Origin of the sequence: Halomonas sp. DP3Y7-2 (assembly GCF_019800795.1) — a bacterium.
Classification (GTDB): domain Bacteria; phylum Pseudomonadota; class Gammaproteobacteria; order Pseudomonadales; family Halomonadaceae; genus Halomonas; species Halomonas litopenaei_A.
This window is the reverse complement of sequence record NZ_JAHVKJ010000008.1, coordinates 516,505-574,175: the sequence shown is the minus strand read 5'-3', so window position 1 is coordinate 574,175 and position 57,671 is coordinate 516,505. Positions and strand designations below refer to the sequence as shown.

Here is a 57,671-nt window from a genome sequence, read left to right as displayed (position 1 = left end):
CCCGTTCGTGGTGCGTGGAAGCCCGCTGGATATCACCCGCGCCCGGCAGGACCTTGGCTTCGAGCCCCGCTTCACCGACATCCGCGAAGGCCTCGAGGACTACCACCGATGGCTCAACAACGCGGGTTGAAACGCCGCTTGCGCTGCGCGGACTGACCCGCATTGTGAGCGCTTCATGACATCTGAACGTGACGAGGCCACCGCGTAGGTGGCCTCGTCTGTCACTGCCCTCGGCTGACGCGGGCGCTTATCCCCGCCGGAAGACCAGCGCCAGGTTGTTGGCCGGCAACGAATGAAGCCCCTCACGGCTCAGCCCTGCACTCGCGGCCAGCTCAGTCACCGCTTCAAGGTCGCGAATCCCCCACTCGGGATTGCGCCGCTTGAGGTCCTCATCGAAGGCGACGTTGCTCGGCGCCGTGTGCTCGCCATGAAGCCGATAAGGGCCATACAGCAACAGCACGCCACCCGTGGCCAGATGAAGAGCCGCCTTCTCCATCAGCGCAGCCGTCACCACCCACGGCGAAATATGGATCAGGTTGATCGCCACCATGGCGTCAAATCGCTGCTCTGGCCATTCACTCAAGACGTCACGGCGCTGCGCCGCCAGCAGGTTGTCACGACCATCGGTCAGCGATTCACGCCAGGCCTCGATGGACGCCAGCGCCGGCTCGGAAATATCGGTAGGCTGCCACACCCAGCCAGGCCGGCGCTGGGTCATGTACAGGGCATGCTCGCCAGTGCCGCTGGCCAGTTCAAGTACCCGCGCCTGTGGGCCAAGGTAGTCCTTGAGCACCTCGAAGATGGGTTCACGATTGCGCAGGGCAGCCGGGCTGGAGAGCCGAGCATCGGTCATGCAGAGATACCTCAGAGAAAATCGATGACAGGTACGCAGGATGTACGAAGGCCGGTGCCAACGAGGCCCTGCCTCGGTACACTAACGCCATGTACTCTTGTTCACCACCAAGGACGGCACATGGCGCGTAACCAGCCCCGCTACCTCGAGATTCAACAGCACATTCTCGCCAAGATCCAGCGGGGCGAATGGCCAACGGATCATCGCATCCCCGGCGAAGAGCAGCTGGCATTGGATTTCAATGTCAGCCGCATGACCGCCAACAAGGCCATTCGCGAGCTGGTCCAGCGCGGTTACCTGACGCGCCAGCCCGGTGCCGGCACCTTTGTTACCGAGCGCAAGGCCGAGTCCTCGCTGATGGAAGTCCACAACATTGCCGAGGAGGTTCAGGGGCGCGGCCATCGCTACCACGCTCGGGTAGAGGCGGCGGAGGCCATCGACGCCAGCGAAGATGTGGCGCTTCAGCTGGGCATGCGCCATGGCAGCAAGGTGTTTCATACTCGCATTGTCCACCATGAAAATGACGTGCCGATCCAGTTGGAGGAGCGCTTCGTCAATCCACGCCATGTCCCCGACTATCTGGCCACCGACTTTACTCGGCTGACGCCTCACCAGGTGCTGATACAGGCCTGGCCGATCACCGATATCGAGCACGTGGTAGAAGCGGTGTTGGCGACGCCCGATCAGGCGGCCGCCCTGTCCATTACCACCCAGGAGCCCTGCCTGCGCCTGCGCCGTCGCACCTGGTCCAATGAGCTGTTGATCAGCTACGCCGTGCTGATCCATCCAGGGGACCGCTACACGCTGCGCTCTGCCTGGAAGGACTAGCCACCACCTGAACCATTGGCGCTCATGCAAAATTCAATGCAGGCCTCAACCTGGCCCAGACGCTGCTGGCCAGCTCGTCGTCACGGGCGTGCGTGAACTCACCAGACAATACGTATCTTGTTCATACAGCCCCCGGCAGCGAAAACGCGACCGGGGGCTGTGCTTGGGCTCTTACCCAACTCAGCGTGTCAGCTGCCGCGATAGGTTGAGTAGGCGTACGGACTCAGCAGCAGCGGAATGTGGTAGTGCTGGTCGACATTATCGACCTCGAAAGGGACAGTTATTTCAGGGAAGAAGGTCGAGATGTCCTGCTCTTTGTACCAGTCACCGGTTTCAAAAACCGCCCGATACACACCCGGCTCAAACGTGTCGCCCTCGGGGAACAGCGCCGAAATACGTCCATCTTCGCTGGTCGTAGCAGTGGCGACGGTGACCCAGCCATTGTCCGTCTGCTGTTCCAGCTTGACCTCGACATTCGATGAGGGCGTGCCCGTCTGGGTATTGAGTACGTGAACGCTGATCGGGTTGCTGGCCGCCATCGCCAGCGTCGAGACACCGCTGACCAGCACGGCAGCACCTAAGGTTCTCAGAGTCTTCATGTCGTTCTCCTGTTATTGGTCCTGTGGCAGGGTCCGGTTGATTCCCTCGAGTGCACATCCCTCATCGGTCGCTGAGCCACCGGCGCCGGCCACACCGACAGCACCGATAACCTCACCGTTACTCCTGATAGGAACGCCACCGCCCAACAAGAGCAGGTCGCTGACGGTGGCCAAGTTTTGCGATTCGGGATGGTTGCGCGCAGACTCTGCAAGTTGACGAGTCGGCGTTTTCGTGGAAAGCGCCGTAAAGGCCTTGCGCTGGGCAGCCTGCGTATTGTGGGGACCGATATTGTCATCCCGCTGCAGCGCTACAAGATTGCCACCGCGATCCACTACGGCGACCACCGCCGTATGCTGATCGGCATGACAGGCGTCGAGGGTGGCCTCCACAACCTGATTGGCCAGCGCCAGAGAGACATCGGGATGCATGTCTATGTCGGTCGATTGCGCCAGCGCTGCACTTGTACACAGTGCACCCAGCAGCAACGACCATCGAGCCTTGTAAATCACGTCAATCGTCTCCTACAGCGTTGTCCTCGTTGGGGTGGCCAATATCGTCCACATGACCGGCCAATACCATTACTGCCGGATGACAGATTTGTAATGGTACCCAGCGGAAAAAACGCCGAAGATGAACCGCGATAAACACAGGGGATGACGGTGCGTATTCTGGTCGTAGAAGATGAAATCAAGACGGCAGACTATTTACACAAGGGCCTGAGCGAGTCCGGTTACCGCGTGGATGTCGCGCATGATGGGCTTGCAGGACAGCAGCGAATCCGCAGTGAACATTTCGATCTGATTATTCTCGACGTCATGCTACCGGGCATGAACGGATGGCAGCTGCTTCAGTTCATCCGCAGCCGCTGGCAGACACCGGTGCTTTTTCTCACGGCTCGTGACGCTGTGGAGTATCGCGTCAAGGGGCTTGAGCTTGGCGCTGATGACTATCTGGTAAAACCCTTTTCCTACGTAGAGCTTCTGGCCCGAGTTCGCACGTTGTTGCGGCGAGGCCCGCCCCGTGAGACACAGTTGTTCAGTGTGGGTGATCTGTCTCTGGATCTCGTTCAGCACCGTGCCATGCGCCAGGGTCAGTCGATTCATCTCACCCAAAAGGAATTCGCGCTGCTGCACCTGTTGATCAGTCATGAAAACGAGGTTCTTTCACGTACCTATATCGCGTCACAGGTGTGGAACATGAACTTCGAGAGCGACACGAATGTTGTCGATGTGGCCATTCGCCGCCTGCGCGCCAAGGTAGACGAGCCCTGGCCGCATCGCTTGATTCATACGGTGCGTGGCATAGGCTACGTGCTGGGTCTTGAACCATGAGCCGAATCACTGGCTCTTTGACGCTCCGGTTGGCGTCTTTATTTGCACTGGTCGTCGGATTGCTGCTCAGCGCTCTCGGCCTCTATCTCTATCACTCCCTGTCTAACGAGATTAGCTGGCGTGACGATCAGATGCTGCGAGGTCGCCTTGAGCGAATGCTCGTGCTACTGGACAACAGCGCCAGCATCGAGGCACTTCGTCAGCGCCCCAGGCTATATGCCAACATGCTGGATAATCGTGAAAGCGTGCTCTGGGTGCTGACGGATGACGGCCACCCTTTGATTGAAGTCAATCCGATGCATCAGGCGGTGCCTGAGCTGACAGGTCGTGATAAGGTGCAGCTACGCACCGTCGACAACGGTGTCCCGGCAAGACTTGCCTGGGTCGCAGCCCGCCTTGATGGCCGACAGGTCACGCTAATCGCCGGCAAACGTCTTGCCGAGCGTAACCGTATGCTGACGAGCTACCGTGGCAAGCTCTGGCTGTCACTGGCAGGAGGGTCTCTGGCGGCCTTCTTGCTTGGCTGGATCGTAACACGGCGCGGACTGGCCCCTGTCCGACGCTTGGCGGCACGCGCAGCCACCATCGATACCGAGCACCTCCATCATCGATTGCCCGTACACTCGGACGTCAGCGAGCTGCGTGACTTGAGTATGGCGCTGAACGGCATGTTGACGCGACTCGAGGCCGGTTTTCTGCAGCTTTCACGTTTCTCAGAGGATCTCGCCCATGAGATGCGAACTCCCCTGACCAATCTCATGGGGCAGACACAGCAGCGGCTACGTCATGACCGGACCGGCGAGGAATACAAAGAGATACTGATTTCCAATCTGGAGGAGTTTGAAAGGCTCGCCCGCATGATCGACAGCATGCTCTTGCTGGCCCGCAACGAGCAGCCTGGTGCAACCCTTGATCGACGGGCGGTCGAGCTTCACGACATGGTCGAACAGCTATGCGAGTACTTCGAAGGCATGGCCGAAGAACGCAGCATGACGTTGATCAATCGGGCCCAAGGTCGCCTCGCTGCCGATCCGGATCTGCTCCGGCGGGCGCTAGCCAACCTGATCGCCAATGCCCTGCGTTACGGCCAGGAGCACACCTCCATCATCATCGATCACCAGCAGAACGATGGCCTGCACCATATCAGTGTCTTCAACCAAGGAGCGCCGATTCCAGAGGTTCATCTGCCGCTGTTGTTCGAGCGCTTCTACCGTGTGGATGCGTCGCGCCATACCCCCGGCGACTCCGGCGGACTGGGACTGGCGATCGTCCGCTCCATCGCTCAGCTTCACGGCGGTCTGGCGATGGTCAGCAATGAACCAATGGGAGTGCGCTTCACGTTATGCCTCCCGCTATCGGCTCCCTCCTGAATAGAGCAGAGCAAGAAATTAGTGCAGGCGAGCAGGGAGCCGCGCATACCGATGCCCGCCTCTGCCCAGAAAAATAGAAATGTTCATGACAGATCATGTGCAACACGACTTTCTGAGACGCTGAATCGCGCTTGCCAGAGGAGCGTTGGCGGCCAGTGGCGAACGCTTTGGTTGTTGGCGCTTCGGTATGGCTACATCTGGCGAAAAAAAGCCGCTACAAGAATTCCCCCGGCAATCGCGATCAAGGGCTTCTTCACCGTCAGCATCATCACAGCGGTGGTCAGCAGTGCCAGCCGGGCACCATGGTCACCGGTGACCGCCAGCGGTGCGAGCAGTGCCACCAGCACTGAGCCAGACATGGCATGAATGAACCGTTCGATGCGATAGCCAATGGGTACAAAGGACATGATAAAGACGCCGCCCCATCGGGTCGCCAGCGTCACCACTGCCATGATCAGGATGATAACGAATGCGCTCAGGCTGCCTGTCTCAATGCTCATGGTCATGACGCTCCCCACCGAGGCCAGCCAGGCCGCCGGCAATAGCCCCTACGACGACATGGGTGTTTTCGGGCAGGTAGCGGTAAGCCAGTAGTGAAGCACATGCCGCCACCGTCCAGATCACCAGCATCCGCAGGTTCTTCTCACCGCTTACCACCATGGCGAGAAGAAAGCAGCCCATCACCATGTCCAGGCCCAGGCTCGCGGGGTCGCTTATCGCGTTGCCGAAGTACAGTCCTAGCCAGGTGCCGAGGACCCAGAAGCCCCACAGGGCGACGCCTCCACCCAACAGCAGTCCCAGCCCCGGTCGGCCCTGGCTGAATGCCTGCATGGCCATGGCCCAATTGGCGTCGGAGGCCACTAGCATCACGCCGTAACGCTTCGCTGGCTTGAGCGGCTGCAACCAAGGGTAAAGCGTCGCCCCCATCAGCAGGTGGCGGGCATTGATCGCGAATACGGTGAGAATCATCGTAAAGAGTGGCAGCTGCGCGCCCCACAGCTCCAAGGTCGCGAACTGCGCATAGCCGGCAAACACCAGGGCACTCATGGCGATGATGGAGGTGTCGTTCAATCCAGCCTGAGTCGCCGCGAGGCCAAAGGCAGCACCAAAGACGATGACAAATAGCGAAATGGGCAGCAGTTGCAAGAACCCTTGCCAGGCTAGCTCACCATCCAGACGATGCAGCGCCACCTCATGTGTCGTCATCTCGTTGACCATGCCGTGCTCCTCCTGTTGCGGGGCATGGCCGTCACTATGCTGCCGCCTATCTGTTGATGAAAGCGAATGATTTTGCTACTTAGTATTCGAATATCGAATACGAGTGGCAGCCTATGGCCTATCAGGATCTGCAGATTGACTGGCTCAAGTGCTTCGTCGCGGTGGTGGATGCCGGCTCGCTGTCTGCCGCCGCGCCGGCGGTGCATCGCTCCCAGTCGGCGGTCAGCATGCAGCTCAAGAAGCTGGAGGCGGCATTGGGCCATCGCCTGCTGGAACGGGGGCCACGGGCACAGCAACTGACTCCGGAAGGTCAGCGGCTACTGGGTTATGCTCGACGGATGCTCGATCTGCACACCGAGACCCAGGCAGCATTTCACGGCCGAGCACTCACCGGGCGTGTTCGCCTCGGCGTGCCGGATGACTATGCGGCTAAGTATCTGACTCCGGTGTTAAAACGCTTCGCACCGCAGCACGGCGCCGTCGAGATAGAGCTGAGCTGCGAGCAGTCGACCGCGTTGATTCCCCGGGTGGAACGCGGCGATCTGGATCTCGCGTTGGTCTCGCGGGACCAACCACGCCACGGCACCCTGCTGTTCCACGAGCCGATGGTATGGGTCGGCTCGCCTCAATTCCCCACCTGGCGGCGTGATCCTCTGCCCATCGCCGTCTACGAGAGCGAAAGCCTGGCCAAGCGCACCGCCATCAATGCTCTGGCCCAGCAGGGGCGTCGCTACAAAGTGGTCTACAACAGCTCAAGCCTGGCGGGCCAGATCGCCGCGGTGGAGAGCGGACTCGCCGTTGCCGTGCTGACCCAGTGCAGTGCCCCACCCCACCTGGAGATCCTTGGCGGCAAGCAGGGCCTGGGCCCGCTGGACCCTATGGAGGTAGCGGCCTATCGCAGCCCGGCCTCGCAGGGCGCCGAAGCCGTCGACAGCCTCTACCAGCTGATGGTCAGGACCCTGCGCAGCACGGTGATGTGAGCCGCCCACCATTTTGTCACCCCAAGGCCGGATGCATGGCATCCGGCCTTCGTCGTTTTTGAGCTACACCATGGATTGACGACTACTGAAGCAACATGCCCATGGGGATGGCCAGCACCAGCGTCAGAGCCACGCGAATGGCCCATACGACCACCAATTGCCACAGGGTGATGGGAATGCGCGTCGCCACCACGCAGGGAATCGACGCAGAGAAGAACAAAATGGACGAGATCGAGACCACGCCGGCGGCAAAGCGCGCGACGAAATCGATCCCGGCGTCGCCACCCAGCAGCAGCGCCGGCAGGAACATTTCAGCAAGTCCTGCAGCGCTGGCCTGGGCCAGTTCCTGGGCATGCTCGATGCCGAACAGTGCAACGATCGGATAGAACAACCAGCCCAGCCACTCGAAGACGGGGGTGTACTTGGCGACCAGCAGGCCAAGCAGTCCCACCGACATGATCGACGGCAGGATGCTGATCGCCATCACCAGCCCCTCTGCCAGGTTCTTGCGCACGCTGGCGCTCAGCCGCGGCGCCTGCTCAGCCACCTTGATCCCGGTGCGCCAGGCAAGGCCCAGGCGGTCGCCCTTCTGGGCCTCCGGTTCGCCGTCGGAGGCATGATTGTCCATGCGCGACAACGGCCAGAGCCTTGCGGTCACCGCCGATACGATGAAGGTGATGACCAGCGTCAGCCAGAAAAAGGCGTTCCACACCTCCATCAGTCCCAGGGTCTTGGCCACGATGATCATGAAGGGTGCCGATACCGTGGAAAAGCCGGTCGCAATGATCGCTGCCTCCCGGGCGGAATACTGCCCGCTGGCATAGGCACGACTGGTAATCAGCAGTCCAATGGAGTAGCTGCCGACAAAGGACGCCACCGCATCAATGGCGCTGCGTCCAGGCGTCCGCCACAGCGGTCGCATGACCGGCTGGACCAGGATGCCGATCAACTCCAGCAGGCCATAGCTGAGCAGCAGCGCCAGAAAGATTGCGCCGATGGGTACGATCAACCCGACCGGAATGACCAGCTTGTCATACAGGAACGGCAGCATGTCCGGCTGATGCAGCAATGCGGGGCCAGCGGAGGTCATGGTCAGCACCGCCGCCACGACGCCCAGGAGCTTGAGCACGGTGAACACGATATCGGTCGCGCTGCGCCGCCACTCTCCCTTGATCAACGGATAGGCGGCGCCAGCCACGATCAGCGCCAGCGCATAGTACCTCGCCCCATCACCGAGACCCGCGCGAGCCGCCGTCACCAGATGATCCAGCGGTATGGTTGAGCGCCCTGCCCAGGTCACCGGAATGAAGAAGATGAAGATGCCGATGGCACTGGGTACCAGCAGCTTGAACAGCAACAGCCCGGGCGATTGCCGGCTGGCTGAAGAGTGTGGAGTCGTCGCCATGGAGGAAGCCTCGCAGGAGTGTCGTCGACGTCGCGATGCGTCACGTAGTTTGTATATACAGCTATGACGCTATAGTGGCAAAACACCACCAGAGACCGCCTTTAGACTATAGTCCAATAAGATCCATAAGACGCCCATGATTCACGTCCTCTCCTAGCGTTCTTGCGCCGCTTCTGCCCTGCCGATAATTCGCCCCGCAGGGACCATTGTTTCGCTCTAGACCATGGTCTAAGCCAACCCATAAGTCGCACCCATCAGATCTTCCAGAGCCTGCCTTTCTCTTACGCTTTCCGTGACTTAGCGCTCTACTCCTAGCCAAAGGACAGGACCTGACAAGCGAACGCCTGGCTTGACGAAAGGCTCCGGACGGCTTATTTGTATATACATTACGACACGGGAGCTCTTCATGGCTACTACATCCCAACCCCAACACCCTTCACGCCTGTGGCGCGACCTAAGCCTGTTTGATGGCCTGACCACCCAGCCAGGACGCTACTGGGTCAAGGTCGAGGACGGACGCATCGCTGCCATGGGCGCCATGGATAGCCTGGATCAGGCACAACAGGCTGACTGCATCGACATGGGCAGTGGCGGTGTGATGACGCCAGGTCTGATCGACTGCCACACCCATCTGGTCTACGGCGGCCAGCGTAGCGACGAGTTCGAGCTGCGCCTTGAAGGCGCTTCCTATGAGGACATCTCGCGACGTGGCGGCGGTATCCTTGGCACCGTACAGGCCACCCGAGACGCCGATGAAGCGGCACTGTTCACGACAGCCGCAACGCGCCTTGGCGCCATGATCGACGACGGTGTCACCAGCGTGGAGATCAAGTCCGGCTACGGACTGTCGACCGACGACGAGCTGAAAATGCTGCGGGTCGCTCGCCGCCTTGGCCGCGAACTGCCGGTACGGGTGAGCACCACGCTGCTGGCGGCCCACGCCCTGCCGCCGGAATATCACGGCAATGCCGACGGCTACATCGACCTGGTATGCAACGAGATTCTGCCCGCGGCCCACGCCGAAGGCCTGGTCGATGCAGTGGATGTCTTCTGCGAGCGTATCGCCTTCTCGCGGGAGCAGTGTCTGCGCGTGTTCGAGGCGGCTCGGGCACTCGGCCTGCCGGTCAAGGCTCATGCGGAACAGCTATCGCTGTCGGGCGGCGCATCCCTGGTCGCCGAACACCACGGCCTGTCTGCCGACCACATTGAATACCTGGACGACGCCGGCATCGCCGCCATGGCCGAGGCCGGCACGGTGGGCGTCCTGCTGCCGGGGGCGTTCTACACGCTACGTGAAACCCAGCATCCGCCCATCGATGCCATGCGCCGCGCGGGCGTTGCCATGGCGGTGGCGTCGGATGCCAATCCTGGCACCTCCCCCATCATGCTGCCGACCTTGATGCTCAACATGGCCTGCACGTTACTGCGACTAACACCCCAGGAGGCCCTGGCCGGCATGACCGCCCACGCCGCCACGGCGATCGGCACGGCGGGTCTTGGGCGTATCACCGTGGGGGCCATCGCCGACCTGTGCGTGTGGGACGTACAACGACCCGCGGAACTGGCCTACGCCGTTCAGCCAGGAAGACTCAGGCATCGCGTGCTGGAAGGAGTGCTGACCCATGGATGAGCAAGCTGCCGTGATCAAGCCAGCCCATGCCACGCCGGACATGAGCCTGTGGCAAGGGCGTATCGACCCGGAGCCGAATAGCGAGCGCTGGCATCAGCGGATAACCGCCTATCACACGGATGCCGCTGCGGGCACCGTACTGACCGGCTTTGCCAGCGACGCCGGGGTGGCGCGCAACAAGGGCCGTATCGGCGCTGCAGCAGGCCCGACCGCCATCCGCCAGGCGCTGGGCCCCATGGCCTGGCACCATGACACCCCCGTCTACGATGCCGGCGACGTGGCCTGCCACGGCGACGGGTTGGAGCATGCCCAGCAGCGCATGGGAGAGCACCTGACCGAGCTGCTTGATCGAGGCCATCTGCCGGTCGTACTGGGCGGTGGTCATGAGGTGGCCTACGCCAGCTGGCGTGGGCTGTCGGATCATCTGGCACAGCAGCAGCGTCGGTCCTGCGTGGCGATCATCAATCTCGACGCCCACTTTGACCTGCGCGATCCCAGCGAGCTGACGTCCTCGGGCACCCCGTTCGCCCAGATCGCCGCCGATTGCGCCAGCCGTCGATGGCCATTTCGCTACGCCTGCCTTGGCGTCAGCCAGGCTGCCAACACCCGCGCCCTGTTCCATACGGCGTCTCGCCTGAAGACGCTGGTGGTGGAAGACCGCGAATTTCGCGATAGCCGCATTGCCTTCATCAAGCGCGATGTCCAGCGCCTGGTCGCCGACTGCGATCACGTCTACCTGAGCATCGACATGGATGTGTTCCCGGCCAGCGATGCTCCCGGGGTCAGTGCTCCCGCCTCACGCGGGGTCATCCTGACCCACCTGGAACCGATCCTCGAATTCCTGCGCCGTTCACGCAAGCTCCGCCTGATCGATATCGCGGAGGTCAACCCGGCGTATGACATTGACCAGCGCACCGCACGCCTTGCCGCACGACTGGTCCACCAGCTGACCCGGTCGGACCACTGACCGAGCCATCGTTTCCCCCTATCTGTCCACATTCAAGGTGACCCCATGAACCAGATCACACCCCCCAAGAACGATCGTCACGACCCAACCCGCAAGATCGCCGCGCCCACCGGCACCGAGCTGTCCTGCAAGAGCTGGCTGACCGAAGCGGCGCTGCGCATGCTGATGAACAACCTGCATCCGGACGTGGCAGAGCGTCCCGAAGACCTGGTGGTCTACGGTGGCATTGGTCGCGCGGCACGTACCTGGGAGTGCTTCGACAAGATCGTCGAGGTGCTCAAGCGCCTGGAGAACGACCAGACCCTGCTGATCCAGTCCGGCAAGCCGGTGGCGGTCATTCCGACCCACAAGGATGCCCCACGCGTCCTGATCGCCAACTCCAACCTGGTGCCGGCATGGGCCAACTGGGAGCACTTCAACGAGCTCGATAAGAAAGGCCTGATGATGTACGGCCAGATGACCGCGGGCTCGTGGATCTACATCGGCTCCCAGGGCATCGTCCAGGGCACCTACGAAACCTTCGTCGAGGCAGGCCGCCAGCACTATGACGGCAACCTCAAGGGCCGCTGGGTGCTGACCGCGGGCCTCGGTGGCATGGGCGGCGCTCAGCCGCTGGCCGCCACCCTGGCCGGCGCTTGCTCTTTGAACATCGAATGCCAGCAGTCCAGCCTGGACTTCCGCCTGCGCACCCGCTATCTGGACGAGCAGGCGAGCGACCTGGACGACGCCCTGGCACGCATCGCTCGCTACACCAGCGAGGGCAAGGCGGTTTCCATTGGCCTGTGTGCCAACGCTGCCGACGTGCTGCCGGAACTGGTCAAGCGTGGCGTCAAGCCGGACATGGTGACCGACCAGACCAGCGCCCATGACCCGCTGCATGGCTACCTGCCTGCTGGCTGGACCTGGGACGAATACGTCGCCCGCGGCAAGTCCGAGCCGGAAGTGGTCGTCAAGGCCGCCAAGGCGTCCATGGCGGTGCATGTTCGCGCCATGCTCGAGTTCCAGAAGATGGGCGTGCCGACCTTCGACTACGGCAACAACATTCGTCAGATGGCCCAGGAAGAAGGCGTCGACAACGCCTTCGACTTCCCCGGCTTCGTACCGGCCTATATTCGCCCGCTGTTCTGCCAGGGCATCGGTCCCTTCCGCTGGGCAGCCCTGTCCGGCGACCCGGAGGACATCTACAAGACCGACGCCAAGGTCAAGGAGCTGATCCCCGACGATGAGCACCTGCACAACTGGCTCGACATGGCCCGCGAGCGCATCAGCTTCCAGGGACTGCCCGCGCGTATCTGCTGGGTCGGCCTGAAGGACCGGGCTCGTCTTGGCCGCGCCTTCAACGAGATGGTCAAGAACGGCGAGCTCAAGGCCCCCGTCGTGATTGGTCGCGACCACCTGGATTCAGGATCCGTTGCCAGCCCCAACCGCGAAACCGAAGCGATGATGGACGGCAGCGACGCGGTATCCGACTGGCCGCTGCTGAACGCCCTGGCCAACACGGCCGGCGGCGCGACCTGGGTGTCACTGCACCACGGCGGCGGTGTCGGCATGGGCTTCTCGCAGCACGCGGGCGTGGTCATCGTTGCCGATGGCACCGATGACGCCGATGCTCGCCTGGCCCGCGTCCTGCGCAACGACCCGGCCAGCGGCGTCATGCGCCACGCTGACGCCGGTTACGAGTCCGCCAAGGAATGCGCCCGCGAAAACGGCCTCGACCTGCCGATGCTCAAGGACTGAGCACCTGCGGGCGGCACGTACGCCGTCCGCTAACCTGCAAAAGGCCGCCCGAGGGCGGCCTTTTGCGTTGCTGTGGGATAGTTGCTGTGGGATAGAGGCATGCAGCGGATGCCTTTAGCCGAAACGCCCAACATGCCGCCGCAGCGAGGACCCTCGATGCAACGACCATGAATGTCAGGCGCAGCACTGCTTGAACTTCCGCCCACTGCCACAGGGGCAGCTGTCATTGCGTCCCGGCTTGAGTCTGGTGACACTGGGCTCGCCATCCAGGTAGACCCAACGCTGCTGGTAACGAACGAAGCGTGAGCGCTCTTCCAGCACTCCCCAGCGCTGCCGTGCACGCGGTCCGTCTGCGAAGGTGGCACGAAAGTGCACCCAGCCCGCATCGCCCTCTTCACCGCTGTCCAGGACCTCAAGACGCTTCCAGCAGGTGTCTGAGGTGCCCATCTCCTGTGGGCAGCAGTCCGGGTGCCAGCTGTGGCGCAGATAGTCATCGAGCCCCAGCGAGAAGGCACTATAACGGGAGCGCATCAGCGCCTCGGGACTGGTCGCCGTGCCTCCCTGGTGCAGTGGCTGACAGCATCGGCGAGTGCCAGGCCGCTTCCGCAGGGACATGCAGAGGCATTCGATGTGGCCATGTCAGGCTCCTTGTAACGATGGATCTTGGTCCATGGGGCCATCCTTCAGGCAAACACAGACCAGCCGGTCGCCTTCGACAGGCCTTCCAGTGCGGCCGTGCCCTTGAGCGAATTGCCATAACGGTCGAGCCCGGGAGACCACACCGCAATGGACGCAACGTTCGGGACGACCGCCATGATGCCACCGCCGACGCCGCTCTTGCCCGGAAACCCGACGCGATAGGCGAAGTCGCCGGAGCCGTCGTAGTGACCACAGGTCATCATCAGCGCGTTGATGGCCCTGACCCGCTCGATACCAATCATCCGCTGACCTTCGAAGCCGCCGCACAGAAATCGGGTCGCCCGCGCCAGCTGGGCGGTGGACATCTCGATCGCACAGTGGTGGAAATAGGTGCCGAGCACCCGGTCACAGTCGTTGGTGAGGTTGCCGCAGGAGCGCAAAAAATAGGCCAGCGAGAAGTTGCGGTCCCCGGTGGCGTGTTCCGAGCGGGCCACCTGCTCATTGATATGGATGTCATCGTCGCCGGAGGCTTCGCGCAGAAAGCGCAGAATCTCTCCCAGGGTGTCTCGAGGCGCGTTGCGCCCGAGCACTGCGTCGGTGGTGACGATGGCACCGGCATTGATGAACGGGTTACGCGGGATGCCGTCTTCCATCTCCAGCTGGACGATGGAGTTGAAGGCACGCCCGGAGGGCTCCCGTCCGACCCGCTCCCACAGGCCTGCCCCCAGTCGCCCAAGCGCCAGGGCCAGGGTGAAGACCTTCGAGACGCTCTGGATCGAGAAGCCGGTGTGGGCATCACCTGCGTGATATTCACGCCCATCGCAGGTACAGATGCTGATGGCAAACTGCTGGGGGTCGATGCACGCCAGTTCAGGAATGTAGCTGGCGACGTTGCCCCACTGGTCACTGGCTCTAGCCTCGCGGTCGAGGGTCTCGACCAGTGATTGCAGTTGCTTGGGCGTCAGGGTGTTCCCCATGGGCATGACTCTTGGTGACTGGGCTTGTGGTGACTGGGCGTATGCTGACAGAGCTGGTGATCACATGGCGCTTGATCGCGAGACGTCGATACCGAGGCCACTTCTCGCCACGCCAGGCAGGACAGATTCGGCAAAGCCGGCGATGGTGGCGACAGGGCGCCCGACTGTCAACGCCTCAGCGCTCTCTCGCGACCGTGATCAAGGTCGTGCCGGGTGGCGATCTGGTGGCTACCGGGTGGATGACGGAGTGGCGCCCATGCGACCAGGCATGTACATTTCCTGTACACATACTATACAAAAAATCACTTGAATCCCATTATTGGCTGTCGCTGACAGCCTATACCCGGCCCATGGCCATCCACCAGCCCAGCCCCGGAGCCCTTCATCGTGACAAGGCCGGGACAGTATCACCAGGCGACAGTGGAACAGGTCGACAGTAAAAGAGAGATACCTCAACGCCGGGCGCGCACAAGACGCCAGCCACGCACGACGCCACCTACGCACGACGCCACCCACAGAGAGAGAGAGACGATCATGCCATTCTCCGAGGACCGCACCAGCGATCTCCCCGCGGACGCCACATCCGCCGTCCACTCGCTTCCCGACACCCTGACCCTGACAGGCCTGACGGCGCTGACGGACCGTTCCCCCACTATCGAGATCCACTCCATCGATATGGGCTTTTATCTGGTCAGGATTCACCTCGACGATCAGATGGCGCTGCTGGTCGATGACGCGGGTGACCCTTGGCGTTTTACCGGCACCGCGTGGATCAGTCGCACTCTCGCTCCACTGGGGTTCACCCACGCCACCCTGACCTGGGCAGAGGTCACCGACGAAATGGTCGGTCAGACGACGTCCCCGGCGCCCTTGGCGGAGGTCATCGCCCACGGTACGCGGATTGCCCTGAGCACTCACCATTGACAGCTCCTGCGGCCATCGGGCCCTCTAGCCCTGCCCACCGACGTCAGCCGCCAGGTGGTGCCGTCACGTCTTGCCCAGGCGTGCCTTGGTCAGCGAGGTCGCCTGAGCCGTCAGCGGATCCTCAGGCCAGGGGTGCTTGGCATATCGACCGCGGTTCTCCTTGCGCACCTCGGGATAGACATTGCGCCAGAAGCTCGCGAGATCCATGGTCGTGGCGAGGGGGCGACGGGCCGGGGACAGCAGCTCGACACGCACCGGCACCCGTCCTTCGGCGATTCGTGGCGTCTGTTGCCAGCCGAACAGCGCCTGGAGTTTTGCGGCGAGCACCGGCACCACACGATACGCCTCGCCAGGCCCATCATCTGGCAGTTGCGCAAGGTGTTGAGAAGACGGTTGAGACGGGTTCGCCTCAGCGGCTTGCCCTACCCATCCCTCGCATTCGTAGCGCAGGGAAGCGCTGTCGCCACTGGGCAGCGTCAACCTGGTCGGTGCCAATTCGTCCAGACGACTGGCCAGCGGCCAGGGCAAGCGCTCGCGCAGGAGCTGCTCCCACGGCAACGCATGCACCTGCTCCATCCGCGTCAGTCCTTCCAGATGGGGCCCAAACCACTCGTCCAGCTCAGCTTTCAAGGTTTCGTCGTCCAGCGCAGGCCACTGACCATCGTGGCTTTGACGCAGCAACGCCACCCGCCGCCGCAGCGCCTCAGCGGCGTCATTGAGCGGCAGGCGTTCGGCGTCGTGGATGGCTTGCAGCAATGCCTGACGACAGGCAGCGGGGCCTGGGGGGCCCTGCAACGGACGGCGCGCCAGCACCAGCGCGTCGATACCCCGTACCTGTTCTGCCTCGAGGCGCCCCGCGTCGGCGTTCCATTCGACCCGTTCACGCCACTCGGACAGTATCGGCCACTGGGCCACCAGGGCCGACTCATCGGTGCGCACTGCCCGATAAAGCCTGCTCTCCCGGGCGCGACCGTCAAGCTCCACCGCGATTAGCCAGGGGGCATGGGCCAGGGGCTGATCCTGGGGCAACGTCACCAGCCCGCCAGAGCGCAGTCGAAACCGCCCCGCCGCTACCTGCTGAGCCACCCGATCGGGAAACGCGTGCAACAGCATGCGAGCCAGCGCGCCGTCACCCGCTCGTTTCGCTGCAGACAGCGAGACACCCGCGCGAGCACACAGCCGCTTGGCTTCTCGCTGCCAGTGGGGGTCTGGGCGTGAGTCATTGAGTAACTCGGTGAATACCGCTTCGAGGTCCAGCTGACGGCCGTTACCCTGACGCCCTTCAAGCCAGGCGGCTAGCGCGCAGGCAAGGGCCAGCGAGGCCTCGTCACGCTGGCTCGCCCACTCCAGCATCCCCGCCAGACGGGGCGATGTGGGCCAACGGCCAGCGGCACGACCCAGCGGCGTCAGCCCATCCCGCTCATCACTGAGCTCGAGCTGTCGCAGCAGCTGGCGACCGGCCTTCAGCGAGGCGCGCCCCGGCGGCGTGACCCAGGCAAGCTGGGTCGCGTCCTTCACTCCCCAACGGGCGAGTTCGAAGGCCAACGAGGATAGATCGGCCTGGAGGATCTCCGGCTCACCGTGGGGTGGTAACGGTTGTTCTTCCGCCCACAGGCGATAACAACGCCCTGGCCCCTGGCGTCCCGCTCGTCCTCGCCTCTGGTCGGCGCTGGCCCGATTGACACGCCGGGTCTCCAGCCGAGTCAGCCCCGTGCGAGGCACAAACACCGGCACCCGCTGCTGCCCGGCATCGATCACCGTGCGCACGCCGTCCACGGTGACGCTGGACTCGGCAATCGCGGTGGCAAGCACCACCCGGCGCAGGCCGTCCGCCCGTGGTTTTAGGGCAGCCCGCTGAGCATCCAGCGGCAGCCGTCCGTGGAGCGGCACCAGCGCGACCTGATCGAGCCGCTGGGACAGCCAGCGAGATAGCCTCTCGATCTCCGCCACGCCGGGCAAGATCACCAGTATGTCCGCCGCCTGGTCCGCTGCGCCCTCTTCGTCCGCCGCACTCTTTGCCGCCAGTGCTTCCAGCACGACACGCCCCTGATGCTCTTCCGCCGACAGCCGCGACGGGGCCTGCCGATACAGGGTCGTGACCGGGTACTGCCGTCCTGGGCAGTCCACCACGCTGACGTCGTCACCCAGTACCCGCGACAATGCCGCGACATCAAGCGTGGCCGACATCACCAGCAGCCGCAGGTCTTCACGCAGCCCCTGCTGGACGTCCAGCGCCAGTGCCAGACCGAGATCCGCCTCGAGGCTGCGTTCGTGAAATTCGTCAAACACAATGCCAGTCACACCGTCGAGCAAAGGATCGTCCTGCAACATTCTGGACAGCACCCCCTGGGTCACCACCTCGAGCCGCGTATCTGGACCCACGCAGCTCTCACCACGCATGCGATAGCCTACGGTCTGGCCAGGCGCCTCTCCGAGCAGGTCTGCCATGTGGCTGGCGGCGAGACGGGCGGCAACCCGCCGCGGCTCCAGCAGCAGCAGCTTGCCCCGACCGCTGTCACCACGACACCAGTCCGACTCCAGCAGCGCCAGCGGCACCCGTGTGGTCTTGCCCGCCCCGGGCTGGGCGACCAGCATCGCGCGGTGATCTGCCTCCAGCGCGCAACGCAGCTCGGGCAGACGTTCGTCGATCGGCAGTGGCGGGAACAAGGACATCACGACAGCTCCGTCGGCAGGGGAAGTGGCTCAGCGGCTGGCTCAGCGGCGTGGCGCCGCGCGGACGGGGATCATAGCACGACCGCCTTGCAGCACTCTGCGGCAAGGGTTTTGTATACATTACCGCCCAGCGTTTGTTGCCATGATGGCGCATCTTTGTCTACGCTTATCGCCTGACCGAACGGTCAGATTTACACCCCATGGCCATGACAACGACAAGAGGACCCCGCCATGAGTGATCCCGGTTCATCGCCCGCGGCACTATCAACCGCAGAACCATCAACCGCAGACCCCCAGACGACAGAACCCCAGACGACAGACCGCGAGAGATCCTGCCCTTCCGACTCCAGCGGCCTGGGGGCGTTGCTCGACCGATTCTTTAACGTGACCCGACGCGGTAGTTCGGTTAAAACCGAGATTCTGGCCGGTATCGCCACCTTCCTGGCCGGGATGTACATCATCGTGGTCAACCCGGCGGTTCTGTCAGACGCCGGCATCCCCTTTTCCGCTGCCCTGTCAGCCACCGTGGTCATCAGCAGTCTCAGCAGCCTGGCGATGGCGCTGTACGCCCGTAACCCGATTCTGGTCGCACCGGGTATGGGCATGAATGCACTGTTCACCTACACCCTGGTACTGGGAGCCGGCTTGTCCTGGGAGGTGGCACTTGGCTGCGTCTTCTGGTCCGGCGTCATGTTCGCGGTACTGGCCATGTTCAACGTCCGCGAGGCCATCATCGACGCCATCCCGGCGTCACTGCGCTACGCCATCACCTGTGGCATCGGCCTGTTCATTACCTTCATTGGTTTCAAGAATGCCGGCTTCATCGTGGCCAGTCCCGCCACACTCGTGAGCCTGGGACACCTGGATGCGCTGCTGGTCACCTTCCTCGCGGGCCTGATCATCACTGCGGTGCTGGTCATCCGGGGCTTCAACGGCGCCTTGATTCTTGGCATCGCGGCCACCACGTTGCTGGCGCTGCCCCTGGGCCGCCTGTGGGGAGACGAGGTCGTGGTGGTGTGGCAAGGACTGGCGGCGTGGCCGGACTTCTCTGCCCTGGGCAAGGTCGATGTGCTCGGCGCTCTCAAGGTCGCCTATCTGCCGTTTATCTTCGTGATGCTGTTCACCAACTTCTTTGACGCCCTGTCCTGCTTCATGGCGCTGTCGGAATCGGCGGGCCTCAAGGATGCCAACGGCAATCCTCGTAACCTCAAACGCTCGATGACCGTCGATGCGTTTGCCTCGATGATCGCGGCGCCACTGGGCACCAGCGCAGCCCAGACCTTTATCGAGTCAGGCGCTGGTGTCGCCCAGGGAGGACGTACCGGGCTGGTGGCGCTGGTCATTGCGGCGCTGTTTCTGCCCTTCCTGTTCCTGTCGCCGCTGCTCTCTCTGGTTCCGGGCATCGCCACGTCGCCAGCCCTGGTCCTGGTCGGCCTGTTCATGATGGCCCCCATCGGCAAGATCGACTGGAGTCGCTTCGAGGACGCTTTTCCTGCCTTTCTGGCCATCATTCTGATGCCGCTGACCTACTCCATCACGCTCGGGATTGCGTTCGGCTTCATGAGCTTCGTTCTGATCAAGCTGGCCACCGGCAAGGCCGATCAGATCAAGCCCGCGATGTGGGTATCAGCAGTGCTGTCCGCGATCATGCTGGCCACCGCGCAGTAACCGTCACGACTCACCATGCCGGCCTCCCAGGGCACGCAGCCTTTTTTCAGTGCCCTGTGGGTGCCGACACCACTCCACATCCTTTCAGAACGACCTGGACGAGAAAGTCGGTAACGCGCTGCATGTCGTCGTCGGTGAAGTGCTCATGGCCGGTGATACCGGCCACCTGAGCTTCGAAGTCCGCGTAGTGCTGCGTCGCCGACCAGATCAGAAAGATCAGCGACACCGGGTCCACGGGGTCCATCAGGCCGCGCTCGGCCCACTGACGAAATACCTCGGCCCGGCCCTCGACCCAGTCACGCAGCTCGCCACGCAGGAAGTCCTGCAGAAAGGGAGCCCCTTGCAGGATCTCACCGGCAAACAGCCGCGAGGCCTCGGGATAACGGCGAGACATCTCCATCTTGGAGCGAATAAAGGCGCTGAGTACCTCGGCGGGATCGTCCTCGACAGAAATATCGTCGAGCATGGTGTTCCAGCGCTCCATCACGCCTTCCAGCAAACGCACGTAGAGTGCCTTCTTGCTGCCCATGTAATAGAGGATATTGGACTTTGGAAGCCCCGCCTCTTCCGCGATCAGCTTGAGACTGGCACCCCGATAGCCGTGGCGAGAAAACACCCGCTCGGCTGCGTCGAGTATCTCGCGCTCGTTGCGCTGGCGTATGGCGCCGCCTTCGGTGTCGAGCGCCCTGTCGAGCGCTGCATCATCCAGCTGTGATCCCATGCTCATCCCGGTCGTTGACAAACCGCCGCCCTTGGCGTGAACCCACGTCACGCCTGATCAGGACAACGCGCCGTAAAAGAGTGCCTGAAGGGTCAGGGACTGGCAATTCGACACAGGTCTGTGGGTGAGGCATGGCTGTCATGTCGTTGTCGAACTAACGCCAAACGGCAGTCCTAAGCAAATTTCACTCCTTCACCTTGAAGAAGCTGACCGATTGGTCAAGAATAACAACATTGCTGCTGACAAGACCCGGCTCAGCCATCTCCTTTGCACCATTTCCCTATACACCATTTTCTTTACATAGGGGCGCAAGGGACCCCGATCCACGAAAGCAGGGTCTAGGAAAGCAGAGTCCAAGGTTGATACACCAAAATGTGATGCATCGAAGAGTGATACATCAAGAAGTGATGGCCTGAAGCCAGATGGGCAAACGCCAGACAGGCCCGCGCTAAACAGACCTGAGCTAAACAGACCGACGCTAATACCAAGGCGACATCGACCGAAGATCGCAAGCCCCACGACAGGACGCCTCGTGCGCCCTACTGTCCAACGATAATGACAACGCCAAAGCGGGACCTCTAGCCATGATCAGTTTCTACCTCAATGGCCGGATGCAGCACGTGGATGCCGAGCCCCATCTCAGCGTCCTTGATCTGCTGCGCGAACGGCTGAACCAGACGGGCACCAAGGAAGGCTGTGCCTCCGGAGACTGCGGTGCCTGTACCGTCGCCATCGGTGAAGTGGATGCCGACGGCCGCCTGCACTATCACAGTGCCAACGCCTGCATCATGCCGGCCCACCAGCTGTCCGGTCGTCACCTGGTGACCGTCGAAGGAATCTCCCATGGCGACGATCTCCATCCCTGCCAGGCGGCCATGGTCAAGCACCACGGCAGTCAGTGCGGCTTTTGCACGCCGGGCATCGTCATGTCGTTGTTCACCCTGCATGAGCACCAAGTCCAGCAGCCCGCCCCGCTGACCCCGCAGCGGCTGGAAGCCGCGCTGGGCGGCAACCTGTGTCGCTGCACCGGATACCGGCCGATTCGAGATGCCGCCCTGGCCATGCACGACACTCCGGGCTTCCGTCCTGCCTGGCTCGACGACCTGTCCCTGGCCGACGCCCTTGCCACCGACGTGGGTGGCAAGGCCGCGACTCCCGACCAGCGCAACGTTGCTTCAAGCGGTGCTGAGACAACGAACGCCTCCGGCTTCTACCAGCCCCGCAGCCTGGCTGGCCTGGTGGCTCTGCGTCAGCGCTTCCCCGAGGCACGGCTGGTCGCGGGCGGTACCGATCTATGGCTCGAGGTCACGCAACAGCTCAAGGATCTTCCACAGGTCATTGATGTGACTCGCGTTGCAGAGCTTCTGACCGTCGAATCTGCGGCCGACGACCTGGGTCGCAGCGGCGTGTGGATTGGCGCTGCGGTGACCTACTCACGCCTGGAGCCACTCTTTGCCGAGCACTACCCCGCCTTTGCCCATCTGCTGCATCGCCTGGGCTCTGGCCAGGTGCGCAACCGCGGCACCCTCGGTGGCAACGTCGCCAACGCCTCGCCCATCGGCGATACCCCGCCGGTACTGCTGGCGCTGGATGCACGACTGCGGCTGACCGGGCCCGGCGGCAGCCGGACCCTGGCCGCCAGCGAGTTCTTCCTGGGTTACCGGGATACCGCCCTGGGTGACGATGAGGTGCTGGAAGCCATTTTCCTGCCCCATCTGGCGAACGATCAGCAGTTGAAGGTGTGGAAGCTGTCCAAGCGTCGGGAAGATGACATCTCGGCAGTGTTGGGCGCCTTTTCCTGGCGCGTGGTTGGCGGGCGCCTGGCCGATGTTCGCCTGGCCTTCGGTGGCATGGCCGCCATTCCCGCCAGGGCCACGGGCGCCGAAGCCGCCCTTGAGGGTAAGCCTGTGGACAGCGCCAGCCTTGGCGCAGTCAGCGAGGCCCTGGCCCAGGACTTTACGCCCATGAGCGACGTGCGCGGAAGCAGCGAATACCGTCAAGATGCCGCCGCCGCCCTGCTCGAACGACTGCTGCTGGTGATCGCATCCTCCGCCCAGGGGGCAGCCCAGAACGCGACGTCCCCGGGTGCGTCATCCGCTGATGCTCGTGACCATTCCGACACCCTCGCCACGGAGGTGATGCTTCATGCGTACGCTCACTGATCTGCCGACACCTCCGTCCGATACGACGGAGCGCCACAACGCCGATGCCACCGCTGCCCACAGTTTTTCTGGCTCGTCCGCCCGTCACGAGAGCGCCGTGAAACATGTCACTGGGCGAGCCGCTTATATCGATGATCTGGCATTGCCTTCCGACGCCCTGCACCTGGCCGTGGGCCTCTCGCCCAAGGCTCACGGGCGCATCACCGCCATGCACCTTGACGAGGTGCGGCGGGCCCCTGGCGTGGTCGATGTCATCAGCGTTGCCGACGTGCCGGGTCACACCGATATTGGTCCGGTCTTCCCTGGCGACCCGATCATGGCAGACCAGGAAGTGCTCTACGCCGGCCAGGTCATGTTCTGCGTGGCTGCCACCAGCCATCGCGCTGCCCGACAGGCCGTCACCAAGGCCCGCATCGAGATCGATGAGCTGCCAGTGTCTCTCGATCCGGTGGCTGCGGTCGACGCGGGCGATCTGGTGCGCCCCACCCATCGTCAGCAAAGCGGTGACTGGGAAGCGGCGCTGGCCGACGCCCACCATGTGGTCGAGGGCGAGCAATTTATCGGCGGCCAGGAGCACTTCTATCTAGAGGGACAGGCCTGCGTCGCACACCCCACCGAAGACGAAGGGGTGATGGTCCACACCTCCAACCAGCATCCCAGCGAAACACAGAAGCTGATCGCGGAAGTATTGAACATTCCGTTCCATGCGGTCACCGTCGAGGTGCGGCGCATGGGCGGCGGCTTTGGCGGCAAGGAGACGCAGGCGTCTCCCTGGGCATGCCTGGCGGCGCTGGTGGCGCGAAGAACCGGCAAGAGCTGCCGTATCCGCCTGCCCCGAGGCGATGACATGAAGGTCACCGGCAAGCGCCACCCCTTCCATAACCGCTATCGCCTGGGCATCGACGCCGCTGGAGTGATCAGCGGGGGGGACATCAGCGTTACCGGCGATTGCGGCTACTCCCCGGATCTGTCAGACGCCATCGTCGACCGTGCGATGTTCCACGCCGACAATGCCTACTCACTGGGACAGGCCAGAGTCACAGGGCATCGAGCCCGCACCCATACCGCGTCCAACACCGCGTTTCGCGGCTTTGGCGGCCCCCAGGGCATGATGGTCATCGAGGCCGCCATGGAAGACATCGCCCGACAGGTCGGGGAAGACCCGCTGACCGTGCGCAAGCGCAACTTCTATCGCCAGGGCCGCGAAACCACCCACTATGGCCAGACGGTAGACCAGATCGCGCTGCTGCATACACTGGTCGAACGGTTGGAGGCGGACAGCGACTACTGGGCCAGGCGCCGCGCCATTGCCGACTTCAATGCGCGAAGCCCGGTGATCCGCAAAGGACTGGCGCTGACGCCGGTCAAGTTCGGCATCTCGTTCACCGCCCAGCACCTCAATCAGGCGGGTGCCCTGCTGCACGTGTATACCGATGGCAGTGTGCTGATCAATCACGGTGGCATCGAGATGGGCCAGGGCCTGCACACCAAGATCTGTCAGGTGGTCGCCCGCGAGCTGGGTCTCGAGTTGTCCAGCGTACGTATCAGTGCCAGCCGCACCGACAAGGTCCCCAATACCTCGCCCACGGCAGCGTCCAGCGGTGCCGACCTCAATGGTCAGGCGGCGAGGGACGCAGCCGACAAGCTCAAGCAGCGCCTGTTTGACTTCGCCGCTGAGCACTACCAGCTCGACCGCCAGGAAATGCGCCTGGAGCGGGGTGAACTTATCGCGGGCATTGCCGGCAGCGAGCAGCGGATCGCCTGGGGCACGCTGATTCAGGACGCCTATCTCGGACGCGTCTCGCTGTCAGAGAAAGGCTTCTACGCGACGCCGCTGATCCACTACGATCGCCACAGTGGGCAGGGTCGGCCCTTCTACTACTTTGCCTTTGGTGCCGCCGTGGCCGAGGTATCGGTCGACACCCTGAGCGGGGAATACCAGGTCGACCGGGTCGACATCCTGCATGACGTCGGCGACTCCTTGAACCCGGCCATCGATGTCGGCCAGGTGGAAGGTGGGTTCATCCAGGGTATGGGCTGGCTGACCAGCGAAGAGCTCAAGTGGAATGACAGTGGTCAGCTGACCTCATTCGGCCCTGCTACCTACAAGATTCCCGCCTATGGCGACCTGCCCGCCACCTTCAAGGTACAGCTGATGGAGGGGCATCCCAATTCCATGGCCAGTATCTACCGCTCCAAGGCGGTGGGTGAACCTCCCTTCATGCTTGGCATGTCGGTGTGGTGTGCCCTGCGCGACGCCCTGGCGAGCCTGACCGACTACCGCCATGCGGTGCGCCTGGACACCCCGGCCACACCGGAGCGGGTCATGCAGGCCGCGCGCAAGGCACGTCACATCGCCGCTAGCACAGCCCTGCGAACAGCCCAGGCAAGTCCAGGCGCCCCGTCAGGAGACACATCACCATGACCGCCCACGCCGGACCGGACAAGGAGCCCTGGTACCACGCCCTGGCAAGGCTCAAGGCGGCTGGCCAGCCCTTCGTTCTGGCCACCCAGGTCACCAGCCTTGGCTCCACACCGCGGGAGCCGGGCGCCAAGATGGTGATCACCCCGGACAGCCTGCATGACACCCTGGGCGGCGGCACCTTCGAGTGGCAACTGATCGCCAGCGCCCGCGAGCGGCTGGCTCAGGGTCAGGCAGGCATGAGCCTGGAAGCCTTTCCCCTGGGCGGACGCAGCGGCCAGTGCTGCGGCGGTTTCGTCAATGTGCTGCTGGAGACCGACCTTGGCAGCATGACCCGTCTAGCGCTGTTCGGCGCGGGACACGTGGGCCGTGCCATCGCCGAACTGGCGGCGCCGCTTGAATGGCGCATCGACTGGTTCGACAGTCGCGACGCGGCCTTCGAAGGTACCGGTGCCCATGCTTGCGTTCATCAACACCGCTTGAACGACCCGAGCGAGGCTGTCGCGGGCCTGGCGCCACACAGCCATGCCCTGGTGCTGACCCACGACCACGGCGAGGACTACGCCCTGATCGCGGCACTGTTGGAAAGAGACGACCTGGCGTCAATCGGGCTGATCGGTTCACGCAGCAAGTGGGCCAGTTTTCGCGGTCGACTCGAGCGTGCCGGCGTGGCGGCGTCACGCATCGACCGCGTGCGCTGCCCCATCGGTGACTCCGGCGGCAACAAGACGCCTCACGCCGTGGCGCTGGCCGCCTTGGCAGAACTGCTGCCGTTGGCCCACCCTCGACGTGACACAACGAAACGTGACGACACCTCAAGAGGTGTCGACAGCGCGACGCTGAGACGCCTGATGCCCTGATGCCACCAACGCCCTTTCAGGCGTGTAACGTCCCCAGGGATGGGGCCCACCGCTGATCCTTCCGGCCGCGCCGGCGACGACACTGACAAGAGAGTTTTCCGATGGATGCCCCTGACTCCTCACTCGGCCATGCCGCCGAGTCCATCCGCCCTGCCCGGCAGCCAGACGTTGCGGCACAGCCATCTGCCCATCACGTCATTCGCGCGCGGCTGCTGAGCTTCAACACCGACCCAGGCGATGACGACACACCCGCCGAAGGCAGCGTCAGCTACATCGAAGATGGCGCACTATGGTGGTCCGGCGGCGTCATCCAAGCCGTCGGAGAGTACGCCGACATCGCCCCGCGCCTGCCGGCCGACACCACCCTCATTGATCATCGCGACAAGCTGGTGATGCCTGGCTTCATCGATAGCCACGTGCACTATGTCCAGCTCGAGATCATGGCCTCCTACGGGCGACAGCTGCTGGACTGGCTCAATGAGTACACCTTTCCCGAAGAGTGTCGCTTCGCCAAGCGCGAGCATGCCGAGCATATCGCCGACGTCTTTCTGGATGAGCTGATGCGGGTCGGCACCACCACCGCCCAGGTGTTCTGTTCGAGTCACCCAGGCTCTGTCGACGCCTTCTTCAGCGCCGCTAGGCGCCGGGATCTCTGCATGCTGGCGGGCAAGGTGCTGATGGACCGCCACGCTCCGGACGCGCTGACCGATGACACCCTGGGCGGTATCCGCGACAGCGAACGGCTGATCAGCGACTGGCACGGCACAGCACGACTTGGCTACAGCGTCACTCCGCGTTTTGCGCCAACCTCCACGCGGGCCCAACTGGATGCCGCCGGTGGCCTGCTGCGCAACGACCCGAGCCTCTGGCTGCAGACCCATCTGGCCGAGAATCTCGGCGAGCTGGACTGGGTCGCCGAGCTGTTCCCCGGAAGCCGAGACTATCTACATGTCTACGAAGCTTCTGACCTGGTTGGCCCTCGCAGCACCTTTGCCCACGGTATTCACCTGGACGATGGCATGCGCCAGCGGCTGGCTGACCGTGGTGCCAATATCGCCTTCTGCCCCAGTTCAAACCTGTTTCTCGGCAGCGGTCTGTTCGACCGTGCCGGCGCCAGGCAACAGCGCCTCAAGCTGACCCTGGCCAGCGATATCGGCGCCGGCACCGACCTGTCGGGCCTCGCCACCCTCAAGGCGGCCTATCAGGTAGGCCAGCTGCGTGGCACGCCACTGACCGCCTGGGCTGGCTTCCATGACCTGACGCTGGGTAATGCGGTGTCGCTGTCGCTGGATGACCGCATCGGCAGCCTGACGGCAGGCAAGGACGCGGACTTCGTGGTCATCGACCCGATGGCCTCACCGCTGATGGCAAGGCGCATGGGCCGCACGCGAAGCCTTTCCGAAGAGCTGTTCACGCTGATGATGATGGGTGACGATCGCGCCATCTATGAGACCTGGGCGGGAGGACGCCTGCAGCATCGCCGCCAGGGGTGACACCAGCAGCGGCCCCAAGGGGCTGCCAGAGGGCGTCAAGGATGACGTCAAGGCGGACGTCGGGGGTGACCTCGAGGGTGATGCAAAAGGATCAACTTCCGCTCCCGGCCCAGGCAGCCCGCTGTCGGCCACCGGGCATGGCTTAGAAAATCGTTGGCAAGTGAGGTAAAATCCCGCCCCTCCGATTTTCCCCCATCCTGCCCCGGATTTACGCTCCGGTTCGCACGAGGCCCCCATGACGACCGATAGCACGACTTCGACCACCAGGATCACCACTTCTACCACCGCTACCACCACTGACGCTTCGGATTACCAGGCCGACAGCGGCAAACTGGTGGTGTGTGCCCTGTACAAGTTTGTCACTCTGGAAGACTTCGAAGCGCTGCGCGAGCCGCTTCTTCAGGTCATGCTCGATCATCAGGTTCGCGGCACCTTGCTGCTGGCCCGCGAAGGTATCAATGGCACCGTGGCTGGCCCGCGTCAGAGTATTGATGCCCTGCTGACGTGGTTGCGCAGCGATGCGCGGTTGGCGCAGCTCGACGTCAAGGAGTCACTGACCGAGCGAGCTCCGTTCATGCGCACCAAGGTCAAGCTCAAGCGCGAAATCGTCACCATGGGGGTCGAGGGTATCGACCCACGCCACACCGTCGGCACCTACGTCGAACCGAAGGATTGGAACGCGCTGATCGAAGACCCGGACGTGCTGGTCATCGACACCCGCAATGATTACGAGATTGAGGTAGGCACCTTCAAGGGCGCCATCAACCCTTCCACTGAGGCCTTCCGGGACTTTCCGGACTATGTCAGAAATACGCTGGACCCTTCACGCCACAAGAAGGTCGCCATGTTCTGCACCGGCGGCATCCGCTGTGAAAAGTCCACCGCTTATCTCAAGGAGCAGGGTTTCGAAGACGTCTACCACCTCAAGGGCGGCATTCTGAAGTACCTGGAAGACGTGCCCAAGGAGCAGACCCTGTGGCAGGGTGAGTGTTTCGTATTCGATGACCGCGTCACCGTCGACCATGACCTCAAGCCAGGGCGCTACGATCAGTGCCACGCCTGCCGCATGCCGATCACTGAAGATGACAAGCAGAGTGGACACTACCAGCAGGGGGTCTGTTGCCCGCGCTGCTATGACAAGCTCAGTGACGAGCAAAAGGCGCGCTTTGCTGAGCGGGAACGCCAGATGCAGCTGGCGCGGGAGCGCGGTGAGTCACACCTAGGGGCCGACGCCATCGCCCGAATGGCGGAGCGTCGTGAGGCCAAGCAGCGTGCCCGCGAAGCGGCCCGACAGGCCAACAGCAAACAGCGCTAAGCCGCTCGGACAGGACCGTCTCATGGCTGGGTCGGCAAGCGACCCAGTCCTCTCCTTTCCCCTCCACACCTCGATACGTCGGCCATATCGCTACGTGATCAGCTAGGCGTCCGGTCTACCGGGCGCCTTTTTCATGAGCGCTCGACAGCACCGTCTGCAGCCGTTTCCGTATCGCTTGCTCCCCAAGCCTGCGTCATTTCAATGGCGTGGCTTATCGCCAGCGACGCTGGTCCGCAACGTCGCAACTCTCTTCACACTACCGACAAACAGCCAGTCAATCTCGACAGATGCGTGCCCTAGCAGCCATTCGGGACGATCGTTGCCCCAGTGGCGGTGGTCTTCACGTTAGAAATAACAGGCGTGGGCGGGCGCGTTCGACTCGACACTCTGCTCGCCCCGTTGGGCTCGTGCGCCGCCGTCGGTTCGCGCCCATGTTCTTTCCCAGCGCGACCGCCGGACCAGCGGCTGCACTGCGGGACACAACGACGGTTACCCGTGACGCAGTAACGAGACGAGAACATGCCAACAACCCGATACGCCTCCCCGTCGCTGCTGGTTGGCGCCCTTGTGCTGACGCTGACGACCTGGGCCAATGCCGCTTCATCCGCCGACGCCCAGGCCGCCACCGAGTCATCCAGCGCTGGCACCACCGCAGACGACTACCGCAAGTACTTCAGTCCGCTACCCGCCCTTCCGCCGATCCCTTCGAACAACAGCCTCACCGCGGAGAAGATTGCGCTGGGCAAGATGCTGTTCTTCGAACCCAGGCTGTCACAGAGCAGCAACATCAGCTGCGCCTCCTGCCACAATCCGGCGCTGGCCTGGACCGACCGTTTGCCCACGGCGGTGGGCCATGATGGACAGGTCGGCAACCGAAACTCCCCGACGGTGCTCAATACCGGTTTCCTGACCGCGCAGTTCTGGGATGGCCGCGAACCCGACCTGGAGAGCCAGGCCCTGGGTCCCATCCAGAACAGCGTCGAGATGGCCCATGATCTGGATGGCGCACTGGCGCGACTGTCATCCCTGCCGGGATACATGGCACCATTCCGCAACGCTTTCCCTGACAGCGACGAGCCGCTTTCGGCCGATCATCTCGCTGCGGCCATCGCCAGCTTCGAACGTACCCTGAACACCCCCAACGCGCCGCTCGACCGCTACCTCATGGGAGATGATCAGGCACTGACGGACGAGCAACAGGCAGGCATGATGGCCTTTGTGGACCAAGGCTGCATCGCCTGCCACCGAGGACCCAATTTCAGCGACAGCGGATTTCATCCGATTCAGGTGCCTGGCTCCGATGACCCAGGGCGCTTTGCCGTCACCTCGGATCAGGCGGACCGCCAGGCCTTCCGAACGGCGTCACTACGTAACGTGGCCTTGACCTACCCCTACTTCCACGACGGCTCCGCTGCCACCCTTGAGGAGGCCGTCTCGGTCATGGGGCGCGAGATGTTGGGTAAGGAACTCGACGATGCCACCATCACCCAATTGGTGGCCTTCCTTGGGTCGCTGACCGGCGATCAGCCAACGGTCACAGTACCGGCGCTGCCCTGAGGATCGTCAGCCACCGTCAGCCCACACCCCCGCCGGATTGGCGGGAGTGTGGTGTCGTACTACAGGTTCAGCAGTCGCTGGCGCAGTTCTTCCCGGCGAGCATCGTCCATAAAGGCTGCCTCGATGGCGTTGCTGGCCAACCAGGTCAGTGTCTCGTCGGACCAGCCGAAGGCCTTCTGGCAAGCGGCGAAGTTCTCGCGCATGCCGCCGCCAAAATAGGCGGGATCATCAGAGTTGATCGTCACCACCAGGCCAGCATCGATCAGCGCCGGTAGACTGTGGTGCTCAAGCTGCTCGACCACCTTCAGGCGCACGTTGGACAGCGGGCACACGGTCAACACTGTCCCTTCATCTGCCAGCCGCTCCACCAGCTCGATGTCCTCGATGGCGCGAACGCCGTGATCGATACGACACACCTGCAACTCGTCCAGGGCTTCGCGAATATAGCTGGGCGGGCCTTCCTCACCGGCATGCGCAACGCGCTCGAGGCCCAGCTCCCTCGCCCTGGCGAACACTTCACGGAACTTGCTCGGCGGATTGCCCTGCTCGGCGCTATCCAGGCCGACGGCACTGAAGTGTTGAAGATATGGCTGAGCGTCCTCCAGCAGCTGCATCGCATCTTCTGCGGGCTGATCTCTCAGAAAGGCCAGGATCATGGCGCTGGACAGGTCCAGCTCGGTGCGGGCCCTGGCGCAGGCTGCCGTCAGCCCCGTCATCACCTGATCAAGGGTGACCCCACGGGAGCGGTGTGCCTGGGGATCCACGTGCAGTTCCACATGCACGACTCCCTCGGCGGCAGCGCGACGAAAGTAATCCATCGCCAGGTCTTCGAAGTCCTGAGCGCTGACCAGTACGCTCATGCCCTGGTAGTAGAGGTCGAGAAAGGACTGCAAATCGCTGAAGTCGTAGGCCTTGCGGGCGGCCTCGATCGACGCATAAGGCAGCGTCACGCCATTGCGCTCGGCCAGCGCAAACATCAGCTCAGGCTCGAGGGTGCCTTCGATATGCAAATGCAGCTCCGCCTTGGGCAGGCGGGTAAGAAAGTCGTCGTTCATGAGGTCGTGGCCCTGTTCTATAGCACGGTGTGGCGCGGACACGGAGTGGCGCCGGTCACATGAGGTCCATGGTGCCGGATTGGCGAGTCTTGCGCCATGCTGTTGCTGCCTCCAGAGGGATCACCCGGCCGACAGCCTGCATGCCCGGCGCAGGGTCGCGAGGGTCGTGGTGGTGCACCAGCATCAGGACGGTGCGCTGGCTAAGCCAGGGCTCGATTCCACGCGCCACCCTCGAGGCGGTGGCAGCATCCAGCGCCGCGAAGGGTTCGTCCAGGATCACCAGTCCCGGGTCGGTCAACCACAGCCGGGCCAGGCCCAGTCGCCGAGCCTGTCCTCCAGACACCTGGCGCCCGCCCTCGCCCACCCGAGTGTCCAGTTGGCGCGGCAAGGTTTCCGCCCAATCGGCAAGATCGACCGCCTCCAGCGCCTGCCATAGTGCCTCATCGGAGGCATCAGGCCGACCGATGCGCAGGTTTTCCGCAAGGCTGGTATCGAACAGCTCGACCCGCTGCGTCAAGCAGCCGACACGCTGGGCCAGCGCCTTGCGTGGCCACTGGGCGAGGTCGATGCCGTCCAGGGTCAGCCGGCCACGATACCCCGTCAGCTCACCCGCCAGCAGCGCCAGCAGCGTCGACTTGCCCGCCCCGGAGGCACCGCACAGCGCCACCCTCTCGCCAGGGTCGACACGGCCGCTGACAGGTGCGAGCGCATCATCCAGCGCGGCTGGATAGCGAAACGCCAAGGCGTCGAACGCCACGCCAGCGGGCCCACCACTGCCCGACGTGGCATGATCCGCCGCCGTCTGACGGGCATCGGTGTCTGCCTCCGCCGGGGGTGTCGCGGTCGACTCGATCTGATTCAGGCGCTCAGCCGCCACCAGACTCGCCCCGGCGTGGCTGAATGCCGCCGGCAGGCTTGCCAGCCCTTCTGCCAAGGCCAGCGCTGCCAACGGCAACATGACCAGTACCGGCGCTGACATCTGTCCGCCCTGAAACGCCAGCAAGCCACTGACGAGCAGCCACCACCAGGCCGCTCCCATCACCATGACGGATACGGCATTGCCCCAGGCGGTGACCACACTCAGCCGCCACTGTGCCTTCAACACGTCATCTTCCAGGGTTTCCAACTGCTGACGGCGACGATCCAGCGCCCGATAGGCTTCGAGTTCGCACATTCCCGTCACGCTCTCAATCATGGCCCCGCGCAGACGCTCCAGCGCCACCATACGCTGGCGGCAGGCCTGCATACCGGCACGCGCTTGCCCCAGCGTCAGCCAGCACCATCCCAGCAGCAGCAGCGCCGACAGCGCCAGCGCTGCCTCAGGCAGCCATATGGCCACCAGACCGACTACCGCCAAGCACAGCATCAGCGCCATCCCCGCTGGTGCGAGAAGACGCAGATACAAGGCGTCCAGGGTATCGATATCGGCGGTCAGACGGTTCAGCCAGTCACTCGCCCGCGCCGTGGCGAGACGCCTGCCATCCATGGCCACCAGGCCAGCAAAACAGCGCGCGCGCAGCTTGGCCAGCAGGCGCAAAATAGTGTCATGGTTGTAAAGTCGCTCGACGTAGCGCGACACCGTGCGGCTGACCGCGAACAGGCGAATCCCTGCTCCCGGGGTGTACACATCCAGCGCGGCCGCGACACCCGCGGCGAGGGCAACTCCGGTAAGGGCACTGGCGGTGATGAACCAGCCCGACACCGCCAGCAGACCCAACGCCGACAGCGCGGTCAGCACCATCAACGCCAGGCCGACCAGCAGCCGACCGCGCAGTTCGTCGTGCAAGGCCAGCCAGCCCTTCAACGTATGCCAATGGGCCAGCATAGACGGCGGTTGCGAGCTCATGGTTCACTACCCTCCTTGGCCATTTCAGCAACAGGGGACGCCGCAACGATGCAACCATCCGCCAGCTGCAGATGGCGTCCTCCCAGGGCTAGCAGCTGCGGATGATGGCTCGCCACCAGCAAGGTACGGCCTCCTGCTGCCAGGCGCCGGAAGCCCTGGATCAAGATGGCCTCGGTATCCCTGTCGAGACTTGCCGTGGGCTCATCCAGCAACACCAGGCGAGCATCGCTCAAAAATACCCGTGCCAGGGCCAGACGCTGGGCCTGACCGCCCGACAAACCGACTCCATGCTCGCCGATGGGCGTGGCGAGTCCCTGCTCCAGGGTGTTCATCAAGGTGGCCAGGCCGGCATCGCCCAGGGCGGACCACAACGCCTCGTCATCCGCTTCGGGAGCGGTCACCCGCAGGTTGTCGGCGATACTGCCATGCAATAGCCAAGGACGCTGGTCCATCCAGGCAAGGGACAAGTCGCTGCGCACATGGCGAGTCCCGTCACCAGGTCCTGCAAAGCCGGCCACCAGCGCCAGCAGGCTCGATTTGCCGGAACCAGAAGGACCACTGACCACCACCGTCTCACCCTCATGCAGGTCCAGGTCGAGGGGACCTACCGCGCGGCCGCGTCCCGGATGGTCAAGACAGGCGCCGCGCAGGCTCACCAGGACACCCGGCTCGGTGACTTGACCCGATGCCTCCATGACATCCCTGCCCGACGCTCGCTGGGAGCGGCGACGGCCCGGCGGCGCAGGCTCATCAAGCAAGGCGGTCAGGCCCTGGGCTGCGGCCAAGGCTGAGGCTCGATCATGATAGAACTGGGACAGCGTACGCAGCGGCTGAAAGAAGTCCGGCGCGAGCAGCAGGATGGTCAAGCCACTGACCAAGGTCAGCTGGTCGGCAATCGCCAACGGCAGATCACCCAGCAGACCGAAGCCAATGTAGATCGCCAAGGCCGCAATGGCCACGGAGGAAAAGAACTCGAGCACGGCGGATGACAGAAACGCCAGGCGCAGCGGGCGCAGGCTCCGCCGACGATAGTCGTCAGCCACCTGGGCAACGTCGTCCGTGGCACGCTGACCAGCCCCGAACAGACGCAAGGTCTGAATGCCGCGCACGCGATCGATGAAATGCCCCGAGAGTCGACTGACCGCCTCGAACTGATCACGGTTGAGTGCCTCTGCGCCCATGCCCACCAGCGCCATGAACAGCGGGATCAGCGGCGCTGTCACCGCCAGCAGCAACGCGGCCAGCCAGTTGGTCCAGGCCACGACCACCAGGATCACCAGCGGCACTACCAGCACCACGCGGCTCTGAACCCAGAAGCGCGCCACGTAGCCGTCCAGCGCATCGACCTGTTCGACCCATTGATGGGCCAGGCCTGCACTATGGTGGTTGGCCACCCGCAGGGGGCCAAGCACGGCCAGATGATCCAGCAACTCGCGGCGCACTGCGCGACGCAGGCGCTGGCTTGCGGCTTGGGCCAGCAGATCCTGGGCGATGCCGCTGAGCGCTCGCAACAGCACCAACACGGGCAACCCCAATAGCCATGGCCACAGTCTGTCCATGGAGGCGTTACCCTGAATGGCCATGGCCAACACCTGCGCCAGCACCAGCCACTGCGCGATACCGATCAGCCCTGACAGGATGCCACAGGCCGCAGCTCCTCCAAGCCAGGCCCGGTGCTGGCCGACATGAGCTGCCAGCCAGCGCCGCGCCCGCGTGCCAGGGCGGTGTGCGGACTCAGTGATAGCCCGCCCCCCGAACCTTGCCGCGGAAGACCCAGTAGGACCAGGCGGTGTAGCCCAGCACCACAGGAATGACGAACAGCACCCCAAGCAGCAGGAACAGCTGGCTTTCAGGGGCTGACGCGGCTTCCCACAGGGTGATGTCGGGGGGAATCAGATACGGCCACTTGCTGGCGACCAGACCGAGATAGGTAAACAGGAACAGTCCCATGGTCGCCACGAACGGCTGCCCCTCACGGCGCTTGGCCACGGAGCGCCAGATCAGGCCGGCACACACCAAAGCGAGGAAGGGGAAGACCCAGAACAGGGTCAGATGATCGAACCAGCGCTCGCGCACAAAGTCATCGACGAACGGCGTCCAGATGCTGATGATGGCGAAGCCGACGAGCACCAGCAGCAGCAGCTTGGGGGTAATCCGATAGGCCCATTCCTGAACGTGACCCTCGGACTTGAGAATCGTCCAGGTTGCGCCCAGCAAGGCGTACCCTGCCATCAGCGCCAAACCAGTGATCACGGTGAACGGCGTCAGCCAGTCGAAGGGACCTCCCACGTAGACGTTATTGGCCACTTCGAAACCTTCGATATAGGCCCCCACCACGACGCCCTGGCAGAACGTGGCCACCATCGATCCCCAGCAGAACGCCCGATTCCACCAATGACGGTTGCGCCGCGACTTGAAGCGAAACTCGAAGGCAATCCCCCGGAAGATCAAGCCTGCGAGCATCAGGAACACCCCCAGGTACAGGGCCGGCAGCAGAATGGTATAGACCAGCGGAAAGGCTGCCAGCAGCCCGGCCCCACCCAGCACCAGCCAGGTCTCGTTGCCGTCCCAGATGGGCGCCACCGAGTTCATCATCACATCGCGAGCGTGTTCGTCCGGGGCAAACGGATACAGAATGCCCACCCCCAGATCGAAGCCGTCCATCAGGATGTACATCATCACACCGAACCCGATGATCAGGGCCCAGATGGCAGAGAGGTTGATCAATTCCATGTCATCAGCTCCCGAACTGGCGGCCGGCATCGGCCTCAAGGGTGGCGTGGGCGGCGGACAGCGGGCGCTTGGCCGTTTCGACCTCGTCATCATGGGGCTCTTCCGCCAGCATTCCCTGACGCACCACTCGGGTCAGGTAGTAGCCGCCGGTCAAGAACACCACCGCGTACACCAGCACATAGCCAATCAGGGTCGCGAGCACCATCCAGCCGCTAAGCGATGGCGTCACCGCTTCGGCCTGGGTCATCATGCCGTAGACCAACCATGGCGCGCGCCCGGCCTCTGTCACAAACCAACCGCCAAGCACCGCGATAAAGGGAGCCACGCTCATCAGGCGCAGCGTCTGCAGGAACGGACGGCTGCGGTAGAGCCGGCCACCACGACGCAGCCACAGCCCGACGAAGGCGACCGCAATCATCAGCATGCCCATCGCCACCATGGCGCGGAAGGACCAGAACACGAACCATACCGGCGGCTGTTCTTCCTTGGGTACCGCCTTGAGCCCCGGCACCTCGCCGTCGAGATCGTGGGTCAGGATGAGACTGGCCAGCCGTGGAATACCGATCTCGAAGTGGTTTTCCTGAGCCTCCTTGTCCGGCCAGGCGAACAGCAGCAGAGGCACGCCGGACTGGGTCTCCCAGTTGGCCTCCATGGCCGCCACCTTGGTGGGCTGATGTTCCAGGGTATTGAGGCCATGGGCATCGCCGACGACGGCTTGCACCGGCGCCAGTACCAGCAGCAACCACATGCACATGGACAGTGCCTTGCGATTGGCCTCTACATCGCGGCCAATCAGCAGATACCAGGCGCTGACACCAGCCACCACGAAGCCGCCCGTGAGGAAGGAGGCCAGGGCCATATGGGTAAAGCGATACGGGAAGGAAGCGGTGAACATCGCCTCGGCCCAACTGGTCACATGAAAGCGGCCATCCACCAGTTCCACCCCGGCGGGGGTCTGCATCCAACTGTTGGTCGAGAGAATCCAGAACGCTGAGATGAAGGTGCCTACCGCGACCATGATGGCGGCAAACAAGTGAACGCCTTCAGGCACCTTGCCTCGGCCGAACAGCAGCACGCCTAGGAAGCCTGCCTCGAGGAAAAACGCCGTGACCACCTCATAGCTCAGCATGGGCCCCAGGAAGTTGGAGGTGGCCTGGCTGAAATTGCTCCAGTTGGTGCCGAACTGGAATGCCATGACGATACCGGACACCACCCCCATGCCGAATACCACGGCAAAGACCTTTACCCAGAAGGCGGCGAGCCGATCCCAGGCAGGGTTGCCTGTCTTGTAGAACAGCCCGTGCAACACCGCGACATAGGAGGCAAGGCCAATGGTGAACACGGGGAAGATGGCGTGGAAGGAAACAACGAAAGCGAACTGTATGCGTGACAGAAGCACGGGATCCAGTTCCATGAGCGACTCCTCGAGGCAGAGATGATCGGCGCTGGTGTCCCGCCATCCACCCAACCACTGCGGACCGGACCCCAGATGAACCGAGCTGGATCAGACGCCGAGGGGCTCACCACATCCCTGGTGGCCCATCGTCGCACGCAATATGCAAAAGTTTGCACATTCGATCCAGCGCTGCACCCAGCATAGAATGCAGATCGGCCTCTGTCGCATGGCTAATTGTCGCACGCCGCAGTCGTCAATCGCCTACCAGTGCGTCAGTCAACGACGACAACGGCGCAGCCTGCCTGTTCTTCGCCTCCAGGCATCAAGCGCCCGAGGTCGTGCTCAGCACCAGCGATACCAGGTAGCCCGTATACACGGCGTAGACAGCCACCAGCACGCCCCCTTCCAAGCGGTTGATACGCCCCGCGCGCCCTTTCCAGCCGAGCGCAAATACCGCCATCATCACGGTCATGGCGGTCATGATCGACCAGTCGCGCAGCAGCACTTCACGTCCGGCCTCGATGGGCGCAATCACGGCGGCCAGGCCGACCACGCCAAGGGTGTTGAACAGGTTGGACCCGACGACATTGCCGAGCACCAGATCATGCTCCTTGCGCCGCAGGGCACTGATGGACGACGCCAGCTCCGGCAAGGACGTGCCCACCGCCACCACCGTCAGACCGATGATCACGTCGGACACGCCCAATCCCTGAGCGATGTCGACGGCGCCCCACACCAGCAAGCGCGAGCTGACAACCAGCAGCGCCAAGCCTCCAAGCGTCAGAGCGAGTCCCTTGCCCAGCGACATCGCATGGGCATCGAGTTCCTGTACCGTGTCCATCGCCAAGGCATCGGCCCTGGCCGCCGCCTCTTCACGGCGGCTCTGAATGATGCTGACGACCATGAACAGCAGCAAGCCGAGTAGCAGCAGGCTTCCTTCCAGCCGGCTGATCACCCCGCCCCACATCATCAATGCAGACACCAGGGTGGCCGCTCCCAGCACCGGCAACTCACGCCGGATCACCGAGGAGTGCACCGCCAGCGGAGACACCAGGGCCACCAGCCCCAGGATGAGACCGATATTGGCAATATTGGAGCCGTAGGCATTGCCCAGCGCCAGGCCGGGGTTCCCTTGGGCGGCAGACAGTGCTGAAACGGTCAATTCAGGGGCAGAAGTGCCAAAGCCGATCACCAGCATACCGACCAGCAAAGGTGACAGACCCAGCCGATTGGCGGTGGCTGCCGCCCCCTCGACGAACCGCTCTGCGCTCCACACCAGTACGACCAGACCGCCCACGACGGCAGAAACCGCTAGCAACATGTCAACTCCTCAGCCCATGATATCGGTCGCATCTTTGTCTATGGTGTCACCCACGTCAACGTGCCACACTATTTTAATTCGCAGGATCAGCTTGTTACGAAAGCGCTGACGTCCAGTACCCGCACAGCGCCTCGCTGCTGCCACCCACGGGAGGATATTGACGACCGTGCCTACATCCCTTCGCGGCCATATTGATCGGCTGCGCCAGACATCCGTCACCCAGCATCTTCCACCCGAGGCACACGTCAAGTCGCGCCGGCGTCTGCGCGCCTGCCACGAGTGTGACTGGGTGATGGCACTCCCCCCGCTGAGCCCCGGTGAAGAAGCCGACTGTGTACGCTGTGGCCATGATCTGGTCAAGCGCCATGCCTTCCCCGCACAGCGCAGTCTGGCGCTGGCGATCAGCGCCTTGGTGGCCATGGCGGCGGCCCTGGCCTTCCCGTTCATCGGCTTTCGTGCCAAGGGCGTCGGCAATGAGATCGAGGTCGCTCAGACGGCGACCCAGATGCTCGAGCATCATCAGCCGATCGTCGCCATGATGGTGCTGATGTCGATCATCGTGCTGCCCGCTCTCTATCTGATCACCGTCGTCTATCTTCAGCTCAGCCTGACGCTGCCTCGGCGGCTGCCCTACAGTCGCACGCTGGCACGGGGACTGTCTCACATCGCCCCATGGCTGATGGCCGACGTCTTTATCGTCGGCACCATGGTCGCGCTGATCAAGGTGGCGGGGCTTGCCGAGATCACGCTCGGAGTGTCGTTCTGGGCCTTCATCATCTACGCCGTACTGCTGTTGGCCACCACCCTGTCGCTGGATCAGGACTGGCTGTGGTTTTCGCTGACCGGAGAGCCGCTGGCGCCGGAAGGCACGCGCACCGGCGCCACTGCGGCCTCCCAGGGTCTGACGGGCTGCCACACCTGCGGTTTGATCAATCGGCTGGATCAGCACGGCCACGGTCGCTGCCGACGCTGCGGCGAGAAGCTTCACGCCAGGCGCCCACGCAGTCTGCAGACCACCTGGGCACTTCTGCTGACCGCAGCGGTGCTGTACATTCCGGCCAATGTCTACCCGATCATGTACACCACCAGCCTGGGTTCGGCGGAACCTCAGACCATCATCGGCGGGGTGATCTACCTGGTCAGTCACGGCTCCTGGCCTGTCGCCCTGGTGATCTTCGTGGCCAGCGTGATCGTTCCCATCGGCAAGCTACTGGCGCTGGTGTGGCTGTGCCTGGTCGCGCCTAGGGCACCTAATATGCGTTCCGTGGTTCGCGCTCGGCTGTATCGTCTGACGGAACTGATCGGACGCTGGTCGATGGTTGACGTGTTCGTGGTGTCGATCCTGGTCGCACTGATCAGGGCAGGCGCCTTGATGTCAGTGGACCCGGGCCCGGCGTCGCTGGCCTTCGGCGGCGTCGTGATCGTGACGATGCTGGCCGCAATGAGCTTTGATCCACGTCTGCTATGGGATGGTGACAGCAAGACGCATGCCCCCTATACACCGACCAGCCACCATCCCACCGACGCCATCCACCATCCCGCCGAGGATGGTGAAGACACGCCCCCATCGATGACACGCCATACGCAGGACGAACAAGGAAGCACATCATGAGTGACGCCGATTCGCGCCACCCGGAAGATCATCAAGTGCCGCCGGACCAGGACATGCACCGTGCCGCACCGACCCAGCAGAAACGCCTGTCGCCGGTATGGATAGTGCCCTTCGTGGCACTGCTGATCGGCGGCTGGCTGGTCTATGACAACTATGCCAGCCGTGGCCCTCAGATTTCGCTGCATCTGCCCACGGCCGACGGCATTGAAGCCGGCAAGACGCTGATCAAGACCCGTAACGTCGAGGTCGGCAAGGTGACATCCGTCTCCCTCAGCGAAGACCTGTCCGGCGTCGAGATCACCGCCCAGATGGAGCCCCAGGCCGAGCAGATGCTGGTCGAGGACACCCATTTCTGGGTGGTCAAGCCGCGTATCGGCCGCGAGGGCATCAGCGGTCTTGGGACGGTACTGTCCGGCGCCTATATTCAGCTGGAGCCGGGCCGCAGCGAGGTCGATGCCCGGGACTTCGACGTCAGCGATGAACCTCCGGTCGCGCCACCAGGCGCCGAGGGGCTGCGCCTGAACCTGGTCAGCCAGGTCGGCAACTCACTTAGCGTGGGCGACGCCGTCACCTTTCAAGGCTTCAGCGTAGGTCGCGTGGAGAAGGCCGAATTCGATGTCTCGACCCAGAGCATGCATCACCGCATCTTCATCGAAAGCCCCTACGACACCCTGGTCACCGAGAACACACGCTTCTGGGGCACCAGCGGCATCGACGTAAGCCTGGGTTCCGAAGGCTTCCAGGTGAAAGTCGAATCCCTTGAGGCCCTGCTCGGCGGCGGCGTGACCTTCGGTGTTCCGGATGACATTCCTGCCGGCCCCGAGGCCGAGGAAGACGCCACCTTCGAGCTGTATGCCGACGAGGAAGCGGCGCGTCAGGGTACCTTCAACCGCTACCTGGAGTTCGTGCTGCTCAACGAGGACACCGTCCGCGGTCTGTCCCGTGGCGCCCCGGTCGAATTTCGTGGCGTGCGCATCGGCACCGTGGCCGCGGTGCCCTGGAACTTTACCGCCAAGCAGCCTCCCGGGCGTGAGCGCCTGGCCATTCCGGTGCTGATCCGAATTGAGCCACAGCGCCTTGGCATCGGTGCCAATGACCTTGACCTGGAGGAATGGCGCGAGCGCTTCAACCGTCTGTTCGAGCGCGGCATGCGCGCCACCCTGAAGAGCGGCAGCCTGCTGACCGGCGCCCTGTTCGTGGACCTCAAGATCGACGAAGAGCTACGTGGCCAGTACGTGGCGGAGAGCTTTGCCGACCGCCCCGTCTTCCCCACCGCCTCGGCGGGCCTGGCGCAGATTCAGGCGCAGGTCACGGCGCTGCTCGACAAGCTCAATCGTCTCGAGATCGAGCCGATCCTGTCCGGACTGGACCGCAACCTGCAAGTGTCGGAAGCCATGCTGACCCAGGCCCGCACGCTGGTGCAGAGCATGAATAGCCTGCTGGACAACCCGGAGACCCAGGGTCTGCCGGGCAACATCAACCAGACCCTGGACGAGCTGCGCCAGACCTTGAGCGGCCTGTCACCGGAGTCCAGTGCCTACCAGGACCTGACCCGCACGCTGAACGAAGTCGAGCGCCTGGTTCGCGACCTGCAGCCAGCGGCGCGCAAGATCAGCGATGACCCAAGGGCCCTGCTGTTCGACAGTATCCAGACGGAAGACCCGATTCCGCGGGCACCGCGCTGACTCAGGCGGCCCGGGCCATGCCGGCCCGGGCCAGCGAATGTGATGACATCACTGACCTCAACGGAAAGGAGTTCTCCATGAGGCCAATCAGACACCTCTGTGTTCCCCTGCTGGCACTTTGGCTGGGTGGCTGCGCCACCGCCGAGACACCGGTCACCCAGTACGTGCTGCCCGCCGATGCAGGCAGCCAGGACGCGCGAATCCCCTCCTCCAGCGACACTCCACTGGTGGTGGCTCCTCCGCGCCTGGCCAATTATCTTGAGGCCGAGGGCGTCGTCCTGCAGGTCGACGATATCTCCCTCAATCAGGCCAAGAGTCACCAATGGGCCGCCCCCCTAGTGCAACAGCTGGAGCGCGGTTTGCGTGACCGTCTTGCCGACCGGCTGACGGGACGCCGAGTGCTGTTGTCGAGCGGACCGGCAGAGGGCGCCATGACCCTGGAGCTCAGTATCGACCGCTTCCAGGGGCACTACGATGGCTACGCGGTGACCTCCGGGCAGTGGCTGCTGCGCGATGCCCGACGCCAGGTCATCGACAGCGACAGCTTTGAAGCTAGAGAGCCGCTGGACAGCGACGGATATGCCGCTCTGGTGCGCGCCCTTGGCCGCACCTGGGACGGCGTTGCCGACACCATCGCCGCTCGGGTTCGCCAGGCATCCTGACGGTCAGCGCCTGATACCCGCCCCCTGCATCACCACCGACGACCGCTGGAAGGGCGGTTGCCGGTGCGCTGGCGCAACAAATCTGGCATCATGCCGGCAACGGTGACGGGGGGTCCCCCGCCGAATTTATCCCACGCCTTGTCCGGGACCGGCGCCAGCCGTCAGTTGGCGTCCTGCGAGTGCGTGCGTGTTGGAGTTTGCATGAGTTTTTCCGATCTCGGCCTGCGTGCCGAATTGCTCCGTGCCGTCGAGGCACAGGGCTATGACACCCCGACGCCCATTCAGCGCCAAGCGATCCCCGCGGTGCTGAAGGGCGGCGACCTGCTGGCCAGTGCCCAGACCGGCACCGGCAAGACAGCAGGCTTCACCCTGCCCATGCTCCAGCGCCTGGCCGAAGGCCCCCGCCCCGCCAAGCGCCAGATACGGGCCCTGGTGCTGACACCAACACGGGAACTGGCCGCTCAGGTCGGGGAAAGCGTCCGCGATTACGGCAAGCACCTGTCACTGACCCATCACGTCATCTTCGGCGGTGTCGGCCAGCAGCCGCAGATCGACGCCATTCGCCCGGGCCTGGACGTGCTGGTGGCGACACCGGGTCGCCTGCTCGATCTGCATCAGCAGGGCCACGTCAACCTGTCCCAGGTGGAAATCCTGGTGCTCGATGAAGCCGACCGCATGCTCGACATGGGCTTCATCCACGACATTCGCCGCGTGCTCAAGCTGCTGCCGGAGAAGCGCCAGAACCTGCTGTTCTCGGCCACCTTCTCCAGCGAGATCCAGGCGCTGGCGGACAAGCTGCTGGACCGCCCCGAGATGATCGAGGTCGCCCGCCGCAATACCACCGCCGAGACAGTGGATCAGGCGGTCTACCGGGTGGATCGTGAGCGCAAGCGCGAGCTGCTTGCCCATTTGATCGAGAGCCATCGCTGGTACCAGGTACTGGTGTTCACCCGCACCAAGCACGGCGCCAACCGCCTGGCAGAGCATCTGGACAAGCGCAACATCACCGCCATGGCGATCCACGGCAACAAGAGCCAGTCAGCCCGAACCCGCGCCCTGGGCGCCTTCAAGTCGGGTGATCTGCAAGTGCTCGTGGCCACCGACATAGCAGCGCGTGGGCTGGATATCGATGAACTGCCCCACGTCGTCAACTTCGAGCTGCCCAATGTGGCCGAAGACTACGTCCACCGGATTGGCCGCACCGGCCGTGCCGGCAACGAAGGCCAGGCGGTATCGTTGGTGTGCGTCGACGAGCATGGCCTGCTGAAGAATATCGAGCGGCTGATCAAGCGTGACCTCGAGAAGCGCATCGAGCCCGGCTTCGAACCGGACCCCAACGCCAAGCCGGAACCCATCGAAAACGGGCGCAATCGCCGTGGCGGCGGTCAGCGCCGAGGTGGCAACACCAGCAGAAACAGCGGTGGCGGTAACAGCGGTAATGGCGGCGGCAACCAGCGCAACGGCGGCCAGCGTAGCGACAATGGTAACAGCCACAACCGCAATGCCAGCGACCAGCCCGCTCGCCGCAGGCGCCGCCGCGGTGGACAAGGCAACCGCCAAGGCCAGGCCTAGGCGGCGCGACTGAACGCACGCCACTGAACCTACGTCACAGAACCTATGCCACTGAAACGGAGGGGCGCTCAAGCGCCTCTCCCACCTGAGCAGGAACGCGACATGGCTACCCCAGAACTGATCAAGGAATATCGGCGCTTCCGGGCCTTCCAGAAGCAGGCACAGCTCGACAGCGAACACCGTGGCGCTCAGGCCAAGATAGATGAGGCCAGGGTCAGCGCCAATCGTATGACCGAGGCCTATCGCAGCATGGCCGACAAGGCCGCCGAGCAAGGTGCCTGCTACCGCACCCTGTACCTGCGCAACCACGACGGTGTCGCCCTTGCCTGCGAAGGCTGGCTGTTCGTCCGGCGTGTGCTGTCCGAGGGTGGGGCGACCCGCGTGCGCGCCAGCCTGCTGGAGACCTTCCGCCTCGAGAATGGTCAACAGGCCCCCGGAGAGACCCCGGTCGAAAAGGTCACGCTGGAAATCTACGACCAGCTGCTGGTCGACAAGGGCATGGCCACGGCAGTGCGTATCGACGGCATCGACGGTGATCGCCACAGCCAGTTTCTGACCTTCAATGACCAGGTGCGTGGCGACCTTCGCCGCTTCCTGAAGTAATCCAAAGGCCGCCAGTGAGGGGTTGCCGCCCCTCGCTGGCGGGCTCTCCTGCACGTCGGCCATCTTTCAGGAGTTCTCATGAAGGCCTCGTCGCTGCCCTGGCGCTTTCTTCTGCTGATGGTTCTGGTCGGCCTCAACCTCAGGCCCGCGCTGTCTTCACTGGCACCACTGCTGTCGCGAGTACAGCAGGACACCAATCTGACCCCCACCGCCATCGGCGCCCTGACCACCCTGCCCGTGCTGTGCCTCGGTCTGTTCGCGCCGCTGGCCCCCCGCCTGGCTCGCCAACACGGCCCCGAACGTGCGCTGTCCATCGGCCTGGGGGTCATCGCCGCCGGTCTGCTGCTGCGTGGCCTGGGCTCCCCCGTTGCGCTGTTCGCCGGCACCCTGATGGTCGGCGCGGGCATTGGCGTGAGCGGAGCGCTGCTGCCGGCACTGGTCAAGCGGGAGCTGCCCCGGGGGGCGGACCTGATGACGGGTGTCTATACCATGGCCCTCTGCCTGGGAGGCGCGCTTGGTGCAGGCCTGGCGATTCCGCTGACGGATCTGCTGGGCGACTGGACGCGCAGCCTTGCCGCCTGGGCCCTGCTGGCGGTGGCGGCGCTGATCGCCTGGGAACGTTACATGCCGCGCACGCCAGCCACACCAGGCGCCCGCGCGGACGTGGGAACCGGCATGACCAAGGGACTGCTACGCCAGCCGCTGGCCTGGCAGGTCGCCCTGCTGATGGGGACCCAATCCTCACTGGCCTACATCGTGTTCGGCTGGCTGCCGACCCTGTTGATGCAACGTGGCATCGGCGAGGCCGAGGCTGGCCTGCTGATGGGCATGTCGGTCATGGTCCAGCTGATTTCGGCGTTACTGGCACCGTGGCTGGCACGCTTCGGGCGTGATCAACGGCCTGCGCTGCTGCTGGTGATGGGCGCCACCGCCAGTGGGCTATGGGTGCTGCTGATGGCGGATACCTCGCTGCGCTATCTGGGCGCACTGCTGTTGGGCCTTGGACAAGGCGGCAACTTCAGCCTGGCACTGACCTTGATTGTATTGCGCACTGCCGACGCCCGCCTGGCGGGACGCCTGTCAGGGCTGGCCCAGGGTGGCGGCTATGCCCTCGCGTCCCTTGGCCCCCTGAGCATTGGCATCCTGCTGGACCACCAGGCTCCGGTCAGTGTGGTGGCCTACGTGTTGATGGGTATCGCGGCGGCCGCCGCCTGCTGTGCCTGGCTGGCCGGGCGCCAGCGCCAGCTGACCTTCGATGACAACGACAACGTCATCACCCGACAGGCATCTCGCCGTCGCTAGATGACATGGCCTGTAGGCCTCGTTTCACCGTTTCACCCTTAGGACATCGCCACATGAACTCCTATCACCACGCAGCGGTACTGGTCATCTATACCGGCGGCACAATCGGTATGGTCGATACGCCCCATGGCCTTGCTCCTGGCCCCGATATGGAGGCCAGGGTCCGCCGTGCCGTCGACGAGCTGCCAGCGCAGCGGCGCGCCTCATTGCCCGCCTTCGAGTGGCTGGAGGTGGCCACACCCATCGATTCAAGCAGCGCTCAGCCGGAAGACTGGGCAACGCTCGCCCAGCTGGTGGCCAACCACTACCTGTCCTATCGCGGCATCGTGGTGCTGCACGGGACCGACACCCTGGCCTGGACAGCCTCGAGCCTGGCCTTCCAGTTGCAAGGGATCGACCGCCCAGTGGTGGTAACCGGCTCCATGGCGCCGCTGGCCGCCGCGGAGAGCGATGCACTGGACAACCTGGTGGACTCGCTCGGCTTCGCCGCGATGCCACAGCTGCAGGAAGTGGCCGTGTGCTTCGCCGGCAAGCTGCTGCGCGGCTGCCGCAGCCGTAAATGGCACGCTCGTGACAGCGACGCCTTCACCAGCCCCAACGCACCGCTCCTCGGCGAATGTGCCTCCGGCCAATGGCAGCTGCATGAGTCTCGCGGTCTTGATGCCATGCAGCGCGGCGCCCCGCGGTTCGAGCTCGGCGACTACCGTGGGCTTGGCGACAAGGTCGTGCGCATTCCGCTGTGGCCGGGCATTCGCCCCTGGCAGCTGGCGGCCTGGCTGGATGATGACAGAGTCGAAGGCGCCCTGCTGGAGGTGTGGGGAGGCGGCAATGTGCCTGACGATCCGCAGCTCGGCGCGGTACTTGCTGAAGCCAGCGGCCAAGGCAAGTTGCTGGTGGCCATCAGCCAGTGCCCCCAGGGCACCATCGCTATCGGTCACTACGCCGCCGGTCAGCTGCTGGCGGCGGCGGAGGTGGTCTCAGGGGATGACATGACCCCGGAAGCGGCCTTCACCAAGCTCGTCCATTTGCTGTCTCTCCCTCTCGACTCTGCCCAGCGGCGCGAGCTGTTCCGCACGCCGCTGGTAGGCGAGCGCGGCTGAAGGGCAGACCGTGACAACTTTTTTGTGCTCATGGTCTTCCCCAACGAGAACGATGGAGTAAGGTTAGGGAGAACCGTGAGGATGAGGAGACGTCCATGGAACACCCGGATCACCCGTTCAGTGAATTGTTCGAACAGCTGGGACTGGCATCGGAACCCGAGGCGATCAAGCGCTTCATCGACCGCAACGCGCCCATCCCCGAGGATGTCGAGCTACCGGATGCCGCCTGCTGGAACGAAGGCCAAGCCGAGTTCCTGCGCGAAGCCATCGAGGCGGACGCGGACTGGGCCGAGGTCGTCGATCACCTGAATGCGTCGCTACGCAAGCCGTGACGCTCATCATCCGCGGCATTCGGCCTTGGTAGCGGCCAGCGGGACCGCGATGGCGGTCATGCAACCGCCATCATCTGTCATTCATCCCACAGGCACTGCTCCCGCAGAAGGGGCATGCCTGGGTGGTACTATCCCCTTCAACGAACTTGACTCGGCGCCCCTGTGAGCATGCTTTCTCCGGATATCGAAGCACGACTTGAAACCGCACAGCGACTGCCGTCGCTCCCCTCCGTCGTGGGTGAACTGCTGACATTGGCCAACGATCATGACGCCCCACTGACAGATTTTGTCGAGCTTGTCGCCAAGGACCCGGCCCTGTGCCTGCAGCTGCTCAAGCTGGCCAATTGTCCGTACTACCGCCGGGGCGGCAAACCACTAAGCTGTCATGCCGACGCCGTGGCGCGACTGGGTATCGATGGCACCCTGACCGCCCTGCTCGGCTTCACGCTGATTCGTGACGCCGTCCGCGGCCCCCTGAAGGACTACTGGCGCCAGACCCTGGCAACGACACACCTGACCCGAGCCATTGCCACAGTGCTGCGGCCGGAACATGTCACGGAGCTGACCACCCAGGCACTGCTTCAGGACATCGGGATGCTGGTCCTGCACGGGGTCGATCCTGACTATTTTGCGCTGATCGCCGAGGCCGACGACAAGGGCCAGCGCCAGTCCATCGAGCGCGCGGCATTGGGCTGCACCCGCGAGCAGGCCTCACGCTGGCTGGTCGAACGCTGGCAGCTGCCCCACGCCGTACTGGCAAGGCTCGAGGAAGATGTCGATAGCGAGATGACGACCCACTGGCTGGACGTCTGCTGCCTGCGCCTGGCCAATGACCTATCCCGTCATTGCCTGGCAGGCGATAGCGCGGCGATCGATGCCAGCCTGCACCGGTTCAGGCTGACCACAGGCCTGGCCGACGAGACGCAGCTGGTGCTGACCCGACAGCTCGACGACGCCATGGGCACCCTCCCCGGCTTCCTGGCCGCACTGTTGTCACCAGAAGAGGACATTGAACGCCTGCTGCTAGCCGGGAAACAGCAGCTGCATGGACTGACGCTCCACCTGGTCGAACAGCTGCATCATCGTGAAACCCAGCTGACCGCGCTCAAGCGTGACAACGAGGCCCTGGACGTAAAGGCGACCACGGATGCGCTGACGGGACTTGCCAACCGAGCCGCCCTGGAACAGCGCCTCGGCACCATGCTGCATGAGGCCTACTCCACGAGTCGTCCGCTGTCGCTTCTGTTTATCGATCTTGATCACTTCAAGCAGCTGAATGACCAGTATGGCCACCGCATCGGCGATATCGTGCTGGTCAACGTAGCCGCCACGCTGCGCGATGCCGTCAGGGCCAACGACCTTGCCGCGCGCTACGGTGGCGAAGAGTTCGTGATCGCCCTCGCGGGCACGCCAGCGTCCGGCGCACTTGAGGTCGCACGACGCATCGAGCAATGGCTGGCCCGACAACCGATGGCCAGCGTGGAACAGCGGCCGCTGCAGGTCACCGCATCGATCGGCGTCGCGCAGTGGCTACCCGAGATGCCGCGCACCGATGCAGCGGCTCTGATCGCCGCAGCCGACAAGCAGATGTACGGTGCCAAGGCGTCAGGGCGCGCCCGCATCCAGCACGACAGCGAGGCCAGCGACCAGGGGGTCGAGGAGCAGATCTGACGTCACAGGCGAGCCTCGACACGCTCGAGGATCTGGGCGCTGACCTTGCTGACCAGCGGCTTGGCGGCTCGGTTGACCGCCTTCTCGAGAAGGCGATTGCGTATCCGATAGTCGATGGTCAGACTGACCCGGGTGCCCTCTTCCACGTGCTCAAGGTCATAGCGCCCTTCATTGCTGACCCCATCGACCGATTGCCACGCCAGCCGGTACGGTGCCGACTTCTCGGTCACCTGCACATCGAAGGTCCAGTCCATCGCCACCGCGTGAACGTGCCAGCGGTAACGATCATCTCCCAAGGCTTCGATCGAGGTGATCAGGTCGGAGTAGTCGGCGAAGTCCTCGACGTTCTCGAGCAGGGCGAACACCCGCTCCGGTGGCGCGGCGAGAACAGCGCTATGTTCAATGGTGGCCATGGCAGCATCCTGAGCCAGAAAGTCCCGGCGCCCGCTCAACCCGTGGCGCCACTTGAGCCCGAGGCTTTGTCCGAAAAGTCGACGAGCGAAGGTTAGACAAGGCAAACATCGGTGAGAAAGCGCAGTTTACGAGGTGTAAATGAGCATTTTAAGTTGATTTTTAACGCCGTATCACCAAGCGCAGGCACTTTTCGTACAAGCCCCAGCATCAGGGTTGCACGTCTTCCTGTAAAGGTACGGCACCCTGGCGAGCAGCGGGAAGATCCCTCAGCAGCAGCCCAAAGCCAAGCGCCTCCTGGCTGCGCGCCGCAGCGCTCAATGACTCGCCCTCCAACGCCAGGCGCACGCGGTGCCCGTCGCCAGGCGCCACCTCCAGGGGACGACCGCTGGACGACATCATTGCCTTTAGGGTAAAGCGCCGATTGCCGGTCGGCAGCATCAACTCCACCCCATCCCCGACTTCGAAGCGGTTCTTGACGGCAACCTCGAGCCACCCTTCACGCTCCATGCCCAGCACCTCCCCCACAAACTGCTGGTGCACGCCAATCGAGTGCCCGCGCTCGTAGTTCTGATACTCGTCGTGTACGTGACGGCGGTAGAAGCCTTCTGTATAGCCGCGATTGGCGAGGTTCTCGAGCTCATCCATCAGTCGCCTGTCGAACGGCCGTCCCGCCACGGCATCGTCGATGGCACGACGATAGACCTGGGCGGTGCGGGCAACGTAATAGGGAGACTTGGTGCGTCCTTCGATCTTCAGCGAGCTGACGCCCATCTCGACTAGCCTTGCCACGTGCTGGACCGCTCGCAAGTCCTTGGAATTCATGATGTAGCTGCCGTGCTCGTCCTCATGGACCGGCATCAGCTCCCCCGAGCGCTGCGGGTCCTCGATCAACACCGACGGCTGAGCGCTGGTCGGCACCAGGTCGCCACAGTCATCCGTGGTGGCCGCGTGAGTCTGGTACTGCCAGCGGCAGGCATTGGTGCAGGTCCCCTGGTTGGGGTCTCGGCGATTGAAGTAACCGGACAACAGGCAGCGGCCTGAGTAGGCGATGCACAGCGCCCCGTGAACAAAAGTCTCGATTTCGAGACTCGGACACTCGGCGCGAATCTCGGCGATTTCCTCAAGGGACAGCTCCCGTGACAGGATGATCCGGGATATCCCCTGGGCCTGCCAGAACCGGGCCGCCGCGTGGTTGACCACGTTGGCCTGCACCGACAGGTGAATGGGCTGTTCGGGCCAGCGCTCCCGCACCATCATGATCAGGCCTGGATCGGACATGATCAGTGCGTCGGGTGACGCCTCGACAATCGGCGCCATGTCATCGAGGTAGGTTCGCAGCTTGGCGTTATGCGGGGCGATGTTGGACGCCACGTAAAAGCGTTTTCCCCGGCTGCGGGCGTGTTCGATACCACGTAGCAGATTATCCAAGCCAAAGTCGTTGTTGCGCACCCGCAGCGAATAGCGGGGCTGACCCGCGTAGACCGCATCCGCACCGTAGGCAAAGGCGAAACGCATATGGCGATAGGTGCCGGCCGGGGACAGCAGTTCAGGGGCATGCATGGTGGCGATTCTCGTCAGGGGTGATGGTCAAGGCAACACGCGGTGCGTATGTCTAGCCAGGCCTGGCTAGACATCCTGGTTCCTTCTACAGCTCAGACACCGCAGTGCGGGCCCGGCAGCATGCCATGCCAGGGAACGTGCGATATTGACGAGGCGCAAATGATCGGCATCAAAGGTGCCTGGCCTTGTTCCCCACCTTTCGGTACCCTATACGGCGCCACAGGCAGGTGCTGGCGAGAGACTGCTCCAGCGCCGGCGTGTCTCGCTGACACTTGAGCCGCCCAAGCACTTAAGCAACTTAAGCAACTTAAGCACTTAAGCGACTTAAGCATTTAAGCCACTCAAGTCAGGCAGCGACATTGCCCATGGCATCTAGCCGGACCGGACCCCGGCCCCTGGCGACAACGAGTCGCCTCCCCCAAATTCTCCGACTCGAGATATTCAGCATGAGCCCTACTCCCGCCACCACCGTGGTGATCTACTCCGGTGGCATGGATTCCTATACCGTTCTTCATCGCGCCCTTCGCGAGGGCCTCAAGGTACATGCCCTGTCCTTCGACTACGGGCAGCGTCACGCCCGTGAACTCGAGGTGGCGCGGCAGGTGTGCCAGGAATTGAAGATTCCCCATCAAGTGGTCGACATCACCGCCATCCACGGCTTGATCGACAACTCCGCCTTGACCAATGCGGCCCGCGCCATGCCCGACGGGGACTACGCCGAGGACAACCTGAGTGCCACGGTGGTCCCGAACCGCAACATGGTGCTGCTATCACTGGCCATCGCCAAGGCGGTGAATATTGGCGCCAGCCGCGTGGACTACGGGGCTCATGGTGGTGATCACGTGCTCTACCCAGACTGTCGCCCGGAATTCGTGCACAAGATGAACGACGTGGCCGCCATCGCCAACTTCTCCCCGGTGGCCATACACGCGCCCTACCTCAATGCCAGCAAGAGCGACATCCTCGCCGATGGGCTTGCCATGGGCCTGGACTACCGCCACACCTGGACCTGCTACGAGGGACGCCCACTGGCCTGTGGCCGCTGCGGCAGCTGCCGTGAGCGCCTCGCCGCCTTCGCGGCCCAGGGAGTCACGGATCCGCTGGCCTATGCTGCAGCAGCAGACGCCCAACCGGCAGTCGGAGCCACGCAGGATGTATAGCGTCAAGGAAGCCTTCTATACCTTGCAGGGCGAAGGCGTACAGGCCGGGCGGGCCAGCGTGTTCTGTCGCTTTACTGGCTGCAACCTGTGGTCCGGTCGTGAGCAGGACCGCGCGAGCGCACAATGCCACTTCTGCGATACCGATTTCGTCGGCACGGACGGTCAGAACGGTGGGAAATTTTCCACTGCAGAGGCGCTGACCGCTCACCTCGCCTCACTCTGGCCCCACAGCGATTCCCGGGTCATTCCCTACGTGGTGTTTACCGGAGGGGAGCCCTTGCTGCAGCTCGACACACCGCTGATCGAGGCCATGCACAGGGCGGGCTTCGAGATCGGCGTCGAAACCAACGGCACGCTTCCGGCCCCGGAGGGCATCGACTGGCTGTGCGTCAGTCCCAAGGGCGCCGCCCCGCTGGCGCAGCGCCATGGTGACGAGCTGAAGCTGGTCTTTCCCCAGGCCGAGGCGCCGCCGGAGGCCTTTGAAGCGATGCAGTTCGATCACTTTCTGCTGCAGCCAATGGACACCTCGCTGGTCGCCAGCGATGCGCCTGCCACGCCACTGCAAGCCACCGTCGCCCACTGCATGGCTCATCCACGCTGGCGGCTGTCTCTGCAAACCCACAAGATCGCAGGAATCGACTGATGGCACTCTTTGTACGACGACTGACGCACCTCGACGTGTCGCTGTGGTGCCCGGACCGTGGTCTGATCGGGGCCAGCTGGCAAGTGGATGCCACCCTCGACGGTGAATTGGGTGAGGATGGCATGCTGTTTGACTTCGGCGAGGTCAAGCCATGGATCAAGTCACGCCTTGATAGCGGTGCCGACCATACACTGCTGGTGCCTACGCAAGCTCCGGGGGTAGAGGTCAGTGAGTGCCGTGAGGGACTGTGTGTGCGTACCTCATCGCCCTACCCCATGGAAGTCCGCGGCCCACGACAGGCGTTTACCCTGTTGCCCTGGCCACGAATCACCAAGACTGCCATGGCCGAGCATCTGTCGCGCCAACTGCTGCGCCATCCGCCAGAGCGGGTCGAGCACATCGAGCTATGCCTGAGCGATGAGTCGATTGACGGCGCCGCCTATACCTACAGCCACGGCCTCAGGCGCCACGCCGGGAACTGTCAGCGCATTGCCCACGGCCATCGTTCGCGGCTCGAGATCATCCAGCGCGGCAGTCGCCAGCCTGGACTTGAGGAGCACTATGCACGCTGGCTGGATGACAGCTACCTGGTGGACGAGCATGACCTGGTCTGCGTAGAAGGTGACGCCCTGGTCAGCGCCTATCAGGCACCCCAGGGGCGCTTCCAGCTGCGGCTGCCCCGAGAACGCTGCCGCTGCCTGCCTGGCGCGACCACCGTCGAGCGAATCGCCATGTGGCTGGCCGAACACATTGCACGGGACACCGGTATTGATACCTGGGTGCGCGCCTACGAGGGCGTGGACAAGGGTGCCACCGCCACGGCCAAGGCCAAGGCCAAGGCCCCCCACTGATCATGACGATGATGTCCACGGACAAGCTGATTGCCGTCGACGCGGCGGCATCACCAGCGACAGACGCCCAGACGTCTGGCCACCTCGGCTGCCGGCCGGGGTGTGGCGCCTGTTGCATCGCCCCGTCGATCAGCTCGCCGATACCGGGCATGCCTGAGGGAAAGCCGGCCGGCGTGCGCTGCGTCCAGCTCGACAGCGATCACCTGTGCAAGCTGTTTGGCTCGCCCGAACGCCCAGCGGTATGCTCAAGCTTCGACTTTGATGCCGACCTCTGCGGAACCCATCGCGATGAAGCGCTTGATCGCATCACGGCTCTGGAGCAGATGACGTGAGCGGTGGCGGCATCGGTCATTCCGGCGCGCCTCTACTCTACGTCCAGTTGGCCATTGTTGTGCAGCATCGTAAGGAAATCCTCCGAGGATAGGCCGCCCATGCTGACCCCACTCAGCGAGATTTTCTGGTCAGCGTTGCTGCGTGCGCCATCCAGACCACCGTCGCTCTTGATATACAGCACGGTGTCAGCGCCCTCCTGCTGGGCGTAGAGGAAGTCGCTCAATTCATCCTGCGCCGGATCTGCCACATCCGGGTAGTCCGCCAGCAAATCGCCCAGCATTAGCCTGTCCGCTTCAGGGTCCACCGCAAGCCCGGAGTCTTTCAGCTGAAAGTCGCTGACGATGTCGAGCGCAGGATCGCCCGGCTCCCCCTCATCAGCAAATCGCCAAGCGAACACGTCCGCGCCAAGACCACCCAGCAAAAGGTCATCCCCCGCGCCGCCTTGCAGCACGTCGTCACCCGCCTGGCCCAGCAGGATGTCATCTCCCCTGCCACCATCAAGCACATCATTGCCGCCACCGAAGGGTTGAGGACCACTCAACTCCACGTAATGATCACGGATATAGCCAATGATCATCTCGTCATTGGGTGCCAGACCATTACCATGGTCAGGTGACCAGGTCAGAAACTGGATCAGTCCCCGATAGCTCAGGCCATCGTGGCTTCCGGCGGCGAAGGTCACCCCGGTATCGCCGTTGGTCCACGCCAGGTGGTCAGTATTGATCTGATCACCGAAGATCACATCGTTACCAAGCCCACCACTCAGGTTGTCATTACCCGGCACTTGCTGCTCCGGTGTCAGCGTGCCGCTAGACAGGGCAACATCGATCTCCTCGACGGAGTCCACGTGATCACTCTGTCCGGCTTCCGCCGTAAAGGACCTATTATCGTAGTCGGTGATGATGGTCTTGGGTCCGACGTCACCCGTATTGTCGAAATAGTCCATGTACTGGTTGTTCTTGTCGTCCTCATCACCTCTAAGGTGAATCGCGTGAACATCGCTCAGTTCCTTGAGGATATTGAACTGTGGCAGCGTATTGTTCATCGTCTCACTGTGGCCAGGCTCATCGACATGGGTCTTGACCTGCTCACGGTTGCTGTCCCACCACACCGTTGGCGGGCCATCGCTCAGCAAAAACGTCATGCTGTGATAGTCATTGACTGCGTCCATTGCCTGGTGAAAGTCCGTCGCCAGAGTCAGTCCAGCGTCGATGTTGGTGCCACCGGCGGCGCTGGAGTTCTGTAGATAACTGATCGCGGCATCGAGCTGGGACGCGTCGAAGTTTCGAAAGGTTTGCTGACCCGCCCCGGTATTGATCTTGACCAGCTGAATGTTGAGCTCACCATCAAAATCCTTGAGGGCGCTAAGCTGGCGAATGACGGCATCGATCTGCAAGGCCAGCATGGAAATACCAGGAGCGGCGTCATTCTGAGCGCTGATCGAGCTGTCGATGATAAAGCTGATATTGTAGTTTTCACCCTGCTGCACCAGCGTGCGCGCGGCCCCGGTATCGCCGATCAGAACGTCGCCACCGTTACCGGTCACCGCCGCATCATCATCGTCACCACCAACAAAGACCTCGCCTCGCTCGTCCAGAGCGAGGACCAGATCACCCTGAGCCACATCCCCATCAGCATCCTGCCCCACAAGACCCAAGGTCAGATCGGAGCCTGGTGACGTGGCGGAGTATTCGAAGTCGCCCAACTGGAAGGTACGGTTATAGTTGACGCCGCGCACTTCGACCGCCTCGAAGGGTGTCTCCGAGACCACCTCAAAATGCCCTCCCCTGACGAGGTAAAATTGAGCGCTTCCGTTGGGGAGAATAGTGACATCTGCCGCATATTCATTGCCGTATCTATCGAAGGTCCGGATATTCTCGGCGCTCAGTTCAAGACGCTCGCCGGAGTTCTCATAAGGATGCCCCGAGGTCGTCGCGCCATCCGGGGCATATTCGTAGGCGGATACGATGAGATTGGGAATGTACTCTCCCGTGGCCACGACGGCCTGAGAGAACCAGTGGATACCAGAATGCCCGCTCCAGGATGGCTGCTGTGAGCCGTCGAACGCCAATTGATCAACAAAGTCGTAGCGTATGCCTTCCCGGGACCCCACCACATTGTCTCCGGCCACGCCTTTGTTACCACTTCCCGACAACCAGTTGGGAGTGCTGTTGTCGTACTTCCAGGCTGACATCAGCACGTTCGGCCCACCGCTACTGTCCGCCTCGAAGCTGACGTAACGATGCCCAGAGCTCACCGCGAGGGTACCGGTGCCCTCGGTCTGTGTGTGTGCGCCCTCAAAACCGGAAGCCAGTTCACCGCTCATTACCACGTTGTAGGACGCACCATCACTGGACAACTGCACCTCGAAGATAGCGTCATTCTCCTGGGTGATTGCCCTCAAGGTCTTGCCGTCGGCGGACAGGTCGTAGGTGAGCATCGCACCATCGGCACTTCTTAGCGCCGTGCCGGTACCGGACGTCACTGTGTTGCCCTGCAACGATGATGCGAAGGTCAGGCTACCCGCACCATCGGCACCTACGAACTCCAGGAAGTCGATACTCCCAACCTCCCCATCATCGAGTCTTGCTGCCTCTGCGCTGAATGCTACCGGCGCGTCATCGTCAATAACCACGTTCAGGCCGCCGTCAGCGCTGCTGCCGTCGCCATCCATCAGGGTATAACCCACGGTGAAGGCAAGATCGTCTTCGCCACTGGCATCTGAATGCTCAAGCGCCTCATGCAGAGTGACGCGGTAGGCCCCGCTAGCCACGTCGATCAGCTCGACGGTGACGACCGTGGTGCTGCCGATATCGGTCGTCGCCCCCGTCAGGGTGTGACCGTCGGCACTCACTGTGAAGTTCACAAGCTGGCCGCTGGCGGTGCGTAGATCCGTCGGTAAACCCGTCAGGCTCCAGCGAAAGGCATTGGTCGCCGCCGCACCGTCACTGCCGAAGTCGTAGCCCAGCACTCCCGTGGCTATTGTCGCTTCGCCGGCTTGGTCGTCCTGACCTCCAGCGATACCTCCGCTCAGGCCATCTTCATCCACCCGGGCGGTCGGGGCTTCCGTAGTAGGATCATTATCGCTATCGGGTGTCACGGGAACGGCGTCGGCGGCCACCGTCACGGTCAGAGTCGAGGACGCGGTGTCGCCGTCGCCGTCGCCGTCGATGATCGTATAGTCGATCACCGCGTCACCCTCGAAGCCCGTGGCCGGGGTAAAGGTCACCTGGCCATCGGCGGTAAAGCTCACCGTGCCCACGCTTGCCCCAGCCAGCACGCTGGCGGCGGTTAGGGTGGCGCCATCGGCGCCCTGGGTGTCACTGGTGCCGTCGCTGTTGGTCAGCACGTTGTAGGTCACCGGCGTATTGACATCGGTACTGGTGCTGTCGGCCACGGCACTCGGGCCATCGTCGCCGATGGCGATGGTCAGGTCCGCCGGATCGGAGACATCGCCGTCGCTATCCACCGCGCGCACGCCAAAGGTCTC

Annotated in this window: 48 protein-coding genes (2 of these 48 only partly in view); 29 read left to right on the top strand and 19 right to left on the bottom strand. The window is 63.4% G+C overall.

Annotated elements, in window-relative coordinates:
• Positions 1 to 130: the 3' portion of an NAD(P)-dependent oxidoreductase gene (locus KUV45_RS12135; protein WP_206938375.1), read on the top strand. Its footprint begins 821 nt before the window's first position; the window shows 130 of its 951 coding nt (coding positions 822-951); the start codon falls outside the window, past its left edge; its stop codon occupies positions 128 to 130.
• A 117-nt stretch (positions 131 to 247) separates the two neighbouring features.
• Here the strand turns inward: KUV45_RS12135 and KUV45_RS12130 are convergent, their stop codons facing one another.
• The gene (locus tag KUV45_RS12130) at positions 248 to 853 is read right to left on the bottom strand and encodes a DUF938 domain-containing protein (protein ID WP_222163206.1); all 606 of its coding nucleotides are present in this window, start codon (positions 851 to 853) and stop codon (positions 248 to 250) included.
• Between the two features lie 120 nt (positions 854 to 973).
• On the opposite strand from KUV45_RS12130, the gene hutC reads away from it, so the two are divergent.
• Positions 974 to 1,681, top strand: a complete 708-nt coding sequence (hutC, locus tag KUV45_RS12125; protein ID WP_206938371.1) for a histidine utilization repressor — start codon at positions 974 to 976, stop codon at positions 1,679 to 1,681.
• A 188-nt stretch (positions 1,682 to 1,869) separates the two neighbouring features.
• Here the strand turns inward: hutC and uraH are convergent, their stop codons facing one another.
• Together uraH and KUV45_RS12115 are read right to left on the bottom strand one after the other, a co-directional pair.
• Positions 1,870 to 2,280 carry a hydroxyisourate hydrolase gene (gene uraH, locus KUV45_RS12120; protein WP_222163205.1) on the bottom strand — a complete coding sequence of 137 codons (411 nt, stop codon included), beginning with the start codon at positions 2,278 to 2,280 and terminating at the stop codon, positions 1,870 to 1,872.
• Positions 2,281 to 2,292: 12 nt separating this feature from the next.
• On the bottom strand, positions 2,293 to 2,790 hold the full coding sequence (locus KUV45_RS12115; protein ID WP_224852014.1) for a heme-binding protein: 498 nt from the start codon (positions 2,788 to 2,790) through the stop codon (positions 2,293 to 2,295).
• Positions 2,791 to 2,940: 150 nt separating this feature from the next.
• Between KUV45_RS12115 and KUV45_RS12110 the strand changes: the two genes are divergently transcribed.
• Positions 2,941 to 3,612, top strand: a complete 672-nt coding sequence (locus KUV45_RS12110; RefSeq protein ID WP_222163204.1) for a heavy metal response regulator transcription factor — start codon at positions 2,941 to 2,943, stop codon at positions 3,610 to 3,612.
• Positions 3,609 to 4,982 (top strand): heavy metal sensor histidine kinase, encoded by a 1,374-nt coding sequence (locus tag KUV45_RS12105; RefSeq protein WP_222163203.1) that lies wholly within the window; start codon positions 3,609 to 3,611, stop codon positions 4,980 to 4,982. Before KUV45_RS12110 ends, KUV45_RS12105 begins: the two co-directional genes overlap by 4 nt.
• Positions 4,983 to 5,173: 191 nt before the next feature.
• On the opposite strand, the gene KUV45_RS12100 is transcribed toward KUV45_RS12105, so the two are convergent.
• Complete coding sequence (locus KUV45_RS12100; protein ID WP_222163202.1) at positions 5,174 to 5,482, bottom strand: AzlD family protein; 309 nt, start codon at positions 5,480 to 5,482, stop codon at positions 5,174 to 5,176.
• Positions 5,472 to 6,200, bottom strand: coding sequence for an AzlC family ABC transporter permease (locus KUV45_RS12095; RefSeq protein WP_222163201.1), 729 nt, complete (start codon positions 6,198 to 6,200; stop codon positions 5,472 to 5,474). The genes KUV45_RS12100 and KUV45_RS12095 overlap by 11 nt, the downstream gene beginning before the upstream one ends.
• A gap of 113 nt (positions 6,201 to 6,313) precedes the next feature.
• Here KUV45_RS12095 and KUV45_RS12090 point away from each other — a divergent pair, with 113 nt between their 5' ends.
• On the top strand, positions 6,314 to 7,180 hold the full coding sequence (locus KUV45_RS12090; protein WP_222163200.1) for a LysR family transcriptional regulator: 867 nt from the start codon (positions 6,314 to 6,316) through the stop codon (positions 7,178 to 7,180).
• An 82-nt stretch (positions 7,181 to 7,262) separates the two neighbouring features.
• On the opposite strand, the gene KUV45_RS12085 is transcribed toward KUV45_RS12090, so the two are convergent.
• Positions 7,263 to 8,585 carry a YjiH family protein gene (locus KUV45_RS12085; RefSeq protein WP_206938369.1) on the bottom strand — a complete coding sequence of 441 codons (1,323 nt, stop codon included), beginning with the start codon at positions 8,583 to 8,585 and terminating at the stop codon, positions 7,263 to 7,265.
• Between the two features lie 406 nt (positions 8,586 to 8,991).
• Here KUV45_RS12085 and hutI point away from each other — a divergent pair, with 406 nt between their 5' ends.
• Genes hutI through hutU form a run of 3 tightly spaced genes read left to right on the top strand, consistent with a single transcriptional unit; the run spans position 8,992 to position 12,919 of the window.
• Positions 8,992 to 10,215 (top strand): imidazolonepropionase, encoded by a 1,224-nt coding sequence (hutI, locus tag KUV45_RS12080; protein ID WP_222163199.1) that lies wholly within the window; start codon positions 8,992 to 8,994, stop codon positions 10,213 to 10,215.
• Complete coding sequence (gene hutG, locus KUV45_RS12075; RefSeq protein ID WP_222163198.1) at positions 10,208 to 11,182, top strand: formimidoylglutamase; 975 nt, start codon at positions 10,208 to 10,210, stop codon at positions 11,180 to 11,182. Before hutI ends, hutG begins: the two co-directional genes overlap by 8 nt.
• A 45-nt stretch (positions 11,183 to 11,227) precedes the next feature.
• Positions 11,228 to 12,919 (top strand): urocanate hydratase, encoded by a 1,692-nt coding sequence (gene hutU / locus KUV45_RS12070; protein WP_222163197.1) that lies wholly within the window; start codon positions 11,228 to 11,230, stop codon positions 12,917 to 12,919.
• Between the two features lie 174 nt (positions 12,920 to 13,093).
• Here the strand turns inward: hutU and KUV45_RS12065 are convergent, their stop codons facing one another.
• Positions 13,094 to 13,450, bottom strand: a complete 357-nt coding sequence (locus KUV45_RS12065) for a YchJ family metal-binding protein (protein WP_308126710.1) — start codon at positions 13,448 to 13,450, stop codon at positions 13,094 to 13,096.
• A gap of 152 nt (positions 13,451 to 13,602) precedes the next feature.
• Positions 13,603 to 14,535 (bottom strand): glutaminase, encoded by a 933-nt coding sequence (locus KUV45_RS12060; RefSeq protein ID WP_206938357.1) that lies wholly within the window; start codon positions 14,533 to 14,535, stop codon positions 13,603 to 13,605.
• Between the two features lie 534 nt (positions 14,536 to 15,069).
• Here KUV45_RS12060 and KUV45_RS12055 point away from each other — a divergent pair.
• Positions 15,070 to 15,459 (top strand): DUF6482 family protein, encoded by a 390-nt coding sequence (locus KUV45_RS12055; RefSeq protein WP_222163196.1) that lies wholly within the window; start codon positions 15,070 to 15,072, stop codon positions 15,457 to 15,459.
• Between the two features lie 63 nt (positions 15,460 to 15,522).
• On the opposite strand, the gene hrpB is transcribed toward KUV45_RS12055, so the two are convergent.
• On the bottom strand, positions 15,523 to 18,132 hold the full coding sequence (gene hrpB / locus KUV45_RS12050; protein WP_222163195.1) for an ATP-dependent helicase HrpB: 2,610 nt from the start codon (positions 18,130 to 18,132) through the stop codon (positions 15,523 to 15,525).
• 231 nt (positions 18,133 to 18,363) lie between these two features.
• Here hrpB and KUV45_RS12045 point away from each other — a divergent pair, with 231 nt between their 5' ends.
• Positions 18,364 to 19,800 (top strand): NCS2 family permease, encoded by a 1,437-nt coding sequence (locus KUV45_RS12045; protein WP_222163194.1) that lies wholly within the window; start codon positions 18,364 to 18,366, stop codon positions 19,798 to 19,800.
• Between the two features lie 46 nt (positions 19,801 to 19,846).
• On the opposite strand, the gene KUV45_RS12040 is transcribed toward KUV45_RS12045, so the two are convergent.
• The gene (locus tag KUV45_RS12040; protein WP_206938347.1) at positions 19,847 to 20,521 is read right to left on the bottom strand and encodes a TetR/AcrR family transcriptional regulator; all 675 of its coding nucleotides are present in this window, start codon (positions 20,519 to 20,521) and stop codon (positions 19,847 to 19,849) included.
• A 584-nt stretch (positions 20,522 to 21,105) separates the two neighbouring features.
• Between KUV45_RS12040 and xdhA the strand changes: the two genes are divergently transcribed.
• The 6 genes from xdhA to KUV45_RS12010 all read left to right on the top strand — a co-directional run bounded on the left by xdhA (position 21,106) and on the right by KUV45_RS12010 (position 30,330).
• The gene (xdhA, locus tag KUV45_RS12035) at positions 21,106 to 22,683 is read left to right on the top strand and encodes a xanthine dehydrogenase small subunit (RefSeq protein WP_222174243.1); all 1,578 of its coding nucleotides are present in this window, start codon (positions 21,106 to 21,108) and stop codon (positions 22,681 to 22,683) included.
• Positions 22,667 to 25,108 (top strand): xanthine dehydrogenase molybdopterin binding subunit, encoded by a 2,442-nt coding sequence (gene xdhB, locus KUV45_RS12030; RefSeq protein ID WP_222163192.1) that lies wholly within the window; start codon positions 22,667 to 22,669, stop codon positions 25,106 to 25,108. Before xdhA ends, xdhB begins: the two co-directional genes overlap by 17 nt.
• Entirely contained in the window at positions 25,105 to 25,965 is an 861-nt protein-coding gene (xdhC, locus tag KUV45_RS12025; protein ID WP_222163191.1) for a xanthine dehydrogenase accessory protein XdhC, read from the top strand. Before xdhB ends, xdhC begins: the two co-directional genes overlap by 4 nt.
• A 101-nt stretch (positions 25,966 to 26,066) precedes the next feature.
• A complete protein-coding gene (gene guaD / locus KUV45_RS12020; protein WP_222163190.1) occupies positions 26,067 to 27,458 on the top strand; it encodes a guanine deaminase in 1,392 nt (463 codons plus the stop codon).
• A 235-nt stretch (positions 27,459 to 27,693) separates the two neighbouring features.
• Positions 27,694 to 28,773, top strand: coding sequence for a rhodanese-related sulfurtransferase (locus KUV45_RS12015; protein ID WP_222163189.1), 1,080 nt, complete (start codon positions 27,694 to 27,696; stop codon positions 28,771 to 28,773).
• A gap of 519 nt (positions 28,774 to 29,292) precedes the next feature.
• A complete protein-coding gene (locus tag KUV45_RS12010; protein ID WP_222163188.1) occupies positions 29,293 to 30,330 on the top strand; it encodes a cytochrome-c peroxidase in 1,038 nt (345 codons plus the stop codon).
• Positions 30,331 to 30,389: 59 nt separating this feature from the next.
• On the opposite strand, the gene KUV45_RS12005 is transcribed toward KUV45_RS12010, so the two are convergent.
• The 6 genes from KUV45_RS12005 to KUV45_RS11980 form a co-directional block, all read right to left on the bottom strand.
• Positions 30,390 to 31,385, bottom strand: coding sequence for an adenosine deaminase (locus tag KUV45_RS12005; RefSeq protein ID WP_222163187.1), 996 nt, complete (start codon positions 31,383 to 31,385; stop codon positions 30,390 to 30,392).
• 55 nt (positions 31,386 to 31,440) lie between these two features.
• The gene (gene cydC, locus KUV45_RS12000) at positions 31,441 to 33,231 is read right to left on the bottom strand and encodes a thiol reductant ABC exporter subunit CydC (RefSeq protein WP_222163186.1); all 1,791 of its coding nucleotides are present in this window, start codon (positions 33,229 to 33,231) and stop codon (positions 31,441 to 31,443) included.
• Positions 33,228 to 34,928 carry a thiol reductant ABC exporter subunit CydD gene (gene cydD / locus KUV45_RS11995; protein ID WP_261315944.1) on the bottom strand — a complete coding sequence of 567 codons (1,701 nt, stop codon included), beginning with the start codon at positions 34,926 to 34,928 and terminating at the stop codon, positions 33,228 to 33,230. Before cydD ends, cydC begins: the two co-directional genes overlap by 4 nt.
• Before the next feature lie 37 nt (positions 34,929 to 34,965).
• A complete protein-coding gene (gene cydB, locus KUV45_RS11990) occupies positions 34,966 to 35,964 on the bottom strand; it encodes a cytochrome d ubiquinol oxidase subunit II (RefSeq protein ID WP_206938289.1) in 999 nt (332 codons plus the stop codon).
• Between the two features lie 4 nt (positions 35,965 to 35,968).
• Entirely contained in the window at positions 35,969 to 37,378 is a 1,410-nt protein-coding gene (locus KUV45_RS11985; protein ID WP_222163185.1) for a cytochrome ubiquinol oxidase subunit I, read from the bottom strand.
• 304 nt (positions 37,379 to 37,682) lie between these two features.
• Positions 37,683 to 38,681 carry a calcium/sodium antiporter gene (locus KUV45_RS11980; protein ID WP_222163184.1) on the bottom strand — a complete coding sequence of 333 codons (999 nt, stop codon included), beginning with the start codon at positions 38,679 to 38,681 and terminating at the stop codon, positions 37,683 to 37,685.
• A gap of 166 nt (positions 38,682 to 38,847) precedes the next feature.
• Between KUV45_RS11980 and KUV45_RS11975 the strand changes: the two genes are divergently transcribed.
• From KUV45_RS11975 to KUV45_RS11935, 9 genes are all read left to right on the top strand, one after another.
• On the top strand, positions 38,848 to 40,293 hold the full coding sequence (locus tag KUV45_RS11975) for a paraquat-inducible protein A (RefSeq protein WP_224852015.1): 1,446 nt from the start codon (positions 38,848 to 38,850) through the stop codon (positions 40,291 to 40,293).
• Positions 40,290 to 41,978, top strand: a complete 1,689-nt coding sequence (gene pqiB / locus KUV45_RS11970; protein WP_206938275.1) for an intermembrane transport protein PqiB — start codon at positions 40,290 to 40,292, stop codon at positions 41,976 to 41,978. Before KUV45_RS11975 ends, pqiB begins: the two co-directional genes overlap by 4 nt.
• Before the next feature lie 77 nt (positions 41,979 to 42,055).
• Complete coding sequence (locus KUV45_RS11965; protein WP_206938266.1) at positions 42,056 to 42,640, top strand: membrane integrity-associated transporter subunit PqiC; 585 nt, start codon at positions 42,056 to 42,058, stop codon at positions 42,638 to 42,640.
• 201 nt (positions 42,641 to 42,841) lie between these two features.
• Entirely contained in the window at positions 42,842 to 44,212 is a 1,371-nt protein-coding gene (locus tag KUV45_RS11960; protein ID WP_222163183.1) for a DEAD/DEAH box helicase, read from the top strand.
• A gap of 102 nt (positions 44,213 to 44,314) precedes the next feature.
• Positions 44,315 to 44,815, top strand: coding sequence for a hypothetical protein (locus KUV45_RS11955; RefSeq protein WP_222163182.1), 501 nt, complete (start codon positions 44,315 to 44,317; stop codon positions 44,813 to 44,815).
• 78 nt (positions 44,816 to 44,893) lie between these two features.
• Entirely contained in the window at positions 44,894 to 46,117 is a 1,224-nt protein-coding gene (locus KUV45_RS11950) for an MFS transporter (protein ID WP_224852016.1), read from the top strand.
• 53 nt (positions 46,118 to 46,170) lie between these two features.
• Complete coding sequence (locus tag KUV45_RS11945) at positions 46,171 to 47,217, top strand: asparaginase (protein ID WP_222163181.1); 1,047 nt, start codon at positions 46,171 to 46,173, stop codon at positions 47,215 to 47,217.
• Positions 47,218 to 47,312: 95 nt separating this feature from the next.
• On the top strand, positions 47,313 to 47,549 hold the full coding sequence (locus KUV45_RS11940; RefSeq protein WP_206938244.1) for a DUF2789 domain-containing protein: 237 nt from the start codon (positions 47,313 to 47,315) through the stop codon (positions 47,547 to 47,549).
• Between the two features lie 168 nt (positions 47,550 to 47,717).
• Positions 47,718 to 49,220 carry a GGDEF domain-containing protein gene (locus tag KUV45_RS11935; RefSeq protein WP_224852049.1) on the top strand — a complete coding sequence of 501 codons (1,503 nt, stop codon included), beginning with the start codon at positions 47,718 to 47,720 and terminating at the stop codon, positions 49,218 to 49,220.
• Positions 49,221 to 49,222: 2 nt separating this feature from the next.
• Here KUV45_RS11935 and KUV45_RS11930 read toward each other — a convergent pair whose 3' ends face one another.
• Positions 49,223 to 49,633: an SRPBCC family protein gene (locus KUV45_RS11930; protein ID WP_222163179.1), complete on the bottom strand. Its 411-nt coding sequence runs from the start codon at positions 49,631 to 49,633 to the stop codon at positions 49,223 to 49,225.
• Positions 49,634 to 49,841: 208 nt separating this feature from the next.
• Positions 49,842 to 51,194, bottom strand: a complete 1,353-nt coding sequence (gene yegQ / locus KUV45_RS11925) for a tRNA 5-hydroxyuridine modification protein YegQ (RefSeq protein WP_222163178.1) — start codon at positions 51,192 to 51,194, stop codon at positions 49,842 to 49,844.
• A gap of 446 nt (positions 51,195 to 51,640) precedes the next feature.
• Between yegQ and queC the strand changes: the two genes are divergently transcribed.
• From queC to KUV45_RS11905, 4 genes are read left to right on the top strand one after another with little or no spacing between them, the layout of a single operon-like run.
• The gene (queC, locus tag KUV45_RS11920; RefSeq protein ID WP_222163177.1) at positions 51,641 to 52,354 is read left to right on the top strand and encodes a 7-cyano-7-deazaguanine synthase QueC; all 714 of its coding nucleotides are present in this window, start codon (positions 51,641 to 51,643) and stop codon (positions 52,352 to 52,354) included.
• Positions 52,347 to 52,997 (top strand): 7-carboxy-7-deazaguanine synthase, encoded by a 651-nt coding sequence (gene queE, locus KUV45_RS11915; RefSeq protein ID WP_222163176.1) that lies wholly within the window; start codon positions 52,347 to 52,349, stop codon positions 52,995 to 52,997. Before queC ends, queE begins: the two co-directional genes overlap by 8 nt.
• Positions 52,997 to 53,848 carry a 6-carboxytetrahydropterin synthase gene (locus KUV45_RS11910; RefSeq protein ID WP_222163175.1) on the top strand — a complete coding sequence of 284 codons (852 nt, stop codon included), beginning with the start codon at positions 52,997 to 52,999 and terminating at the stop codon, positions 53,846 to 53,848. Before queE ends, KUV45_RS11910 begins: the two co-directional genes overlap by 1 nt.
• An 11-nt stretch (positions 53,849 to 53,859) precedes the next feature.
• Positions 53,860 to 54,180 carry a YkgJ family cysteine cluster protein gene (locus KUV45_RS11905; protein ID WP_222163255.1) on the top strand — a complete coding sequence of 107 codons (321 nt, stop codon included), beginning with the start codon at positions 53,860 to 53,862 and terminating at the stop codon, positions 54,178 to 54,180.
• A 32-nt stretch (positions 54,181 to 54,212) separates the two neighbouring features.
• On the opposite strand, the gene KUV45_RS11900 is transcribed toward KUV45_RS11905, so the two are convergent.
• On the bottom strand, positions 54,213 to 57,671 hold the 3' portion of the coding sequence (locus tag KUV45_RS11900) for a retention module-containing protein (protein WP_222163174.1). Its footprint extends 3,105 nt past the window's final position; the window shows 3,459 of its 6,564 coding nt (coding positions 3,106-6,564); its start codon lies beyond the right edge, outside the window; it ends in the stop codon at positions 54,213 to 54,215.

What these genes read in the sequence shown, in the direction of transcription:
- hutI (WP_222163199.1), top strand. Translation starts at nt 8,992, where the DNA reads ATGGCTACTACATCCCAACCCCAACACCCTTCACGCCTGTGGCGCGAC.
- queE (WP_222163176.1), top strand. Translation starts at nt 52,347, where the DNA reads ATGTATAGCGTCAAGGAAGCCTTCTATACCTTGCAGGGCGAAGGCGTA.
- KUV45_RS12010 (WP_222163188.1), top strand. Translation starts at nt 29,293, where the DNA reads ATGCCAACAACCCGATACGCCTCCCCGTCGCTGCTGGTTGGCGCCCTT.
- KUV45_RS12015 (WP_222163189.1), top strand. Translation starts at nt 27,694, where the DNA reads ATGACGACCGATAGCACGACTTCGACCACCAGGATCACCACTTCTACC.
- KUV45_RS12090 (WP_222163200.1), top strand. Translation starts at nt 6,314, where the DNA reads ATGGCCTATCAGGATCTGCAGATTGACTGGCTCAAGTGCTTCGTCGCG.
- KUV45_RS12085 (WP_206938369.1), bottom strand. Translation starts at nt 8,585, where the DNA reads ATGGCGACGACTCCACACTCTTCAGCCAGCCGGCAATCGCCCGGGCTG.
- KUV45_RS11910 (WP_222163175.1), top strand. Translation starts at nt 52,997, where the DNA reads ATGGCACTCTTTGTACGACGACTGACGCACCTCGACGTGTCGCTGTGG.
- queC (WP_222163177.1), top strand. Translation starts at nt 51,641, where the DNA reads ATGAGCCCTACTCCCGCCACCACCGTGGTGATCTACTCCGGTGGCATG.
- KUV45_RS11965 (WP_206938266.1), top strand. Translation starts at nt 42,056, where the DNA reads ATGAGGCCAATCAGACACCTCTGTGTTCCCCTGCTGGCACTTTGGCTG.
- KUV45_RS12040 (WP_206938347.1), bottom strand. Translation starts at nt 20,521, where the DNA reads ATGGGATCACAGCTGGATGATGCAGCGCTCGACAGGGCGCTCGACACC.
- KUV45_RS12065 (WP_308126710.1), bottom strand. Translation starts at nt 13,450, where the DNA reads ATGCGCTCCCGTTATAGTGCCTTCTCGCTGGGGCTCGATGACTATCTG.
- KUV45_RS11980 (WP_222163184.1), bottom strand. Translation starts at nt 38,681, where the DNA reads ATGTTGCTAGCGGTTTCTGCCGTCGTGGGCGGTCTGGTCGTACTGGTG.
- KUV45_RS11945 (WP_222163181.1), top strand. Translation starts at nt 46,171, where the DNA reads ATGAACTCCTATCACCACGCAGCGGTACTGGTCATCTATACCGGCGGC.
- KUV45_RS11955 (WP_222163182.1), top strand. Translation starts at nt 44,315, where the DNA reads ATGGCTACCCCAGAACTGATCAAGGAATATCGGCGCTTCCGGGCCTTC.
- KUV45_RS11985 (WP_222163185.1), bottom strand. Translation starts at nt 37,378, where the DNA reads ATGGAACTGGATCCCGTGCTTCTGTCACGCATACAGTTCGCTTTCGTT.
- KUV45_RS12060 (WP_206938357.1), bottom strand. Translation starts at nt 14,535, where the DNA reads ATGGGGAACACCCTGACGCCCAAGCAACTGCAATCACTGGTCGAGACC.
- cydB (WP_206938289.1), bottom strand. Translation starts at nt 35,964, where the DNA reads ATGGAATTGATCAACCTCTCTGCCATCTGGGCCCTGATCATCGGGTTC.
- KUV45_RS12100 (WP_222163202.1), bottom strand. Translation starts at nt 5,482, where the DNA reads ATGAGCATTGAGACAGGCAGCCTGAGCGCATTCGTTATCATCCTGATC.
- xdhC (WP_222163191.1), top strand. Translation starts at nt 25,105, where the DNA reads ATGACCGCCCACGCCGGACCGGACAAGGAGCCCTGGTACCACGCCCTG.
- xdhB (WP_222163192.1), top strand. Translation starts at nt 22,667, where the DNA reads ATGCGTACGCTCACTGATCTGCCGACACCTCCGTCCGATACGACGGAG.
- guaD (WP_222163190.1), top strand. Translation starts at nt 26,067, where the DNA reads ATGGATGCCCCTGACTCCTCACTCGGCCATGCCGCCGAGTCCATCCGC.
- KUV45_RS11940 (WP_206938244.1), top strand. Translation starts at nt 47,313, where the DNA reads ATGGAACACCCGGATCACCCGTTCAGTGAATTGTTCGAACAGCTGGGA.
- KUV45_RS11905 (WP_222163255.1), top strand. Translation starts at nt 53,860, where the DNA reads ATGTCCACGGACAAGCTGATTGCCGTCGACGCGGCGGCATCACCAGCG.
- KUV45_RS11935 (WP_224852049.1), top strand. Translation starts at nt 47,718, where the DNA reads ATGCTTTCTCCGGATATCGAAGCACGACTTGAAACCGCACAGCGACTG.
- KUV45_RS12055 (WP_222163196.1), top strand. Translation starts at nt 15,070, where the DNA reads ATGCCATTCTCCGAGGACCGCACCAGCGATCTCCCCGCGGACGCCACA.
- uraH (WP_222163205.1), bottom strand. Translation starts at nt 2,280, where the DNA reads ATGAAGACTCTGAGAACCTTAGGTGCTGCCGTGCTGGTCAGCGGTGTC.
- KUV45_RS12005 (WP_222163187.1), bottom strand. Translation starts at nt 31,385, where the DNA reads ATGAACGACGACTTTCTTACCCGCCTGCCCAAGGCGGAGCTGCATTTG.
- hutC (WP_206938371.1), top strand. Translation starts at nt 974, where the DNA reads ATGGCGCGTAACCAGCCCCGCTACCTCGAGATTCAACAGCACATTCTC.
- yegQ (WP_222163178.1), bottom strand. Translation starts at nt 51,194, where the DNA reads ATGCATGCCCCTGAACTGCTGTCCCCGGCCGGCACCTATCGCCATATG.
- KUV45_RS12130 (WP_222163206.1), bottom strand. Translation starts at nt 853, where the DNA reads ATGACCGATGCTCGGCTCTCCAGCCCGGCTGCCCTGCGCAATCGTGAA.
- cydC (WP_222163186.1), bottom strand. Translation starts at nt 33,231, where the DNA reads ATGAGCTCGCAACCGCCGTCTATGCTGGCCCATTGGCATACGTTGAAG.
- hutG (WP_222163198.1), top strand. Translation starts at nt 10,208, where the DNA reads ATGGATGAGCAAGCTGCCGTGATCAAGCCAGCCCATGCCACGCCGGAC.
- KUV45_RS11960 (WP_222163183.1), top strand. Translation starts at nt 42,842, where the DNA reads ATGAGTTTTTCCGATCTCGGCCTGCGTGCCGAATTGCTCCGTGCCGTC.
- KUV45_RS12045 (WP_222163194.1), top strand. Translation starts at nt 18,364, where the DNA reads ATGAGTGATCCCGGTTCATCGCCCGCGGCACTATCAACCGCAGAACCA.
- KUV45_RS11930 (WP_222163179.1), bottom strand. Translation starts at nt 49,633, where the DNA reads ATGGCCACCATTGAACATAGCGCTGTTCTCGCCGCGCCACCGGAGCGG.
- KUV45_RS12095 (WP_222163201.1), bottom strand. Translation starts at nt 6,200, where the DNA reads ATGGTCAACGAGATGACGACACATGAGGTGGCGCTGCATCGTCTGGAT.
- KUV45_RS12105 (WP_222163203.1), top strand. Translation starts at nt 3,609, where the DNA reads ATGAGCCGAATCACTGGCTCTTTGACGCTCCGGTTGGCGTCTTTATTT.
- pqiB (WP_206938275.1), top strand. Translation starts at nt 40,290, where the DNA reads ATGAGTGACGCCGATTCGCGCCACCCGGAAGATCATCAAGTGCCGCCG.
- hrpB (WP_222163195.1), bottom strand. Translation starts at nt 18,132, where the DNA reads ATGTCCTTGTTCCCGCCACTGCCGATCGACGAACGTCTGCCCGAGCTG.
- KUV45_RS11950 (WP_224852016.1), top strand. Translation starts at nt 44,894, where the DNA reads ATGAAGGCCTCGTCGCTGCCCTGGCGCTTTCTTCTGCTGATGGTTCTG.
- xdhA (WP_222174243.1), top strand. Translation starts at nt 21,106, where the DNA reads ATGATCAGTTTCTACCTCAATGGCCGGATGCAGCACGTGGATGCCGAG.
- hutU (WP_222163197.1), top strand. Translation starts at nt 11,228, where the DNA reads ATGAACCAGATCACACCCCCCAAGAACGATCGTCACGACCCAACCCGC.